Source organism: Streptomyces murinus, assembly GCF_002154555.1.
Taxonomy (GTDB): Bacteria; Actinomycetota; Actinomycetes; order Streptomycetales; family Streptomycetaceae; genus Streptomyces; species Streptomyces murinus.
Genome location: NZ_MUNF01000080.1, coordinates 1 through 43,318, shown reverse-complemented (window position 1 = coordinate 43,318; position 43,318 = coordinate 1). Strand labels below are relative to the sequence as shown.

Annotated in this window: 57 protein-coding genes and 1 pseudogene; 50 read left to right on the top strand and 8 right to left on the bottom strand. The window is 69.1% G+C overall.

What is annotated here, in order from left to right:
• Positions 1-110, bottom strand: a pseudogene (locus tag CCN72_RS40280) (ATP-binding protein); the annotation flags it as partial.
• A 142-nt stretch (positions 111-252) separates the two neighbouring features.
• Between CCN72_RS40280 and CCN72_RS06580 the strand changes: the two are divergent.
• The 5 genes from CCN72_RS06580 to CCN72_RS06560 all read left to right on the top strand — a co-directional run bounded on the left by CCN72_RS06580 (position 253) and on the right by CCN72_RS06560 (position 5,214).
• Positions 253-1,098, top strand: coding sequence for a helix-turn-helix domain-containing protein (locus CCN72_RS06580; protein ID WP_086806688.1), 846 nt, complete (start codon positions 253-255; stop codon positions 1,096-1,098).
• Complete coding sequence (locus tag CCN72_RS06575) at positions 1,095-1,346, top strand: DUF397 domain-containing protein (protein WP_086806687.1); 252 nt, start codon at positions 1,095-1,097, stop codon at positions 1,344-1,346. The genes CCN72_RS06580 and CCN72_RS06575 overlap by 4 nt, the downstream gene beginning before the upstream one ends.
• 90 nt (positions 1,347-1,436) lie before the next feature.
• Positions 1,437-1,805 carry a hypothetical protein gene (locus CCN72_RS06570; RefSeq protein WP_232987970.1) on the top strand — a complete coding sequence of 123 codons (369 nt, stop codon included), beginning with the start codon at positions 1,437-1,439 and terminating at the stop codon, positions 1,803-1,805.
• 45 nt (positions 1,806-1,850) lie between these two features.
• On the top strand, positions 1,851-4,085 hold the full coding sequence (locus CCN72_RS06565; protein ID WP_086806686.1) for a hypothetical protein: 2,235 nt from the start codon (positions 1,851-1,853) through the stop codon (positions 4,083-4,085).
• A 34-nt stretch (positions 4,086-4,119) separates the two neighbouring features.
• A complete protein-coding gene (locus CCN72_RS06560; protein WP_086806685.1) occupies positions 4,120-5,214 on the top strand; it encodes a hypothetical protein in 1,095 nt (364 codons plus the stop codon).
• 240 nt (positions 5,215-5,454) lie between these two features.
• Here the strand turns inward: CCN72_RS06560 and CCN72_RS06555 are convergent, their stop codons facing one another.
• A complete protein-coding gene (locus CCN72_RS06555; RefSeq protein ID WP_425276127.1) occupies positions 5,455-5,862 on the bottom strand; it encodes an ATP-binding protein in 408 nt (135 codons plus the stop codon).
• A 135-nt stretch (positions 5,863-5,997) separates the two neighbouring features.
• On the opposite strand from CCN72_RS06555, the gene CCN72_RS06550 reads away from it, so the two are divergent.
• From CCN72_RS06550 to truA, 36 genes are all read left to right on the top strand, one after another.
• A complete protein-coding gene (locus tag CCN72_RS06550) occupies positions 5,998-6,843 on the top strand; it encodes a helix-turn-helix domain-containing protein (RefSeq protein ID WP_086806684.1) in 846 nt (281 codons plus the stop codon).
• Complete coding sequence (locus CCN72_RS06545) at positions 6,840-7,094, top strand: DUF397 domain-containing protein (protein WP_086806683.1); 255 nt, start codon at positions 6,840-6,842, stop codon at positions 7,092-7,094. The genes CCN72_RS06550 and CCN72_RS06545 overlap by 4 nt, the downstream gene beginning before the upstream one ends.
• Before the next feature lie 126 nt (positions 7,095-7,220).
• Positions 7,221-7,664 carry a hypothetical protein gene (locus CCN72_RS06540; RefSeq protein ID WP_086806682.1) on the top strand — a complete coding sequence of 148 codons (444 nt, stop codon included), beginning with the start codon at positions 7,221-7,223 and terminating at the stop codon, positions 7,662-7,664.
• 7 nt (positions 7,665-7,671) lie between these two features.
• Positions 7,672-9,504 (top strand): alpha/beta hydrolase, encoded by a 1,833-nt coding sequence (locus tag CCN72_RS06535; protein WP_086806681.1) that lies wholly within the window; start codon positions 7,672-7,674, stop codon positions 9,502-9,504.
• Positions 9,501-10,466, top strand: a complete 966-nt coding sequence (locus tag CCN72_RS06530; protein ID WP_086806680.1) for a hypothetical protein — start codon at positions 9,501-9,503, stop codon at positions 10,464-10,466. Before CCN72_RS06535 ends, CCN72_RS06530 begins: the two co-directional genes overlap by 4 nt.
• Before the next feature lie 412 nt (positions 10,467-10,878).
• On the top strand, positions 10,879-11,187 hold the full coding sequence (gene rpsJ, locus CCN72_RS06525; RefSeq protein WP_003948644.1) for a 30S ribosomal protein S10: 309 nt from the start codon (positions 10,879-10,881) through the stop codon (positions 11,185-11,187).
• Positions 11,188-11,205: 18 nt separating this feature from the next.
• Positions 11,206-11,850, top strand: coding sequence for a 50S ribosomal protein L3 (rplC, locus tag CCN72_RS06520; protein WP_005481233.1), 645 nt, complete (start codon positions 11,206-11,208; stop codon positions 11,848-11,850).
• A gap of 8 nt (positions 11,851-11,858) precedes the next feature.
• Positions 11,859-12,509 carry a 50S ribosomal protein L4 gene (gene rplD / locus CCN72_RS06515; RefSeq protein WP_037657555.1) on the top strand — a complete coding sequence of 217 codons (651 nt, stop codon included), beginning with the start codon at positions 11,859-11,861 and terminating at the stop codon, positions 12,507-12,509.
• Positions 12,509-12,928, top strand: coding sequence for a 50S ribosomal protein L23 (rplW, locus tag CCN72_RS06510; RefSeq protein WP_037657557.1), 420 nt, complete (start codon positions 12,509-12,511; stop codon positions 12,926-12,928). Before rplD ends, rplW begins: the two co-directional genes overlap by 1 nt.
• Before the next feature lie 40 nt (positions 12,929-12,968).
• Positions 12,969-13,805 (top strand): 50S ribosomal protein L2, encoded by an 837-nt coding sequence (gene rplB / locus CCN72_RS06505; RefSeq protein WP_030811669.1) that lies wholly within the window; start codon positions 12,969-12,971, stop codon positions 13,803-13,805.
• Between the two features lie 12 nt (positions 13,806-13,817).
• Positions 13,818-14,099, top strand: a complete 282-nt coding sequence (gene rpsS, locus CCN72_RS06500; RefSeq protein WP_003974263.1) for a 30S ribosomal protein S19 — start codon at positions 13,818-13,820, stop codon at positions 14,097-14,099.
• Between the two features lie 45 nt (positions 14,100-14,144).
• On the top strand, positions 14,145-14,492 hold the full coding sequence (gene rplV / locus CCN72_RS06495; protein WP_026252021.1) for a 50S ribosomal protein L22: 348 nt from the start codon (positions 14,145-14,147) through the stop codon (positions 14,490-14,492).
• Positions 14,492-15,313 (top strand): 30S ribosomal protein S3, encoded by an 822-nt coding sequence (gene rpsC / locus CCN72_RS06490; RefSeq protein WP_014674374.1) that lies wholly within the window; start codon positions 14,492-14,494, stop codon positions 15,311-15,313. Before rplV ends, rpsC begins: the two co-directional genes overlap by 1 nt.
• A gap of 5 nt (positions 15,314-15,318) precedes the next feature.
• On the top strand, positions 15,319-15,738 hold the full coding sequence (rplP, locus tag CCN72_RS06485) for a 50S ribosomal protein L16 (protein WP_018564810.1): 420 nt from the start codon (positions 15,319-15,321) through the stop codon (positions 15,736-15,738).
• Positions 15,738-15,962, top strand: coding sequence for a 50S ribosomal protein L29 (gene rpmC, locus CCN72_RS06480; protein WP_007494763.1), 225 nt, complete (start codon positions 15,738-15,740; stop codon positions 15,960-15,962). Before rplP ends, rpmC begins: the two co-directional genes overlap by 1 nt.
• Positions 15,962-16,246 carry a 30S ribosomal protein S17 gene (gene rpsQ / locus CCN72_RS06475; RefSeq protein WP_018543912.1) on the top strand — a complete coding sequence of 95 codons (285 nt, stop codon included), beginning with the start codon at positions 15,962-15,964 and terminating at the stop codon, positions 16,244-16,246. The genes rpmC and rpsQ overlap by 1 nt, the downstream gene beginning before the upstream one ends.
• A gap of 129 nt (positions 16,247-16,375) precedes the next feature.
• Positions 16,376-16,744: a 50S ribosomal protein L14 gene (gene rplN / locus CCN72_RS06470; RefSeq protein ID WP_003998823.1), complete on the top strand. Its 369-nt coding sequence runs from the start codon at positions 16,376-16,378 to the stop codon at positions 16,742-16,744.
• 2 nt (positions 16,745-16,746) lie between these two features.
• Complete coding sequence (rplX, locus tag CCN72_RS06465; protein ID WP_037657560.1) at positions 16,747-17,070, top strand: 50S ribosomal protein L24; 324 nt, start codon at positions 16,747-16,749, stop codon at positions 17,068-17,070.
• A complete protein-coding gene (rplE, locus tag CCN72_RS06460; protein ID WP_037657562.1) occupies positions 17,070-17,627 on the top strand; it encodes a 50S ribosomal protein L5 in 558 nt (185 codons plus the stop codon). Before rplX ends, rplE begins: the two co-directional genes overlap by 1 nt.
• A gap of 5 nt (positions 17,628-17,632) precedes the next feature.
• Complete coding sequence (locus CCN72_RS06455; RefSeq protein WP_003948630.1) at positions 17,633-17,818, top strand: type Z 30S ribosomal protein S14; 186 nt, start codon at positions 17,633-17,635, stop codon at positions 17,816-17,818.
• A 211-nt stretch (positions 17,819-18,029) separates the two neighbouring features.
• Positions 18,030-18,428: a 30S ribosomal protein S8 gene (gene rpsH / locus CCN72_RS06445; protein WP_037657563.1), complete on the top strand. Its 399-nt coding sequence runs from the start codon at positions 18,030-18,032 to the stop codon at positions 18,426-18,428.
• Positions 18,429-18,452: 24 nt separating this feature from the next.
• Positions 18,453-18,992 (top strand): 50S ribosomal protein L6, encoded by a 540-nt coding sequence (rplF, locus tag CCN72_RS06440; protein ID WP_037657566.1) that lies wholly within the window; start codon positions 18,453-18,455, stop codon positions 18,990-18,992.
• Between the two features lie 3 nt (positions 18,993-18,995).
• Positions 18,996-19,379, top strand: a complete 384-nt coding sequence (gene rplR / locus CCN72_RS06435; RefSeq protein WP_085566121.1) for a 50S ribosomal protein L18 — start codon at positions 18,996-18,998, stop codon at positions 19,377-19,379.
• A gap of 36 nt (positions 19,380-19,415) precedes the next feature.
• Complete coding sequence (rpsE, locus tag CCN72_RS06430) at positions 19,416-20,021, top strand: 30S ribosomal protein S5 (protein WP_007494753.1); 606 nt, start codon at positions 19,416-19,418, stop codon at positions 20,019-20,021.
• Positions 20,021-20,203 carry a 50S ribosomal protein L30 gene (rpmD, locus tag CCN72_RS06425; protein WP_003974250.1) on the top strand — a complete coding sequence of 61 codons (183 nt, stop codon included), beginning with the start codon at positions 20,021-20,023 and terminating at the stop codon, positions 20,201-20,203. The genes rpsE and rpmD overlap by 1 nt, the downstream gene beginning before the upstream one ends.
• Before the next feature lie 2 nt (positions 20,204-20,205).
• The gene (gene rplO / locus CCN72_RS06420; protein WP_037657572.1) at positions 20,206-20,661 is read left to right on the top strand and encodes a 50S ribosomal protein L15; all 456 of its coding nucleotides are present in this window, start codon (positions 20,206-20,208) and stop codon (positions 20,659-20,661) included.
• A gap of 189 nt (positions 20,662-20,850) precedes the next feature.
• Positions 20,851-22,164: a preprotein translocase subunit SecY gene (gene secY / locus CCN72_RS06415; protein WP_085566122.1), complete on the top strand. Its 1,314-nt coding sequence runs from the start codon at positions 20,851-20,853 to the stop codon at positions 22,162-22,164.
• Complete coding sequence (locus tag CCN72_RS06410; RefSeq protein ID WP_086806679.1) at positions 22,164-22,829, top strand: adenylate kinase; 666 nt, start codon at positions 22,164-22,166, stop codon at positions 22,827-22,829. Before secY ends, CCN72_RS06410 begins: the two co-directional genes overlap by 1 nt.
• Positions 22,830-22,932: 103 nt before the next feature.
• A complete protein-coding gene (map, locus tag CCN72_RS06405; protein ID WP_086806678.1) occupies positions 22,933-23,769 on the top strand; it encodes a type I methionyl aminopeptidase in 837 nt (278 codons plus the stop codon).
• A gap of 170 nt (positions 23,770-23,939) precedes the next feature.
• Positions 23,940-24,161 (top strand): translation initiation factor IF-1, encoded by a 222-nt coding sequence (gene infA / locus CCN72_RS06400; protein WP_004927214.1) that lies wholly within the window; start codon positions 23,940-23,942, stop codon positions 24,159-24,161.
• A gap of 60 nt (positions 24,162-24,221) precedes the next feature.
• Entirely contained in the window at positions 24,222-24,335 is a 114-nt protein-coding gene (gene rpmJ / locus CCN72_RS06395; protein WP_003998809.1) for a 50S ribosomal protein L36, read from the top strand.
• Between the two features lie 191 nt (positions 24,336-24,526).
• Positions 24,527-24,907 (top strand): 30S ribosomal protein S13, encoded by a 381-nt coding sequence (rpsM, locus tag CCN72_RS06390; protein WP_037657579.1) that lies wholly within the window; start codon positions 24,527-24,529, stop codon positions 24,905-24,907.
• A gap of 66 nt (positions 24,908-24,973) precedes the next feature.
• On the top strand, positions 24,974-25,378 hold the full coding sequence (rpsK, locus tag CCN72_RS06385; RefSeq protein WP_003956432.1) for a 30S ribosomal protein S11: 405 nt from the start codon (positions 24,974-24,976) through the stop codon (positions 25,376-25,378).
• A gap of 131 nt (positions 25,379-25,509) precedes the next feature.
• Positions 25,510-26,532: a DNA-directed RNA polymerase subunit alpha gene (locus CCN72_RS06380; protein WP_003966937.1), complete on the top strand. Its 1,023-nt coding sequence runs from the start codon at positions 25,510-25,512 to the stop codon at positions 26,530-26,532.
• A gap of 161 nt (positions 26,533-26,693) precedes the next feature.
• Positions 26,694-27,164, top strand: a complete 471-nt coding sequence (gene rplQ, locus CCN72_RS06375; RefSeq protein ID WP_046418053.1) for a 50S ribosomal protein L17 — start codon at positions 26,694-26,696, stop codon at positions 27,162-27,164.
• A 149-nt stretch (positions 27,165-27,313) separates the two neighbouring features.
• Positions 27,314-28,168, top strand: a complete 855-nt coding sequence (gene truA / locus CCN72_RS06370; RefSeq protein WP_086806677.1) for a tRNA pseudouridine(38-40) synthase TruA — start codon at positions 27,314-27,316, stop codon at positions 28,166-28,168.
• Position 28,169: 1 nt separating this feature from the next.
• On the opposite strand, the gene CCN72_RS06365 is transcribed toward truA, so the two are convergent.
• Positions 28,170-29,066, bottom strand: a complete 897-nt coding sequence (locus CCN72_RS06365) for a hypothetical protein (RefSeq protein WP_086806676.1) — start codon at positions 29,064-29,066, stop codon at positions 28,170-28,172.
• A 276-nt stretch (positions 29,067-29,342) separates the two neighbouring features.
• On the opposite strand from CCN72_RS06365, the gene rplM reads away from it, so the two are divergent.
• From rplM to glmM, 3 genes are all read left to right on the top strand, one after another.
• A complete protein-coding gene (gene rplM / locus CCN72_RS06360; protein WP_037657589.1) occupies positions 29,343-29,786 on the top strand; it encodes a 50S ribosomal protein L13 in 444 nt (147 codons plus the stop codon).
• Between the two features lie 41 nt (positions 29,787-29,827).
• Complete coding sequence (gene rpsI / locus CCN72_RS06355; RefSeq protein ID WP_010036632.1) at positions 29,828-30,340, top strand: 30S ribosomal protein S9; 513 nt, start codon at positions 29,828-29,830, stop codon at positions 30,338-30,340.
• 194 nt (positions 30,341-30,534) lie between these two features.
• Positions 30,535-31,893 (top strand): phosphoglucosamine mutase, encoded by a 1,359-nt coding sequence (gene glmM / locus CCN72_RS06350; protein ID WP_086806675.1) that lies wholly within the window; start codon positions 30,535-30,537, stop codon positions 31,891-31,893.
• Between the two features lie 104 nt (positions 31,894-31,997).
• Here glmM and CCN72_RS06345 read toward each other — a convergent pair whose 3' ends face one another.
• The 3 genes from CCN72_RS06345 to CCN72_RS06335 all read right to left on the bottom strand — a co-directional run bounded on the left by CCN72_RS06345 (position 31,998) and on the right by CCN72_RS06335 (position 35,619).
• The gene (locus CCN72_RS06345) at positions 31,998-32,927 is read right to left on the bottom strand and encodes a DUF389 domain-containing protein (protein WP_086806674.1); all 930 of its coding nucleotides are present in this window, start codon (positions 32,925-32,927) and stop codon (positions 31,998-32,000) included.
• A 28-nt stretch (positions 32,928-32,955) separates the two neighbouring features.
• Complete coding sequence (gene coaA, locus CCN72_RS06340) at positions 32,956-33,924, bottom strand: type I pantothenate kinase (RefSeq protein ID WP_085566128.1); 969 nt, start codon at positions 33,922-33,924, stop codon at positions 32,956-32,958.
• Between the two features lie 147 nt (positions 33,925-34,071).
• Positions 34,072-35,619 (bottom strand): FG-GAP-like repeat-containing protein, encoded by a 1,548-nt coding sequence (locus CCN72_RS06335; RefSeq protein ID WP_158101328.1) that lies wholly within the window; start codon positions 35,617-35,619, stop codon positions 34,072-34,074.
• 186 nt (positions 35,620-35,805) lie between these two features.
• Here CCN72_RS06335 and glmS point away from each other — a divergent pair, with 186 nt between their 5' ends.
• Positions 35,806-37,653 carry a glutamine--fructose-6-phosphate transaminase (isomerizing) gene (gene glmS / locus CCN72_RS06330; RefSeq protein WP_086806671.1) on the top strand — a complete coding sequence of 616 codons (1,848 nt, stop codon included), beginning with the start codon at positions 35,806-35,808 and terminating at the stop codon, positions 37,651-37,653.
• A gap of 7 nt (positions 37,654-37,660) precedes the next feature.
• On the opposite strand, the gene CCN72_RS06325 is transcribed toward glmS, so the two are convergent.
• Entirely contained in the window at positions 37,661-38,452 is a 792-nt protein-coding gene (locus CCN72_RS06325; RefSeq protein WP_086806689.1) for an SDR family NAD(P)-dependent oxidoreductase, read from the bottom strand.
• Between the two features lie 52 nt (positions 38,453-38,504).
• Between CCN72_RS06325 and CCN72_RS06320 the strand changes: the two genes are divergently transcribed.
• Together CCN72_RS06320 and CCN72_RS06315 are read left to right on the top strand one after the other, a co-directional pair.
• Complete coding sequence (locus CCN72_RS06320) at positions 38,505-38,876, top strand: holo-ACP synthase (protein WP_085566132.1); 372 nt, start codon at positions 38,505-38,507, stop codon at positions 38,874-38,876.
• Between the two features lie 80 nt (positions 38,877-38,956).
• Positions 38,957-40,387, top strand: a complete 1,431-nt coding sequence (locus tag CCN72_RS06315) for an NAD(P)H-hydrate dehydratase (RefSeq protein WP_208637930.1) — start codon at positions 38,957-38,959, stop codon at positions 40,385-40,387.
• A 66-nt stretch (positions 40,388-40,453) separates the two neighbouring features.
• Here CCN72_RS06315 and CCN72_RS38900 read toward each other — a convergent pair whose 3' ends face one another.
• Entirely contained in the window at positions 40,454-40,594 is a 141-nt protein-coding gene (locus tag CCN72_RS38900) for a hypothetical protein (protein WP_158101327.1), read from the bottom strand.
• Here CCN72_RS38900 and alr point away from each other — a divergent pair.
• The 3 genes from alr to CCN72_RS06300 all read left to right on the top strand — a co-directional run.
• On the top strand, positions 40,593-41,771 hold the full coding sequence (gene alr, locus CCN72_RS06310) for an alanine racemase (protein WP_086806669.1): 1,179 nt from the start codon (positions 40,593-40,595) through the stop codon (positions 41,769-41,771). The two genes, CCN72_RS38900 and alr, sit on opposite strands and share 2 nt — an antisense overlap.
• A 170-nt stretch (positions 41,772-41,941) precedes the next feature.
• The gene (locus CCN72_RS06305) at positions 41,942-43,180 is read left to right on the top strand and encodes an alpha/beta fold hydrolase (protein ID WP_086806668.1); all 1,239 of its coding nucleotides are present in this window, start codon (positions 41,942-41,944) and stop codon (positions 43,178-43,180) included.
• Positions 43,143-43,318: tRNA (adenosine(37)-N6)-threonylcarbamoyltransferase complex ATPase subunit type 1 TsaE (locus CCN72_RS06300; RefSeq protein ID WP_143664053.1), on the top strand; the 176-nt coding region annotated here is incomplete at its 3' end. The genes CCN72_RS06305 and CCN72_RS06300, both read left to right, overlap by 38 nt.

The window sequence follows — 43,318 nt, the reverse complement described above, 5'->3', positions numbered from 1 at the left end:
CCCCAGCTCCGCAGCTGCTCCGCGGCGAGCAGCCGGGCGAGCCGGGCGCCGCGGGGGGTGGGGGACAGGAGCAGCATGAAGTCGCGGGTGGCGACGGTTTCTTGGTTCACATCACTCAGCGTGGCGGGGGATGGTTCGCTGAGTAAGCGACAGTGTCCGTACGTACGGTGACCGTCTCGGCTTTGTCTCGGCTGTCTCGGCTGTCTCGGGCGTTGTTACGAGTACGAGCGAGCACGCGCCGGAGGAGGAGCTGTGAGCGAAGGTGTGGACGAGGCGGGTTGGGATGTCGAGCCGGGCGACGAGATCGAGTCGATCGTGCAAGCGGTGGGGCGCCTGCTCAAGGTCTGCCGGGAAGCGGCCGGGATGACCGTACCCGAGCTGGCCGAGGCCATGGGGTACGGCGAGGACATGATCCGCAAGATCGAGCGGGGAGCGCGCATCCCCCGGCCGGAGTTCCTCGACAAGGCAGACACGCTCCTGAAGGCGCAGGGGCATCTTCGGGCCTTCATGGAGGACATGAGGAAGGCGCGGTATCCGAAGAAGGTCCGGGAGCTGGCGGAGTTGGAGGAACGGGCCATCGACGTGCTCCTGTACAGCACCCTTCACATCCATGGACTCTTGCAGACGGAGGAGTACGCGCGGGCGATGTTCGGTGTGCATCGGCCTGCGCATTCGCCGGACGTGCTGGAGGCCGGGGTGGCAGCGAGGACGGCTCGTCAGTCCATCTTCGAGCGAACTCCCATGCCGGAACTGAGCTTCGTCCAAGAGCAGGTGACACTCGAACGCCCCGTCGGAGGGGCAATGGTGCTGCGTAGACAGCTTGAGCACCTCTTGGAAGTGGCTGAGCGGCCCAACGTGGAGTTCCAGGTGATGCCGACCGGACGGTGGGATCACCCTGGACTGAACGGTCCTATCGAGTTGCTGAGGTTCGCGGACGGCACCGCAATCGGGCGCTCCGACGGGGCGTTCAACGGTCGCCCGATCCAGGACCCCAGGCAACTCCGGATCCTCGAACTGCGGTATGGCATCATCCGGGCTCAGGCGCTCCCGCCAGAGGAGTCTCTGGCCTTCATCGAGCAAGCGCTGGGAGAACTATGAGCACCCCGGAACTCCACTGGTTCAAGAGCAGCTACAGCAGCGGCCCTGATGTGAACGACTGTGTCGAGCTGGCTCTCACCTGGCACAAGAGCAGCTACAGCGACAGCAGTAACGGCAACGACTGCGTCGAGTTCGCCCCCACCCCCACCACCATCCACATCCGCGACTCCAAGAACACCGAGGGCCCCTGCCTCACCGTCGCCCCCGGCACCTGGACCGCGTTCGTCACGCACACCGCCGAACGCTGACGGGCCCGCCGCAACTCAACTTCCCCCTGCGTCATGGGTATTTGCTACGGTGACGTGGTCACGCCAGATCGACATACGGGGGTTGTCATCGTGACGGGAAGCAGCGGCGGGCCCGATCTCGCGTCCTCGCCCGCGGAGAAGACGACCGCGGCGAACACGCTCCACAACGACATCGAGCCGGACACCAAGACGGCAGGGGCCTGGGCGGACGACGAGACGGGCGCGGTGGTGAAGGCGTTCGACGCGAAGGACGGGCACGGCTGGCTCACGTCCGGCGCCGTCGGCAAGGCGCACAAGGTCTGGGGCGAGCAGGTGCAGAACCTGGTGAACCAGTTGTCCGGGGACGAGTCGGCTCTCCGGACCAACACCACCCTGCTGTTCGGTACGGACGTCGCAGTGGGCGACAGGACGCGCAAGGTGTCGGTGTTCGACGGGTACTCGCCGCCGCCGGCGAACTGACGCAACCGGGCCCACTCGTACGCCATCGCATTGCAACGGGGAACCATGCCGACGTACCACGAGATACTGACGACAGACCTGTCCACGCTCACCACGGCCGCCACCCGCTGGGACGGCATGGCGACGGAGCTGGGCAAGCAGGAGACCGCCTACCAGAAGGACGTGCACGGCATCACCTTGCGCCCGACGTGGGTGGGGGAGAGCCAGCAGACCGCCAACGCGCGCTTCGGGATCCGGCTCACGCAGTTCCGGAACGCCCAGACCGAGGCCAAGGCCATCGCCTCGCTGCTGCGTGACGCCCACACCCAGTTCGTGGACCTGCGCAAGAAGCTGGAGTCGGCCCGGGACGACGCCATCGCCAAGGGCATGAAGGTGTCGGACCAGGGCGTGGTCTCGTTCGACACCGAGAAGCTCAGCCAGGGTGCGCGGATGGCCTACGTGCACGACCCCTCCTACCAGGACAGCATCAGCGAGGACGTCGCTTCCTGGCAGGCCCGCATCGATCAGTGCGTGAAGGACGTGGACGACGCCGACAAGGGCGTCGAGGTCGCCTTCACCGCCGTCGTGAAGGGCCCCGAGACGGGCTTCGGCCAGGTCCCCGACTTCAACGGCAAGGCCCAGGGCGACATCGAGAAGTACGAGGCCGACGAGGGCAAGGACATCGCGCAGCGCGTCAACTCCGGCGACGCCTCGGCGGCGGACTACAAGGAGTTGCAGCGCCTCTTCCACGACAACTCCGGTGACAAGGCGTTCAGTCAGACTCTGCTGGACGAGCTGGGCGCCAAGGGCACCCTTCAACTCTCCAACACCCTCGACGGTCTCGCCTACCACGACGACAAGCAGCACAGCGGGCAGTACCTGGACATCCAGAAGGGGCTCGCCACGACACTGGCGACCGCGACCCAGGACCCGCACTCGTCCTTCTACCAGAAGTTCCGCGCGGACATGCGGAAGGCCGGAACCGAGCAGTTCAAGGTCGACGGCCTCAGCCCCATCCCGGACGAGAAGGTCCGCGGCTACCAGAGCCTCGTCACCCTGATGCAGCAGGGAGACGGCTACAACGGGCAGTTCCTGGAGGACACCGCCGACGACATCCGGCACGCGGAGGAGTCGTACGTGTCCAAGGGCGACAACCCGGGCGAGTCCATCTGGGGCCTGCGGGACAAATTCAGCGGCAAGGACCGGGGCTGGTTCGCCAACGACCCGCTCGACGGCGTGCTCGGCATCATGTCGCACGACCCGAAGACCAGCACCGACTACCTGGACCCGGCCCACAACGACAACCTCCAGTACCTGCTGCACGGCCGGGACTGGGACACGGTCGTGGACCACTACGCGACCCCGCCCGGCGGTACGACGGTCGGCATTCCCGTCATGGCGGAGGACGGCGACGTCCGCAAGGGCTTCGGCGCGGCCCTGGAGGCCGCGACGACCGGACAGGCGCCCGGGGGCTACCACCCGATCGGCGAGCACAGCGAGCCGCAGGCCCGCATCCTCCAGCAGACGATCAACACGCTGTACACCGACAAGCACGCCCAGGACCTGCCGACGAACCTCGTCCAGCCGCTGGCCCACATCATGACGTCGTACACGGCCGACACCCACGAGACCTACGCGGAGTCGTCGTCGAAGTACGACATCGACTGGGACAGCTCAGGTTCCGTCTGGAGCGACAAGGACGGCGCGCACATGGCCGTGGGGCACCAGCGGCTCGCCGCCGTCATGCGTGGTATCGCCGCCGACCCGGAGGCCTTCGGGCACCTCTACGGGGCCGAGCAGCAGTACTCGCACCACGTCCTGGACACGATCCCGCCGGACGCCGGCGACAAGACGATCCGGGACCGCATCGTGGAGTCGTCCCGTGCCATCGGCGCCTATGACGGCGTCCGGTCGGACATCATCTACGACGAGCGGTTCAAGAAGACGCAGTGGGCCGCCGACTTCAACCACGGCCTCGGCACCTCCCTGAGCACGGCGCTGATGTTCAACCCGGTCAAGGACCTCAGCCCGGTGGGAGACCTCAGCCAGAAGGCGCTCGACGTGTGGGCGTACGAGTCGAACAAGGAGCACGTGGCGGAGGCGAACCTCGCCGCGACCGAGCAGAACGCCAAGACCTATGACGCGGGCCAGCACGATGTCGAGAAGCTGGTCAGATCATGGGCGAACAGCCGCGGTCACGCCGTCGACAGCGACTGGACGAAGTACTACGTCCACGCGGGTCAGGACGACTACGCGCACGGACGTGACCGGACCCTGAGTACGCTGCGCGCCGACCGCTGACCGGTGTGCGACGGCCTTCGACGGAATGAGCACGATGCAGACGAAAACCGGGGCCCGGCGTGTGCACGCCGGGTGGTGGGCAGGGGCGTTCCTGCTGGTTCTGGCGCTGGTGGGGGCGGTGCTCTACGGCACCGGGTCCTTCGGCTCCGGGGGCGGAGAGGGCTCACTCGACCGGGCGTGCGACGGCTCTCTGGCCCAGGGCGGCCTCAGCGAGGCGCTGCGCTCGTCGCATCTCAGAGCCGACGACGAGGGCGACAGCGACTACCTGGCCGCCTGCCGGGTCCGCGGCTCGCAATCCGGGCCGCAGAGCGGCTCCCTGGAGCTGAAGCTGCGCTGGAGCACCGCGAAGGCTCCTTCCCAGGAGCTCACCTGGTACAACGCGGACTACGACGGTGTCCGGGAGCAGGCGGCGCCCCTCGGCCAGGGCTGGTCCGGTGTCGTCAGGTACGCGGGCGGCACCTACCAGGTCATGGCCGCGCTGGACTGCGTCAACCAGAAGAACAAGGCCCTGGTCGCCTACGGTGATCTGCTCGGCACGGCGAACGGCAGCACTGTGACCGGTCTCGGCCGGGTGACCACCGAGACCGCCCGGAAGACAGCCGAGAAGCACGGTTGCCAGGTGAAGGCGGGCAAACGGCTCACCGGCCTGTCCACCGCACGACTGGGCGCGCCCGGGACGGCGAAACCGCTGTCGCAGGCCCAGGGATCATGCGCGGCGCTGCGCGGAACGGACGCGGCACGAGGCGGTACGCCCGAGGTCATGGAGTACCCGGCGGATCCGGACGCCCCGCAGACCAACTGCTACCTGGTCACGAAGGCGAAGAAGCCCGGTTACGGCCTCTACGGCTACTACGGCGCCGCTGCCAAGGACTTCCTGGCCAGCGAGGGCGAACAGCTCAAGGCGGGCTACGGTCCCACGCACGCCGACCGTGACTACGCCTGGGCCACCGCGACCTGCCCGCGCTCGGCGCAGCGGGCGGTGTTCGTGCTGTACCACCTGCACGACGGGGACACCGACACCTACCCGGTCCCGCACTACTCCGCCTCGTTCGCCCGCGACGCCCTGCGCGCCTTCGCCGACCACGAGGCGAAGCAGCGCGGCTGCACCGGCGTACGGCCGGCGGCTTGACCGCTCCGAGCAGCACGGTGGCCGGGGGCGGCCCCGCGTGGGTCATGCCCCACGCGTGCGCCCCGGCCAGCGTGATGGCGAGCGCCGCGCCCGGGCCCCGTACGAGGGGCTCCGGCAGCGGGCCGGATCGGAGTTCCCGCGCGGCACATGGCTCAGGACCGTGCGGCGGCCGTCCGTGCTGCGGGCGACGTACCGGCGGTCCTGTCGGGGGCTGTGTCTCCGCCTGTGCACGCGTATTCGTCAAAGACCCGGGACCGTGATCTCGGCCCACACGGTCTTGCGCGGCACGACGTCCGACGACACGCCCCAGCGGTCGGCCAGCGCCTCCACGATGAGCAGTCCGCGCCCCGACTCCTCCTCCGCGCACGGATGTTGGGCCTCGGGCAGGCGCTCGCGGCGGGTGTCGGTCACCTCGACGCGGAGCGTGTCGCCGACGACGTTCAGCGTGAGCTGGAAGTTCCGTCCCGGCACCCGGCCATGGGTCGCGGCGTTCGCGGCCAGCTCGGCGATCACGCGCGTGGCCGCGTCCGAGAGGATTCCCCAGCTCCGCAGCTGCTCCGCGGCGAGCAGCCGGGCGAGCCGGGCGCCGCGGGGGGTGGGGGACAGGAGCAGCATGAAGTCGCGGGTGGCGACGGTTTCTTGGTTCACATCACTCAGCGTGGCGAGTGGTGGTTCGCTGAGTAAGCGATAGCGCCTGTACGTACGGTGACTGTCCCGGTTTTGTCCCGGCTGTCCCGGCTGTCACGGCGTTATACGAGTCGAGTGCACGGCGAAGGAGGAGACATGACCGAGAACGTGGATGAAGCGGGCTGGGACGTCGAGCCGGGCGACGAGATGGAGCCGATGGTGCAGGCGGTGGGACGGCTGCTCCAAGTGTGCCGGGAGGCAGCCGGGATGAGCGTCCCCGACCTGGCGGCGGCCCTCGGTTACAGCGAGGCCCTGATCCGCAAGATCGAGCGCGGATCGCGGATTCCCCGGCCGGAGTTCCTGGACAAGGTGGACACGCTCCTGAAGGCGCAGGGGCACTTGAGGGCCTTCATGGAGGACATGAGGAGGGCGCGCTATCCGAAGAAGGTACGCGATCTGGCGGACCTGGAGGGGCGGGCCGTGGAGATGCTGCTGTACGGCAGCCACAACCTGCACGGGCTGTTGCAGACGCCGGAGTATGCGCGAGCGCTGTTCGAGATGAGGCAGCCCGCGCTCAGCGAAGATGTCGTGGAACGAACGTTGGCCGCACGAATGGCTCGAAAGGTGGTCTTCGAGCGGGAGCCGGCTCCTACGCTCAGCTTCGTCCAGGAGCAGGTGACGCTTGAACGCCCTTACGGTGGACAGATGGTGCTGCACCGACAGCTCGAACACCTCTTGGAGGTGGCGCGGTTGCGAAACGTCACGTTTCAGATCATGCCAACCGATCGGGAGGAACACGCCGGAGCTGGAGGCATGATCGAGGTGCTGAAGTTTGCCGATGGTACAGCGATCGGACGTTCCAACGGCGCGTTCAATCGCCGCCCGGTCTCAGGCCCCAAAGACCTCCGCATCCTTGAGCTGCGCTATGGCATGATCCGGGCGCAGGCCCTCCCACCGCGGGAGTCGCAGTCCTTCATCGAGCAAGCTCTGGGGAGACTATGAGCACCGCCGACCTCCACTGGTTCAAGAGCAGCTACAGCAGCAGTAGCGAGCCCGACGATTGCGTCGAGCTGGCCCTCGCCTGGCGTAAGAGCAGCTACAGCGACAGCAGCGATATCAACGACTGTGTCGAGTTCGCCCCCACCCCCACCACCATCCACATCCGCGACTCCAAGAACACCGAGGGCCCCTGCCTCACCGTCGCTCCCACCACTTGGACCGCGTTCGTCACCTACTCGGCGCGGACGCAATGAGTACAGGTACTCAACTGCCCTAGTTCCCGCGGCGGATGTGGCGGCGGTGACGCGTTGTTAACTTGGGAGGCTCATAAGGAGTTCATACCCCGCTCACAGGGTGGGGCGCGGGGGAGGACCACGGGCATGCCCTGGGACGAATGGGAGCAGCTGAAGGCGGATGCCGCCACGCGTTCCGGTTCCACACGGATGCGGCTGAACCACGTGCCGGACGCCGGTGGCGGTGGAGACTCGCTGAAGTCGGACCGGAAGGTCTGGTCGGCCGCCGGCGGAGACGTCACGGGGCTGCGGACCGATGTGAGCACGGCGCTGGGGAAGCTGGAGCACGGGCAGTCGGGGCTGGGGGACGGCGCCGGGTGCGAGTCGGCCGCGGCGCAGAAGGAGCTCTACGACTCCTGGAAGAAGTACGTCGGTCAGGTGAGCGGCCGCTGCGGGAAGCTGGGCGGTCTGCTGGAGCGCGCGGGGCGCGATCTGTCGATGACCGACGGGGACGTCCGGGACGGGCTCCAGAAGATCAAGACGGAGTACCAGGACACCGAGGCCGTCGGCGGCCGGGCGAAGGGCAAGTGAGCGGGTCATGGATCTTGCCGCGTTGAAGGCCCTCAAGCCGTCCGAGTACCAGGACGCCGCCGACGGCTACCGCGCCACGAGCGAGATGGCGGGCAAGGCCGGGGAGGCGTTGGACAGCCGGATCTCGGCGGGGATCCGCAACCAGCTCTCCGGCGAGACCGCGAAGGCGGCCCTGCGTGAACTGAAGCAGCTGTCCAAGGACTTCCACTACGCCGCCGCTGAGTGCGCGCTGGCGGGCGCCGCGCTGGACGGCTTCGCCTTCGACATGGCCGCGGCCAAGCGGAAGCTGGAGGCCGCGCTGGAGGACGCCGCGGCGGCGGGCTGCACGGTCGGTGCGGACGGCTCGGTGAGCTTCCCGGCCGGGGGCAAGGAGGTCGACGGCAAGGTGCCGGAGGGCGGCACGGTGCGGGTGAGCACCAGTCCGACGGACCCGACGTCGGCCGCGCTGGAGCGCCAGGCCGTCCATATGCATCCGAACCCGAACTTCGGCAAGGCCGTCGGTTTCGCCGACCGCATCGGCGACGCCCTGAAGGAGGCCACGGACGCCGACACCAAGTGGGCTCCGAAGCTGCGCGCCCTGAAGGCCGACGACGACCTGGTGGTCTCCGACAAGGACTGGATCGACGTCAAGTCGGACACGGCCGGGGTGCGCGACGCGGGCAAGGACTATTTCGACTCGCTGCCCCGACCGCCTGAGCACGACGACCCCAAGAAGAACGCCGCCTGGTGGCAGGGCCTGACCGACGAGCAGCGATCGGACTACCTGTCGGCGCACCCCGACGCGGTGGGCGCGATGGACGGACTGCCCGCCACCGCGCGGGACCAGGCCAACCGCACCGTGCTCGACGAGGCGCATGCGAAGGCCCGGCTGGACTACGACGCCTGGCTGAAGAAGCACCCGGAGCCCGAGCGGTACCAGCCCTACATCGACCCGTACACCGGGTCCATGCCGAAGGGCCTCAGCGTCGAGAGCCAGGAATGGAAGGACTGGGAGGAGGCGCGGAAGAAAGTCTGGGGTCCGGTCGGTGGGATGGAAGCGATCGAGAAGCGCTTCGACTACACCGACGAGAGCAAGCGCCCGTACCTGCTCGGCTTCGACGACAAGAACAACGGTCGCGTCGTCATCTCCATCGGCAACCCCGACACCGCGGACAATGTGGCGACCTATGTGCCCGGTACGGGCACCACACTGAGCGGCATCGACGGCGACATCCACCGCGCGGAGATGCTCCAGGACCGGGCGAGCCTCACCGACCCGACCCACACGACGGCGTCGATCACGTGGCTCGGCTACGACGCTCCGCAGGGCCTGCTCACGGACGCGACCGACGCCAAGTACGCCGATGCCGCCCGCGAGCCGCTGAGCGACTTCCTCACCGGGATCGACACCGCCCACCACGGTTCCGTGAACTCGACGGTCCTGGGGCACAGCTACGGCACCCTCGTCGCCGGTGAAACCCTGCGGGACCACCCCGATCTGCCGGTGGACCGGGCGATCCTGGTGGGCAGCCCCGGCTCGGGCGTGGACCACGCCAAGGACCTGCACATCGGGGCCGACCACGTCTGGGCCGCGACCGCCAGGAACGACCTGGTGAACCTCGCCCCGCCGCCGGCCGGAACGCTGGCGCCGCTCAACCCCATGGCGTACTGGCGCCTCTTCAACGATCACTCGGTCATGTATGGGAATGATCCGACCTCGGACGAATTCGGCGGGCAGACGTTCCATGTCGCCCCGGGCAAGCTTCCGGGCTCCGACGGCCTCATGCCCGCGCACTCGCAGTACTGGGAGGGTGATTCCTTGAACAACATGGCAAAGATCGTGACTGGAGGAAACCCATGAGGCGGTCCCGGGCGATGGCGGTCGTCGCCTCACTGACCGCGGTCGGCGCGTTGGTGGGGTGCGGGTCGGGGCAGACGAGAAGCGGCACCGAGACAGGATCGAAGCGGGTCACCATGAACGAGCAGCAGGCGACCGAGCGCGCCGAGGAGATCGTCCACCAGGCGGTGGACGGCATGTCCCCCAAGCCGACTCTCAAGCGCACCGGGCTGAACCCCGTCGGCGCCTGCCTGGCCGACGACCACAGCGCCGGGGAGCGCCGGCAGGTCACGCTCTCGTACCAGCTCACGGGGGTTCCGGGCACCGAGGCGAAGAAGCTGGTGCGCCAGGCCAGGGACGCCTGGGTGCGGCGCGGCTACACGTTCCAGAGCTCGGACGCCGACTGGTCCGACCCCTTCCCGACGGTGAACATGCGTACGGTCCCCGACGACTTCTGGATGACCGCGCTCACCGGCGTCGTCGACAAGGCCAAGGGCGAGGGACTCGCCGCCATCACCATCACGTCCCCGTGCTTCGGCGCGGGCGGCTCAGGCACGGCCGCCTCCTCTTCGGTCCGTCGGACCACCGGTGACGAGCAGGCCGAGCGCCTCGCCCGCGCCCACTCCAGCAGGCTGTACGACGCGCTTCAGGTGCGGCATGCGGTGACGGGGGAGGGCGAGGGGCTCGCCACCTATCAGGAGGGCGAGGAGCGATACGCCCATCACTCCTGGTCGACCGAGCCGCTGACCGAGGACGCCATGGCTCAGGTGCTGACACGGGCACGGGCGCATTTCCAGGGCCTGGGCTGGATGCTCCCGCAGACACCGACGGAGGCGGGTCCCCCTGTGCTCCTGGCGGGCAATACCGTGGACGGGAGCGTGGCGCGGCTCGCGCCGACGGCAGACGGGGTGCTTCGTGTGGCGATGACCACACCGGCACCGCCCCCCGAGACCACGCGGCGCGCCCCGGGAGCGGCACCGGTTTGACCTACGTCACTCCAGGGGTAATCTCTTCGGCTCGATTGGCGGAGGCCCCCGGCTGTATGGCAGACTGTCCGAGTTGCTCGGTCGAGTGTTGATGCTGCGCGCCTCCCGCCGGGAGGACCGGAAGCGAGTCCCACAGTACTCGTCGCCCTAACTGCCCTCGGGCAGCACTGGGGCGGACGTACGGGAATCTTCCGGGAAGTGTGGGCGCGACACCGACCAGGCGCCCGGTGGGCCCGAGGTCCCCGGTCCGCGGTTTCCGGAAGGGCCGTGTGCATTCCCCGCAGGGATGTTCGAACAAGGGACATTCATGTCAGCGGGAGCGCGACACGCCCGACCGCGTGGGTCGGAGAAGGCGGGTACCGGAAACCACCGGGTCCCAGAGCGTTAGAAGAGACAGGACTACTGAGTAGCCATGGCGGGACAGAAGATCCGCATCCGGCTCAAGGCCTACGACCACGAGGTCATCGACTCCTCGGCGAAGAAGATCGTCGAGACGGTGACCCGCACTGGTGCGTCGGTCGCGGGCCCGGTGCCGCTGCCCACTGAGAAGAACGTGTACTGCGTCATCAAGTCGCCGCACAAGTACAAGGACTCGCGCGAGCACTTCGAGATGCGCACGCACAAGCGCCTGATCGACATTCTCGACCCGACCCCCAAGACCGTTGACTCTCTGATGCGACTCGACCTCCCGGCCGGTGTCGACATCGAGATCAAGCTCTGAGGGCTGGTGATCTGAAGAATGGCTAAGCAGATCAAGGGCATCCTGGGCGAGAAGCTCGGCATGACGCAGGTGTGGGACGAGAACAACCGTGTTGTTCCGGTCACCGTCGTCAAGGCCGGCCCCAACGTCGTCACCCAGGTCCGCACGAACGACGTCGACGGCTACGAGTCCGTCCAGATCGCGTTCGGCGAGATCGACCCGCGCAAGGTGAACAAGCCCCTCAAGGGCCACTTCGCCAAGGCCGACGTCACCCCCCGCCGCCACCTCGTCGAGATCCGCACTGCGGACGCCTCCGAGTACACGCTGGGCCAGGAGATCTCTGCTGAGGTCTTCGAGGCGGGCGTCAAGGTGGACGTGACCGGCAAGAGCAAGGGCAAGGGCTTCGCCGGTGTCATGAAGCGTCACAACTTCAAGGGCCTCGGCGCCGGACACGGCACCCAGCGCAAGCACCGCTCGCCCGGTTCCATCGGTGGCTGCGCCACCCCGGGCCGCGTGTTCAAGGGCCTCCGCATGGCGGGTCGTATGGGCAACGAGCGGGTCACCACCCAGAACCTGACCGTCCACGCCGTTGACGCGGAGAAGGGTCTGCTGCTCATCAAGGGCGCGGTTCCCGGTCCGAACGGCGGCCTCGTCCTGGTCCGCACCGCGGCCAAGGGGGCCTGAGGTAACCGATGAGCACTGTTGACATCCTTTCGCCGGCGGGCGAGAAGGCCGGTTCCGTCGAGCTCCCCGCGGAGATCTTCGACGCCAAGGTCAGCGTCCCGCTGATCCACCAGGTCGTCGTCGCGCAGCTGGCCGCGGCCCGTCAGGGCACGCACAAGACCAAGACGCGTGGCGAGGTCCGTGGTGGCGGCAAGAAGCCGTACCGCCAGAAGGGCACCGGTCGCGCCCGTCAGGGTTCGACCCGCGCTCCGCAGTTCGCCGGTGGTGGCGTCGTGCACGGTCCCGTGCCGCGTGACTACTCGCAGCGCACCCCGAAGAAGATGAAGGCCGCCGCCCTGCGCGGTGCCCTCACCGACCGGGCGCGTCACAACCGCATCCACGTCGTCGCCGGCGTGGTCGAGGGCCAGGCGTCCACCAAGGCCGCGAAGAGCCTGTTCGGCAAGATCTCGGAGCGCAAGAACCTGCTCCTGGTCGTCGACCGCTCCGACGAGGCCGCGTGGCTGTCCGCCCGCAACCTGCCCCAGGTCCACATCCTGGAGCCGGGCCAGCTGAACACGTACGACGTTCTCGTCTCGGACGACGTGGTCTTCACCCAGGCCGCTTTCGAGTCCTTCGTGTCTGGCCCCAAGGCCGCTGACACCGAAGGGAGCGAGGCCTGATGGCTATCCGTCACCCCGCTATTGCCTCGAAGGCCGCCAAGGCCGCCAAGGCCGCGCGCGTCGCCAAGGCGCGTCGCCACGCCACCGAGGGCAAGAACACCGTCGAGACGCCGCTGAGCAAGTCGTACACGGACCCCCGTGACGTCCTGCTGAAGCCGGTCGTCTCGGAGAAGAGCTACGCGCTCCTCGACGACAACAAGTACACGTTCATCGTCGACCCGAACGCCAACAAGACCCAGATCAAGCAGGCCGTCCAGGCGGTCTTCGACGTCAAGGTCACCGGGGTCAACACGATCAACCGCCAGGGCAAGCGCAAGCGCACGAAGACCGGCTTCGGTCAGCGTGCCGCCACCAAGCGCGCGATCGTGACCCTCGCCGAGGGCGACCGTATCGACATCTTCGGCGGTCCGACCGCCTAAGGGCGGTCCGGATCGTCCGATATCGGACGAGGACTGAGAAATGGGAATCCGCAAGTACAAGCCGACTACGCCGGGCCGTCGTGGCGCCAGCGTCGCCGACTTCGTCGAGGTCACGCGGTCCACGCCGGAGAAGTCGCTGGTCCGTCCCCTGCACAGCAAGGGCGGCCGTAACAACGCCGGTCGTGTGACCGTTCGCCACCAGGGTGGCGGACACAAGCGCGCCTACCGTGTGATCGACTTCCGTCGGCACGACAAGGACGGCGTGCCGGCGAAGGTCGCGCACATCGAGTACGACCCCAACCGCACCGCGCGCATCGCGCTGCTGCACTACGCCGACGGCGAGAAGCGCTACATCCTCGCCCCGCGCAACCTGCAGCAGGGTGACCGCGTCGAGAACGGTCCCGGGGCCGACATCAAGCCGGGCAACAACCTGGCGCTCCGCAACATCCCGGTCGGTACCACGATCCACGCGATCGAGCTCCGTCCCGGTGGCGGTGCCAAGTTCGCCCGCTCCGCCGGTGCCTCCGTGCAGCTGCTCGCGAAGGAGGGCTCCATGGCCCACCTGCGCATGCCGTCCGGCGAGATCCGCCTGGTCGACGTCCGCTGCCGCGCCACCGTCGGTGAGGTCGGCAACGCCGAGCAGAGCAACATCAACTGGGGTAAGGCCGGCCGTAAGCGGTGGCTGGGCGTTCGCCCGACCGTCCGTGGTGTCGTCATGAACCCGGTCGACCACCCGCACGGTGGTGGCGAGGGCCGGACCTCCGGTGGCCGTCACCCCGTGTCCCCGTGGGGCAAGAAGGAAGGCCGTACTCGTTCGCCCAAGAAGGCGTCGAACAAGTACATCGTCCGCCGCCGCAAGACGAACAAGAAGCGCTAAGGACGGGTTGAGATGCCTCGTAGCTTGAAGAAGGGGCCCTTCGTCGACGACCACCTGATCAAGAAGGTGGACACGCAGAACGAAGCCGGCACCAAGAACGTCATCAAGACCTGGTCCCGTCGCTCGATGATCGTCCCGGCCATGCTCGGCCACACGATCGCGGTGCACAACGGCAAGACCCACATCCCGGTGTTCGTCACCGAGTCGATGGTCGGCCACAAGCTCGGCGAGTTCTCGCCGACGCGCACCTTCCGCGGCCACGTCAAGGACGACCGGAAGTCGAAGCGCCGCTAATCGCGGATCGCATTCAGACAAGTAAGTAACTCTGAAGGGACAACCATGGAAGCCAGGGCCCAGGCGCGGTACATCCGCGTCACGCCCATGAAGGCCCGCCGTGTGGTGGACCTCATCCGTGGCATGGACGCCACGGAGGCCCAGGCTGTTCTGCGATTCGCCCCGCAGGCAGCCTCGGTTCCGGTCGGCAAGGTGCTGGACAGCGCCATTGCCAATGCCGCGCACAACTACGACCACACCGATGTCGACAGCCTGGTCATCTCCGAGGCCTACGTCGACGAGGGCCCGACCCTGAAGCGGTTCCGTCCGCGCGCCCAGGGCCGTGCCTACCGGATCCGCAAGCGGACCAGCCACATCACCGTGGTCGTCAGCAGCAAGGAAGGAACCCGGTAATGGGCCAGAAGGTTAACCCGCATGGGTTCCGGCTCGGTGTCACGACCGACTTCAAGTCGCGTTGGTACGCCGACAAGCTGTACAAGGACTACGTCAAGGAAGACGTCGCCATCCGTCGGATGATGACGTCCGGCATGGAGCGCGCCGGCATCTCGAAGGTTGAGATCGAGCGCACCCGTGACCGTGTCCGTGTGGACATCCACACCGCTCGTCCGGGCATCGTCATCGGCCGCCGCGGCGCCGAGGCCGACCGCATCCGCGGTGACCTGGAGAAGCTGACCGGCAAGCAGGTTCAGCTCAACATCCTCGAGGTCAAGAACCCGGAGACGGACGCTCAGCTGGTGGCCCAGGCCGTCGCCGAGCAGCTCTCCTCCCGTGTCTCCTTCCGCCGTGCCATGCGTAAGAGCATGCAGTCGGCGATGAAGGCGGGCGCCAAGGGCATCAAGATCCAGTGCGGTGGCCGCCTCGGTGGCGCCGAGATGTCCCGCTCGGAGTTCTACCGCGAGGGCCGTGTGCCCCTGCACACGCTCCGCGCGAACGTGGACTACGGCTTCTTCGAGGCCAAGACGACCTTCGGCCGCATCGGTGTGAAGGTCTGGATCTACAAGGGCGACGTCAAGAACATCGCCGAGGTCCGCGCCGAGAACGCTGCGGCCCGTGCGGGTAACCGCCCGGCCCGTGGCGGTGCCGACCGCCCGGCCCGTGGTGGCCGTGGTGGCGAGCGGCGCGGTCGCAAGCCGCAGCAGGCTGCCGGCGCCGAGGCCCCCAAGGCCGAGGCTCCCGCCGCCGCTCCGGCTGAGAGCACCGGAACGGAGGCCTGACCGAAATGCTGATCCCCCGTAGGGTCAAGCACCGCAAGCAGCACCACCCGAAGCGCGACGGTATGGCCAAGGGTGGCACGCAGGTTGCGTTCGGCGAGTACGGCATCCAGGCGCTGACCCCGGCCTACGTCACGAACCGCCAGATCGAGGCGGCTCGTATCGCGATGACCCGCCACATCAAGCGTGGCGGCAAGGTCTGGATCAACATCTACCCGGACCGTCCGCTCACCAAGAAGCCCGCCGAGACCCGCATGGGTTCCGGTAAGGGTTCTCCGGAGTGGTGGATCGCCAACGTCAAGCCCGGACGCGTCATGTTCGAGCTGTCGTACCCCAACGAGAAGATCGCCCGTGAGGCGCTGACTCGTGCGGCCCACAAGCTGCCGATGAAGTGCCGGATCGTCAAGCGCGAGGCAGGTGAAGCGTGATGTCGGCCGGTACCAAGGCGTCCGAGCTGCGCGAGCTGGGCAACGAGGAGCTTCTTGCGAAGCTCCGCGAGGCCAAGGAAGAGCTGTTCAACCTCCGCTTCCAGGCGGCGACTGGTCAGCTCGAGAACCATGGCCGTCTGAAGGCGGTCCGCAAGGACATCGCGCGGATCTACACCCTGATGCGCGAGCGTGAGCTGGGCATCGAAACGGTGGAGAACGCCTGATGAGCGAGAAGAACGTGACTGAGAACGCAGAGGCCCGCGGCTTCCGCAAGACCCGTGAGGGTCTCGTCGTCAGCGACAAGATGGACAAGACCGTCGTCGTCGCCGTCGAGGACCGTGTGAAGCACGCGCTGTACGGCAAGGTCATCCGCCGTACGAACAAGCTCAAGGCGCACGACGAGCAGAACGCCGCGGGTGTCGGCGACCGTGTCCTCCTCATGGAGACCCGGCCGCTGTCCGCGACGAAGCGCTGGCGCGTCGTCGAGATCCTTGAGAAGGCCAAGTAGGTAATTCCCGCAAGGGAATTCCACCAGTAGGTTCCTGCGGGGCGCCCCTCGCAGGACAGTTCCGCCAGGCTCCGGGGGCCGCTCGATCGAGCAGCCCCCGGGGAACCGGCAGACATTCAGGAGATAGACGTGATCCAGCAGGAGTCGCGACTGCGTGTCGCCGACAACACTGGTGCGAAGGAGATCCTTTGCATCCGTGTGCTCGGTGGCTCCGGTCGCCGCTACGCGGGCATCGGTGACGTCATCGTCGCCACCGTCAAGGACGCGATCCCCGGTGGCAACGTGAAGAAGGGTGACGTCGTCAAGGCGGTCATCGTTCGCACCGTCAAGGAGCGCCGCCGTCCGGACGGCTCGTACATCCGCTTCGACGAGAACGCCGCCGTCATTCTGAAGAACGACGGCGACCCTCGCGGCACCCGTATCTTCGGCCCGGTCGGCCGTGAGCTGCGCGAGAAGAAGTTCATGAAGATCATCTCGCTCGCGCCGGAGGTGCTGTAAGCATGAAGATCAAGAAGGGCGACCTGGTCCAGGTCATCACCGGCAAGGACAAGGGCAAGCAGGGCAAGGTCATTGCCGCTTACCCGCGCGACGAGCGTGTCCTGGTCGAGGGTGTCAACCGGGTCAAGAAGCACACGAAGGCCGGTCCGACCGCCAGTGGCTCCCAGGCCGGCGGCATCGTGACCACCGAGGCGCCGATCCACGTCTCCAACGTCCAGCTGGTCGTGGAGAAGGACGGCGAGAAGGTCGTCACTCGTGTCGGCTACCGCTTCGACGAAGAGGGCAACAAGATCCGCGTTGCCAAGCGGACGGGTGAGGACATCTGATGGCTACCACCACCACTCCGCGTCTGAAGCAGAAGTACCGCGACGAGATCGCCGGCAAGCTGCGTGACGAGTTCAAGTACGAGAACGTCATGCAGATCCCCGGCCTCGTCAAGATCGTGGTCAACATGGGTGTGGGCGACGCCGCCCGCGACTCCAAGCTGATCGAGGGCGCCATCCGCGACCTCACCACGATCACCGGTCAGAAGCCGGCCGTCACCAAGGCCCGGAAGTCCATCGCGCAGTTCAAGCTGCGTGAGGGTCAGCCGATCGGTGCCCACGTCACGCTCCGTGGCGACCGCATGTGGGAGTTCCTGGACCGCACCCTGTCGCTGGCGCTCCCGCGCATCCGCGACTTCCGCGGCCTGTCCCCCAAGCAGTTCGACGGCCGTGGCAACTACACCTTCGGTCTCACGGAGCAGGTCATGTTCCACGAGATCGACCAGGACAAGATCGACCGCGTCCGGGGTATGGACATCACCGTGGTCACCACGGCGACCAACGACGCTGAGGGCCGCGCGCTCCTTCGTCACCTCGGCTTCCCGTTCAAGGAGGCGTGAGCGAGATGGCGAAGAAGGCTCTGATCGCTAAGGCTGCTCGCAAGCCCAAGTTCGGTGTGCGTGGCTACACCCGCTGCCAGCGCTGCGGCCGCCCCCACTCCGTGTACCGCAAGTTCGGCCTGTGCCGCGTGTGCCTTCGTGAGATGGCTCACCGTGGCGAGCTGCCGGGCGTGACCAAGAGCTCCTGGTAGTCCCTGCTTTTAGGGATACCTGGACCTCTCGGTAAGCAACCGGGACGGCAGGGGCGCCCACTCTCATGGCTTAGGCTAGGAGGGTTGGGCCTCTGCCGCCCTGAACGACTTACTACGCCGTAGGTCCCCGCGCCGCACCCGTCCCGTCCCAGTACGGGGAGAGGGATGGCGCATATAGGAAACCCCGGCGAGAAAGGCCACAGGCCAATTCATGACCATGACTGATCCGATCGCAGACATGCTTACGCGTCTGCGGAACGCGAACTCGGCTTACCACGACTCGGTGTCGATGCCGCACTCCAAGATCAAGTCGCACATCGCGGAGATCCTCCAGCAGGAGGGCTTCATCACGGGCTGGAAGACCGAGGACGCCGAGGTCGGCAAGAACCTCGTCCTCGAGCTGAAGTTCGGCCCGAACCGTGAGCGCTCCATCGCGGGCATCAAGCGGATCTCCAAGCCCGGTCTCCGGGTGTACGCGAAGTCCACCAACCTGCCCAAGGTGCTGGGTGGCCTCGGCGTGGCGATCATCTCCACGTCGCACGGGCTCCTCACCGACAAGCAGGCCGGCAAGAAGGGCGTGGGTGGGGAAGTCCTCGCCTACGTCTGGTAGCAGAAGGGAACGGAGGAAACAGCTATGTCGCGTATCGGCAAGCTCCCCATCGCGGTTCCCGCCGGCGTGGACGTCACCATCGACGGCCGCACGGTCAAGGTCAAGGGCCCCAAGGGCGAGCTGACCCACACCGTCGTGGCACCGATCGACATCGCCAAGGGCGAAGACGGCACCCTGCAGGTGACCCGCCCCAACGACGAGCGTCAGAACAAGGCCCTGCACGGCCTGTCCCGCACGCTGGTGGCGAACATGATCACCGGCGTGACCCAGGGTTACGTGAAGAAGCTCGAGATCAGCGGTGTCGGTTACCGAGTGACCGCCAAGGGTTCCAACCTGGAGTTCGCTCTCGGTTACAGCCACCCGATCCTGGTCGAGGCGCCTGAGGGAATCTCCTTCAAGGTGGAGACCCCGACCCGTTTCCAGGTCGAGGGCATCGACAAGCAGAAGGTCGGCGAGGTTGCGGCCAACATCCGCAAGCTGCGCAAGCCTGACCCGTACAAGGCCAAGGGCGTCAAGTACGAGGGCGAAGTCATCCGCCGCAAGGTCGGAAAGGCGGGTAAGTAAGCCATGGCATACGGGCAGAAGATCCTCAAGGGCGACGCCTACAAGCGCGCCGCGATCAAGCGCCGTCACATCCGGATCCGCAAGCGGGTGTCCGGTACGGCGGAGCGCCCCCGTCTGGTCGTGACCCGCTCCAACCGCCACATCGTGGCGCAGGTGATCGACGACCTGAAGGGTCACACCCTCGCGTCGGCGTCCACGCTGGACACCTCGATCCGCGGTGGCGAGGGCGACAAGTCCACGCTGGCCAAGCAGGTCGGCGCCCTGGTCGCCGAGCGGGCCAAGGCCGCGGGCGTCGAGGCCGTCGTGTTCGACCGTGGTGGCAACCAGTACGCCGGGCGCATCGCCGCCCTGGCGGACGCCGCCCGCGAGGCCGGGCTCAAGTTCTGAGCCGCTTGTAGCTAGCGGAAAGAGAGAGGTAATCCAATGGCTGGACCCCAGCGCCGCGGAGGCGGTGCCGGTGGCGGCGAGCGGCGGGACCGGAAGGGCCGTGACGGCGGCGCTGCTGCCGCCGAGAAGACCGCGTACGTCGAGCGCGTCGTCGCGATCAACCGTGTCGCCAAGGTAGTGAAGGGTGGTCGTCGCTTCAGCTTCACCGCGCTGGTCGTGGTGGGCGATGGTGACGGCACCGTCGGTGTCGGTTACGGCAAGGCCAAGGAGGTGCCGGCCGCCATCGCCAAGGGTGTTGAGGAGGCCAAGAAGCACTTCTTCAAGGTCCCCCGTATCCAGGGCACCATCCCGCACCCGATCCAGGGTGAGAAGGCTGCCGGCGTCGTGCTGCTCAAGCCCGCGTCCCCGGGTACCGGTGTTATCGCCGGTGGTCCGGTGCGCGCCGTGCTCGAGTGCGCCGGTATCCACGACATCCTGTCGAAGTCGCTCGGCTCCGACAACGCGATCAACATCGTGCACGCCACGGTGGCGGCCCTCAAGGGTCTGCAGCGTCCGGAGGAGGTCGCGGCCCGCCGCGGTCTGCCTCTCGAGGACGTCGCTCCCGCTGCCCTGCTGCGTGCGCGTGCCGGGGCGGGTGCGTGATGGCTCAGCTCAAGATCACGCAGGTCAAGTCCTACATCGGCAGCAAGCAGAACCACCGTGACACCCTGCGTTCCCTTGGTCTCAAGGGCATCAACACGCAGGTCGTCAAGGAGGACCGCCCCGAGTTCCGCGGCATGGTGCACACCGTCCGCCACCTCGTGACGGTCGAGGAGGTCGACTGATCATGGCGGAGCAGAACCCGCTCAAGATCCACAACCTCCGTCCCGCCCCGGGCGCCAAGACCGCGAAGACCCGTGTCGGTCGTGGTGAGGCGTCGAAGGGTAAGACGGCCGGTCGTGGTACCAAGGGCACCAAGGCCCGTTACCAGGTTCCGGAGCGCTTCGAGGGTGGCCAGATGCCCCTCCACATGCGTCTCCCGAAGCTCAAGGGCTTCAAGAACCCGTTCAAGACCGAGTACCAGGTCGTGAACCTGGACAAGCTGGCCGCGCTCTACCCGCAGGGTGGAGAGGTCACCGTCCAGGACCTCGTCGACAAGGGCGCCGTTCGCAAGAACAGCCTCGTCAAGGTCCTTGGCCAGGGCGAGATCTCCGTGGCGCTGCAGGTGACGGTCGACGCCGTCTCCGGCTCCGCCAAGGAGAAGATCACCGCCGCCGGCGGTACGGTCACCGAGCTCGTCTGAGTCCTTCGGACGACGCCTCGATGACGTAAACGATCCCGACCGGGGGTACCTCACAATGAGGTATCCCCGGTTGGTCGTTCCAAGGGGGGCATGGTCGCCGGTAAGGTGGCCAACACTGTTCTCACTCGTATTCGTCGAACCTCAGACCGTCACCCTTGACGCAGTTGCGCGGGGGTCGCAGGAGGCACCGTGCTCACCGCGTTCGCCCGGGCGTTCAAGACGCCCGACCTGCGCAAGAAGCTGCTCTTCACGCTGGGCATCATCGTGGCCTACCGCGTGGGTACCCACATTCCGATCCCCGGCGTCAACTACAAGGCCGTCCAGCAGTGCGTGAGCGAGGCCGGGGCCAACCAGGGCCTGTTCGGCCTCGTGAACATGTTCAGCGGCGGTGCGCTGCTGCAGATCACGGTCTTCGCGCTCGGCATCATGCCGTACATCACGGCCAGCATCATTCTTCAGCTGCTGACCGTGGTCATCCCGCGCCTGGAAGCCCTCAAGAAGGAGGGCCAGGCCGGCACCACGAAGATCACGCAGTACACCCGATACCTCACCCTCGCCCTCGCGATCCTCCAGGGCACCGGCCTCGTCGCCACCGCCCGCAGCGGCGCGCTCTTCAGTGGCTGCTCGGTGGCCACCAGCATCGTTCCGGACCAGGCGATCTTCACGACCATCACCATGGTCATCTGCATGACCGCCGGCACCACGGTGGTGATGTGGCTCGGCGAGCTGATCACCGACCGCGGCATCGGCAACGGCATGTCGATCCTGATGTTCATCTCGATCGCCGCCACGTTCCCGTCCGCGCTGTGGGCCATCAAGAAGCAGGGCACCCTGGCCGGCGGCTGGATCGAGTTCGGCACCGTGATCCTGGTCGGCCTGGTCATGGTCGCGCTCGTGGTCTTCGTCGAGCAGGCCCAGCGCCGCATCCCGGTCCAGTACGCGAAGCGGATGATCGGCCGCCGGTCCTACGGCGGTACGTCCACGTACATCCCGCTCAAGGTGAACCAGGCGGGTGTGATCCCGGTCATCTTCGCCTCGTCCCTGCTGTACATCCCGGCCCTGGTCGCCCAGTTCGCGGGCGGCAACTCGGGCTGGAAGCAGTGGGTGCAGACGAACCTCACCAAGGGTGACCACCCGGTTTACATCACCGCGTACTTCTTGCTCATCGTTTTCTTCGCGTTCTTCTACGTGGCGATCTCCTTCAACCCCGAAGAAGTCGCCGACAACATGAAGAAGTATGGTGGCTTCATCCCGGGCATCCGGGCTGGCCGACCGACCGCTGAGTACCTGTCGTACGTGCTCAACCGGATCACCTGGCCGGGTTCGCTGTATCTGGGTCTGATCGCTCTCGTACCGACAATGGCGTTGGTCGGCTTCGGAGCAAGCCAGAACTTCCCCTTCGGCGGCACCAGCATCCTCATCATCGTGGGTGTCGGTCTCGAGACGGTGAAGCAGATCGAGAGCCAGCTCCAGCAGCGCAATTACGAAGGGTTCCTCCGCTGATGCGTATCGTCCTCGTCGGGCCGCCGGGCGCCGGTAAGGGAACGCAGGCCGTCCAGCTCGCCAAGGATCTGGACATCCCGCACATCTCCACGGGTGACCTGTTCCGGGCCAACATCAGTCGGCAGACCGAGCTGGGCAAGCTCGCGAAGTCCTATATGGACGCCGGCAATCTCGTGCCCGACGAGGTCACCATCGCCATGGCCAAGGACCGCATGGAGCAGCCGGACGCCGTGAACGGCTTTCTGCTGGACGGCTTCCCGCGGAACGTCGCACAGGCCGAGGCGCTGGACGAACTGCTGCGCACCGAGAAGATGACCCTGGACGCGGTGCTGGACCTGGAGGCCCCCGAGGACGAGGTGGTCAAGCGCATCGCCGGCCGCCGGATCTGCCGCAAGGACTCCTCGCACGTCTTCCATGTGGAGTACAACCGGCCGAAGCAGGAAGGTGTCTGCGACATCTGCGGCGCCGAGCTGTACCAGCGCGCGGACGACTCCGAGGACACGGTGCGCACCCGCCTGGAGGTCTACCACACGCAGACCGAGCCCATCATCGACTACTACAAGTCGCAGGGCCTGGTCCGCACGATCTCCGCGATGGGCCCGGTGAACGAGGTCACCGAGCGCGCGCTGGAGGCGCTGAAGAGCGAGCAGGCCGAGAACCACTGAGTCCGGCCGCCTTCCGGCCGCGGTGCCCTTCCGGGGGCGCCGCGGCCGTAGTGTTGTACAGGTACACCCAGCCGACGTGAGTGACGGAGAGCGCAGGCCCCCCATGGTGCAGATCAAGACGCCCGAGCAGATCGCCAAGATGCGTGCGGCGGGCCTGGTCGTCGCCGCGATCCACGCGGCCACCCGTCAGGCCGCGGTGCCCGGCGCCTCCACGAAGGACCTGGACGAGGTCGCGCGCAAGGTGCTCGCCGAGCACGGCGCCAAGTCGAACTTCCTGGGGTACGGCGGCTTCCCCGCGACCATCTGCACGTCCGTGAACGATGTGGTCGTGCACGGCATCCCGTCCGAGGACGTCGTCCTCAAGGACGGCGACATCATCTCCATCGACTGCGGCGCGATCGTGGACGGCTGGCACGGCGACGCGGCGTACACCGCCTTCGTCGGCTCCGGTCACGCCCCCGAGCTGGTCGAGCTGTCCCGGGTGACCGAGGGCTCGATGTGGGCCGGCATCGCCGCGATGAAGCTGGGCAACCGGCTGGTCGACATCTCCCGGGCCATCGAGACGTACATCCGCCGCCAGCCGAAGCCGGGCGGCGGCCGGTACGGGATCATCGAGGACTACGGTGGCCACGGCATCGGCACCGAGATGCACATGGACCCGCATCTGCTGAACTACGTCGAGCGGCGCCGGGGCAAGGGCCCGAAGCTGGTCCCCGGCTTCTGCCTGGCCATCGAGCCCATGGTCTCCCTCGGCACCCCGCGCACCGAGGTCCTGGAGGACGACTGGACGGTCATCACGACCGACGGCACCTGGTCCTCCCACTGGGAGCACTCCGTCGCGCTGACGGAGGAGGGCCCGCTGGTGCTCACCGCGGTCGACGGCGGCAAGGCGAAGCTGGCGGAGTTCGGCATCACGACGGCCCCCGACCCCCTCGCGTAGTGAACAGAGCTCGCATAGTGGTCGCCCTTGTGGGGAAGAATCCCTCGATTCGCGTTTCGGGTTCCTCCGACGTAGACTGACTCGTCGGCTCTCGTGCACCCGCATGTCCGCATGCGCCCGTAAGGGAAAGCAGGGGAGTCGATCAAGGTAGTCGATTCGAAGGGCGAAGCGTGGCCAAGAAGCAAGGTGCCATCGAGATCGAGGGCACTGTCGTCGAGTCTCTGCCGAACGCCATGTTCAGGGTCGAGCTCCAGAACGGCCACCAGGTCCTGGCACACATCAGCGGCAAGATGCGTATGCACTACATCCGCATCCTCCCTGACGACCGGGTCGTGGTGGAGCTGTCTCCGTACGACCTGACGCGTGGCCGGATCGTCTACCGGTACAAGTAGATCTTGCCCGCGCCCCGGGCCCGCCCGGTGCGATGGCACTGACCCGGAGAACCTCACCCCATGAAGGTCAAGCCGAGCGTCAAGAAGATCTGCGACAAGTGCAGGGTGATCCGCCGTCACGGTCGGGTCATGGTCATTTGCGAGAACCCGCGCCACAAGCAGCGCCAGGGCTGACGCACGACCACCCTCTCTGCACCTCTATCGCAGAGTCTTCGCGCGACGCGAGCTGAATTGTTCATACGCAGATCCCGAGCCGATGGGCTCGACACCCCCGGCTCGGAGGCCGGGGACCCGGTTCGTACCTGGTACGGCGGCCGGGAGCCGGTTCTGCGGAAGACCTCCGAAGATTCACCAGGAGCCATTGAATGGCACGCGTTTCCGGTGTTGACATCCCGCGCGAAAAGCGCGTGGAGGTCGCCCTCACCTACGTGTTCGGCATTGGCCGGACCCTCTCGAAGGAGACGCTGGCTGCGACCGGCGTCGACCCGAACACCCGTGTTCGTGACCTGAGCGAAGAGCAGCTGGTCGCGATCCGCGAGTACGTCGACAGCAACATCAAGACCGAGGGTGACCTCCGTCGCGAGATCCAGGCCGACATCCGCCGCAAGGTCGAGATCGGTTGCTACCAGGGTCTCCGTCACCGTCGCGGTCTGCCCGTCCGCGGTCAGCGCACCAGCACCAACGCCCGCACCCGCAAGGGCCCGCGTCGCGCCATCGCCGGCAAGAAGAAGCCGGGCAAGAAGTAGTCCGCAGCGGACCACATTCCACGGTCTTCGCTGTAGGACCGACCACCTCCCTCTAGGAGTTTGTAGATGCCCCCCAAGGGTCGTCAGGGCGCTGCCAAGAAGGTGCGCCGCAAGGAAAAGAAGAACGTCGCTCACGGCCACGCGCACATCAAGAGCACGTTCAACAACACGATCGTCTCGATCACGGACCCCTCGGGCAACGTGATCTCCTGGGCGTCCGCCGGCCACGTCGGCTTCAAGGGCTCCCGGAAGTCCACGCCGTTCGCCGCGCAGATGGCCGCCGAGTCGGCTGCCCGCCGCGCCCAGGAGCACGGCATGCGCAAGGTCGACGTGTTCGTCAAGGGCCCGGGTTCCGGTCGTGAGACCGCGATCCGCTCCCTGCAGGCCACGGGTCTTGAGGTCGGCTCCATCCAGGACGTCACCCCGACCCCGCACAACGGCTGCCGCCCGCCGAAGCGCCGCCGCGTCTGACGCGCAGCGCTCCGCTGGTTTTTTGCGGTTTCGGGCGGTACGGCCTCTGTGAGGAAGCCGTACCGCCCGTACCCTTGCAGTACTGAGTCGGGCGTCAAATAGCGGGCGCCCCTGACTGAAGGATCTCCACCATGCTGATCGCTCAGCGTCCTTCGTTGACCGAAGAGGTCGTCGACGAGTTCCGCTCCCGGTTCGTGATCGAGCCGCTGGAGCCGGGCTTCGGCTACACCCTCGGCAACTCCCTCCGCCGTACCCTCCTGTCCTCGATCCCCGGTGCCGCCGTCACCAGCATCCGGATCGACGGCGTCCTGCACGAGTTCACCACCGTGCCGGGCGTCAAGGAGGACGTCACCGACCTGATCCTCAACATCAAGCAGCTGGTCGTCTCCTCGGAGCACGACGAGCCGGTCGTGATGTACCTGCGCAAGCAGGGCCCGGGTCTGGTGACCGCCGCCGACATCGCGCCCCCGGCCGGTGTCGAGGTGCACAACCCCGACCTCGTCCTCGCCACGCTCAACGGCAAGGGCAAGCTGGAGATGGAGCTGACCGTCGAGCGCGGTCGCGGCTACGTCTCCGCGGTGCAGAACAAGCAGGTGGGCCAGGAGATCGGCCGTATCCCGGTCGACTCCATCTACTCGCCGGTTCTCAAGGTCACGTACAAGGTCGAGGCCACGCGTGTCGAGCAGCGCACCGACTTCGACAAGCTGATCGTGGATGTCGAGACCAAGCAGGCGATGCGTCCGCGTGACGCCATGGCCTCCGCCGGTAAGACCCTGGTCGAGCTGTTCGGTCTCGCGCGCGAGCTGAACATCGACGCCGAGGGCATCGACATGGGTCCGTCCCCGACGGACGCCGCGCTCGCCGCGGATCTGGCGCTGCCGATCGAGGAGCTCGAGCTCACCGTTCGGTCGTACAACTGCCTCAAGCGCGAGGGCATCCACTCCGTGGGTGAGCTCGTGGCGCGTTCCGAGGCGGACCTGCTGGACATCCGCAACTTCGGTGCGAAGTCCATCGACGAGGTCAAGGCGAAGCTGGCCGGCATGGGCCTGGCGCTCAAGGACAGCCCGCCCGGATTCGACCCGACGGCCGCCGCGGACGCCTTTGGCGCGGACGACGACGCGGACGCCGGTTTCGTCGAGACCGAGCAGTACTGAGAACTCGGGCCCCAGGGTTCGATTTCGTCTGCCGGCCGGCTGCGGCTGGTCGCGCAGTTCCCCGCGCCCCTTCGGGGCACGGGTCTCCGACAGACAACCGTCTGCTCGGATACTGACCCCGGTACCTGACACGGCCGGGGCAGACACACAGGAGAAGAACTATGCCGAAGCCCACCAAGGGTGCCCGTCTGGGCGGCAGCGCCGCGCACGAGAAGCTGCTCCTCGCGAACCTCGCGAAGAGTCTCTTCGAGCACGGCCGCATCACCACCACCGAGGCGAAGGCCCGCCGCCTGCGCCCGTACGCCGAGCGTCTGGTCACCAAGGCGAAGAAGGGCGACCTTCACAACCGCCGTCAGGTGCTCCAGGTCATCACGGACAAGAGCATCGTGCACACGCTCTTCACCGAGATCGGCCCGCGGTACGAGAACCGTCCCGGTGGCTACACCCGCATCACCAAGATCGGTAACCGTCGTGGCGACAACGCGCCCATGGCTGTCATCGAGCTGGTCGAGGCGCTGACGGTGCAGCAGAAGGCTGTCGGCGAGGCCGAGGCCGCGACGAAGCGCGCGGTCAAGGAGGCCGACGAGGCCCCCGCCACCGAGGCCGCCGCCGAGGAGTCGAAGGACGCGTAAGCGTTCTGCCGGGGGACTGTGCGTCGGCGGCTGCGGCGCTTGTCGTGGCTGGTCGCGCAGTTCCCCGCGCCCCTTCGGGGGGCGCGTTCGCGGGTCCGTTCCCTTCCAAGGGGCGGGCCCGCTTTTTTGGTACCTGAGAGGATCTGTGTGTGAGTGACGAAGCGCTGCCCGGGCATGTACGTATCCGCCTCGATCTCTCCTACGACGGCGCCGATTTCCATGGCTGGGCCAAGCAGGCCGGCGGGAAGCGGACCGTGCAGGGGGAGATCGAGGACGCGCTGCGCACGGTGACGCGGTCCAAGGAGACGTACGAGCTGACGGTGGCCGGGCGCACCGATGCCGGGGTGCACGCGCGCGGGCAGGTGGCGCACGTCGATCTGCCGGCCGAGCTGTGGGCGGAGCACCGCGAGAAGCTGCTCAAGCGGCTCGCCGGACGGCTCTCCAAGGATGTGCGGATCTGGCGGCTGACCGAGGCGCCGGAGGGGTTCAACGCCCGGTTCTCGGCGATCTGGCGGCGGTACGCGTACCGGGTCACCGACAACCCCGGGGGCGTGGACCCGCTGCTGCGCGGCCATGTGCTCTGGCACGACTGGCCGCTCGACGTGGACGCCATGAACGAGGCCGCCCGGGCGCTGCTCGGCGAGCACGACTTCGCGGCGTACTGCAAGAAGCGGGAGGGCGCGACCACCATCCGCACGCTCCAGGACCTGAGCCTGGTGCGGGGCGCGGACGGGGTGATCACGGCGACGGTCCGGGCGGACGCGTTCTGCCACAACATGGTCCGCTCGCTGATCGGCGCGCTGCTGTTCGTCGGCGACGGGCACCGGGGCCCCGAGTGGCCCGGGAAGGTGCTGGCCGCCGGGGTGCGCGACTCCGCCGTCCATGTCGTACGACCGCACGGGCTGACCCTCGAAGAGGTCGGCTACCCCGCCGACGAGCTGCTGGCCGCCCGTAACAAGGAGGCCCGCAACAAGCGCTCGCTGCCGTCGGCGGGGTGCTGCTGAGCTAGCGGTTCGCCGCCGCCGACGCCTGGGCCTGGCCGCGGCGGTGGATCTGCTGGAAGGTGAACTCCGCCACATCGTCACCGGCGCGGAAGACCGCGGTGTCCTTGGTGGTGACGTTCTTGCCGCTGGTGAAGCCGGCGAGGGTGAAGTAGGCGTAGCGGCCGTAGGCGTTGCGGGTCGAGCGGCAGGTCGCGCCGTCGCAGAAGGCGGCGACGCCCTTGCCGGGCAGCGCGCGCACGATGCTGTGGTCGTCCGTCTGCTGCCGGGCCTTCGTGGCCTGGGCCTCGGTGTCGAACAGGGCGACGCCGACGGTGACCGCGATGTCGCCGTTGGTGTACGTGGCGCGCATCACCCGGGTGCAGCCGTCGGCGGCGAGGATCTTGGGCAGCGAGCCGCCGGCGGCCGCCGCGCAGCTGGTGGTGTCGCCGGTGGCGCCCTTCTTGTACACCGTGCTGCCCATGGTGAGCCGGGCGTCCGGGAACAGGGTGGCGGGGCTCAGGGGCGCGGTGTCCTTCTTGGCGCTGGATATGAAGACCTTCGGGTCCAGCGGCGGCGGTGCGCTGGTGGGCGCGAAGGACGGCGCGGTGGGGGAGCCGTGGGGCAGCGAGGCGCTGGGCGCCTTGGTGGGGTGCCCGGAGGCGTCGCTGTGGCCGTTCGCGGAGACGACGGCGAGGGCGACCGCGGCGCCGATGGCGACCGTGGCGAGCGCGCCGCCGGCGATGAACAGCAGCTTGCGCCGCTTGCCGCGGTTCTCCGAGGCCTCCGCGAGCGCGGCCCAGTCGGGTGTTCCCTCGTCGCCGCCGCCGCTCCAGGGCTGCTGAGGCTGCTGCTGGGGCTGCTGTGATTGCGGTTTCCAGGGATCCCACTGAGACTGGGGTCCCCCCTGCCCATTACTCATGGGGCGCATCTTAGACGCGGGGGATCACGGCGCGTACCGAGCGGCGGCCCGCCGGGCGGCCTGCCTCGTTTTGACCCGTCCGGGGGCCGCCAGGTAACCTGCTTCTTCGTTGTGTATTGGCTTGCTCATTCTCACGGGACGGGCCCTTACACCGGTCCACCGGGCCGATGACCAGCGATCAGCACGCGGTTTGCGTCACCGCGGTGCGGTCGAGGCTGTCGTGATCGTTTCGGTGACCTGTTCAGGACCATTCACTCGAAGCGAAGGCTACGAACCGTGCGTACGTACAGCCCCAAGCCCGGCGATGTGACGCGCCAGTGGCACGTCATTGACGCTCAGGACGTCGTCCTGGGTCGTCTCGCCACCACTGCCGCGTCCCTGCTCCGGGGCAAGCACAAGGCGATCTACGCGCCTCACGTCGACACCGGTGACTTCGTCATCATCATCAACGCCGACAAGGTGCACCTGTCCGGCAACAAGCGGACCCAGAAGATGGCGTACCGCCACTCCGGCTACCCGGGTGGTCTGCGTGCGGTCCGCTACGACGACCTGCTGGCGAACAACCCCGAGAAGGCCGTCGAGAAGGCCGTCAAGGGCATGCTCCCCAAGAACACTCTGGGCCGTCAGATGCTCTCGAAGCTGAAGGTCTACAAGGGTGACCAGCACCCGCACGCTGCCCAGCAGCCGGTGCCGTTCGAAATCACCCAGGTCGCGCAGTAATTCCGGCCACCCCCAAAGCTGAAGAGAATCTGAGGAGAATCGTGGCCGAGACCACTGCCGAGCAGCCGCTCGAAGAGCTTGACATCGACAGCTACACCACCGAGTCCGAGGTCCCCGTCGAGGGTGAGTACACCTCGGAGTCCATGGCCTCCCGCTTCGGCGAGCCCCAGCCGGCCGCCGGCCTGGGCCGTCGCAAGAACGCCATTGCCCGCGTCCGGATCGTCCCGGGTACCGGCAAGTGGAAGATCAACGGCCGCACCCTCGAGGACTACTTCCCGAACAAGGTGCACCAGCAGGAGGTCAACGAGCCCTTCAAGGTGCTCGAGCTCGAGGGCCGTTACGACGTCATCGCCCGCATCGCGGGTGGCGGCGTCTCCGGTCAGGCCGGTGCGCTCCGTCTCGGTGTCGCCCGTGCGCTGAACGAGGCGGACGTCGACAACAACCGTGGTGCCCTGAAGAAGGCCGGCTTCCTGCGCCGCGACGACCGCGCGGTCGAGCGGAAGAAGGCTGGTCTGAAGAAGGCCCGCAAGGCTCCGCAGTACAGCAAGCGCTAAACAGCGGGAGCTGCTGCTCGTACTCCGAACGCCCCGGCGGCACGCCACATGTGCCGTCGGGGCGTTCGTTTATCCCAGCCAAGGGCGTATAACGACACAAGACGCTCAAAGGCTTGTGTGATCGGATGGCGAGGCGCCCCCCATCGCTGCGGCGCCCGTCCGTTTACGCCATCGACGCTTCCTCAGGAGGACAAGTGGGACGACTCTTCGGCACGGACGGCGTGCGCGGTGTCGCCAACGCGGATCTGACCGCGGAGATGGCCCTCGGCCTCTCCGTGGCCGCGGCGCATGTGCTGGCCGAGGCGGGTACCTTCGCCGGCCACCGGCCGAAGGCCGTGGTCGGTCGGGACCCGCGTGCGTCCGGGGAGTTCCTGGAGGCCGCGGTGGCCGCGGGCCTGGCGAGCGCGGGCGTGGACGTCCTGATGGTCGGCGTGCTGCCGACGCCGGCGGTGGCCCATCTCACCGGCGCGCTCGGCGCCGACCTCGGTGTGATGCTCTCCGCCAGCCACAACGCCATGCCGGACAACGGCATCAAGTTCTTCGCGCGCGGCGGTCACAAGCTCGCCGACGAGCTGGAGGACCGGATCGAGGCGGTCTACGAGTCCCACCGGCACGGTGAGCCCTGGCAGCGGCCGACGGGCGCCGGGGTGGGGCGGCTGCGGCCGTACGACGAGGGTTTCGAGCAGTACGTCGGCCATCTGCTGTCGGTGCTGCCCAACCGGCTCGACGGGCTGAAGATCGTCCTGGACGAGGCGCACGGCGCGGCCGCGGGGGTCTCGCCGGAGGCGTTCACCCGGGCCGGTGCCCAGGTCGTCACGATCGGCGCGGAGCCGGACGGACTCAACATCAACGACGGCTGCGGCTCGACCCATCTCGGGCTGCTCAAGGCCGCGGTGATCGAGCACGGCGCGGATCTCGGTATCGCGCACGACGGTGACGCCGACCGGTGCCTCGCGGTGGACCACACCGGCGAGGAGGTCGACGGCGACCAGATCCTCGCGGTGCTGGCGCTGGCGATGCGGGAGCGCTCCGCGCTGCGGGCCGACACCGTGGTGGCGACCGTGATGTCCAACCTCGGCTTCAAGCTGGCGATGGAGAAGGCCGGGATCCAGCTGGTGCAGACCGCGGTCGGCGACCGGTATGTGCTGGAGGAGATGAAGCAGCACGGGTACGCGCTCGGCGGTGAGCAGTCCGGGCATGTGATCGTCCTGGACCACGCGACGACGGGCGACGGGACGCTGACGGGGCTGCTGCTGGCGGCGCGGGTGGCGCAGAGCGGTCGTAGCCTGCGTGAACTGGCGTCCGTGATGGAGCGGTTGCCGCAGGTGCTGATCAATGTGCCGGACGTGGACAAGTCGCGGGTGCGCACCTCCGCCGACCTGGCCGCGGCGGTCTCCGAGGCCGAGCGGGAACTCGGGGCCACGGGGCGGGTGTTGCTGCGGCCGTCGGGTACGGAGCCGCTGGTGCGGGTGATGGTCGAGGCGGCGGACATCGAGCAGGCGCGGGCGGTCGCCGGGCGGCTCGCGGACGCGGTGAAGTCCGCGCTCGGATAGTTCCGGGTTCGGGGAGGGCGGGACTGCGCGTCGCGGGCCGCGGGTGGTTCGCGGCCTGTCGCGCCTACGGGGCGGAGCCGCGGATACGCACAGCCCCGCGCCCCCTAGGGGCGTTGCTGCCGGCGGTTCCAGAGAAGTTGCTGGGTCAGCAGCGTGAGTGTGCCCGCCAGGATGATGCCCAGCAGGTTCAGCAGCAGTTGGTCGGTCGAGCCCAGGGTCTGGCTCATGTCGCCGTAGGCCAGGGCGACGGCCGCGTTGGCGGCGGCCGGGACCGTGGTGACCGAGATGGCGACGCCCACCAGGGCACCGGACTTGGCGGAGGTCAGGGAGAGGGTGCCGGCCACGCCCGCCAGGAGCGCCACGATGAACGAGAAGGCGTCGGGGGCGTAGACGAACGCGGTGTTGGGGCGCCTGCCCTCCAGGGCGGAGCGGTGGAACAGGCCGACGGCGTCCATGAACAGGCTGAAGCCGACCGTCACCGCCATCGCCGCGGCGAAGCCCACGAGCAGCGCGGTCAGCGAGCGCAGCGCCAGGTGTGGACGGCGCCGGACCGTGGCCGTGCAGATACCGGCCAGGGGGCCGAACTCCGGGCCCACGGCCATCGCGCCGACGATCAGGACGGCGTTGTCCAGCACCACACCGCAGGCCGCGATCATCGTGGCCAGCGTGATGAAGGCGACGTAGGTGACCGACAGGGTCGACTCCTCGTGGGTGGCCTCGGTCAGGCCCTCCCACAGCACCGCGTCCGCGCCCTCGCCCGGGGCGTCCTCCTCCGCCTTGTCGGCGCGCCGGGACAGCGACAGGTCGATGTTCTCCACGGCGATGGAGCCGGTGTCGTCCAGGCCCAGGCGCCGGAGCCCGGCGATGAGCGTGTCGCCCGCCTCGCGCGCGACATCGCACATCACCAGGTCACCGGCCGGCTCCCGGGCGGCCCCCGGTATCACCGCGAGGTGGGTGGTGCCGACCGTGTCCTCGATCAACCGCACCACCTCGTCGGTCTGTTCGGCCGGGGTGATCAGGCGCAGATGCAGCATGGCGCCTTTGTAGCAGGTGCGCTCCGCGCTACAGCTTGCGCAGGCGCAGGCGCTGGACCTTGTGGTCGGGGCCCTTGCGGACGATCAGGGTGGCGCGGCCCCTGGTGGGGGCGATGTTCTCGGTCAGGTTGGGTTTGTTGATCGTGCGCCACAGGGTGCGGGCGTAGTCCAGGGCCTCGTCCTCGGAGACCTGGGTGTACTTGCGGAAGTACGAGTCCGGGTCCTGGAAGGCCGTCTGGCGCAGTTTGCGGAAGCGGTTGAGGTACCAGCGCTCGATGTCCTCGCCGCTCGCGTCGACGTACACGCTGAAGTCGAAGTAGTCGGCGAGGCCCACGCGGGTGCGGCCGTCCTTGCCGGGCAGGGCGGGCTGGAGGACGTTCAGGCCCTCCACGATCAGGACGTCGGGGCGGCGGACCGTGAGCTTCTGCTCCGGGACGATGTCGTAGATGAGGTGCGAGTAGACGGGGGCCGTCACCTCGCTCTTGCCGGCCTTGATGTCGGCGACGAAACGGGTCAGCGCGCGGCGGTCGTAGGACTCGGGGAAGCCCTTGCGGGACATCAGGCCGCGGGCCTCCAGCTCCTTGGTCGGCAGCAGGAAGCCGTCGGTGGTGACCAGCTCCACGTGCGGATGCTCGGGCCAGCGGGACAGCAGGGCCTGGAGGAGACGGGCGACGGTGGACTTGCCGACGGCGACCGAGCCGGCGACGCCTATCACGAACGGCGTGCCGGACTGGGAGCCCTGCTCACCGAGAAACGTGTTCAGCGCGCCGCGCAGGCCGTCGGTCGCGCCGACGTAGAGGTTCAGCAGGCGCGACAGCGGGAGGTAGATGTCGCGCACCTCGTCCAGGTCGATCACATCGCCCAGACCGCGCAGCTTCTCCACCTCCTCGGCGGTGAGCGGCAGCGGCGTCTTGTCGCGCAGCGCGCTCCACTCGGCTCGGGTGAGGTCGACGTAGGGAGTCGCCTCCGGCCTGTGCCGGTGGGCGCTCCGGGGCATCGAGGGGACCGGTGAGATCACATTCCATTGTTAACGGAGTTTGAACGGGGTGGCGGGGTGGGGTACGTCACGCCGACAGTGGTGTGCGTCACGCCCCCGCCCCCGCCCCCGTACCGGCCGGTGCCCCGGGCGCCGGTCAGGGGTGGATCAGGTGTTGATCAGGGACACCTGACGGGAGTTCTGGAGAACGCTGCCGAACTGCGGGATGGCGTTGAGGATCTCCATCCCGACCTGCCCGGGCTTGAACAGCCGGGCCCCCGCGGTGCCGATCCGGCGCGTGCCGTCCGCCGCGATGCCGGAGGGCAGCACGGTGACGGTGCCGTCGCCGTTGTCCGCCCACGGGGTGCCGGCGATCAGGTCGGCGCCGCCGTCGTGGTCGAGGTCGGTGAGCAGCACGGCCGTACCGAAGTTGCCGTTCGGGTCGCCGGGGACGTCGTGGTTGCCCTGGTAGAAGTACTGCGGCGCGGCGCTGGTGTCGACGCCCGACTTCGAGCCGTACAGCACGGTGACGGTGCCCATGTTGTAGTACATGTGCCCCCACAGCCGCATGTTCTCCTGCGGGGCGCCGATGGCCAGGTCGAGCAGGCCGTCGCCGTTGATGTCGCCGAGGGCGACCGACTGGCCGAACTTGTCCCAGCTCTCGGAGTCGCCGGGGACGGTGCCGGACTCCTGGGTGATGGTCTGGACGCGGCTGGAGGGGCCCGAGGCGGAGCCGTAGGTGACGACGACCTTGCCGCCGATCGGGCCGTTCGCGCTGTTCCTGCCCCAGTAGACGCCGGTGACGATGTCGCCGCGGCCGTCGCCGTCGAGGTCGCCGATGGCGCCGGCGACCCCGCCGGGCATCTTCTTGGCGCTGGTGGCGGAGGGGCCGGTGGCGGTGCCCGGCACGAAATAGTTGACGTTGTAGTACGTGCCGTCGGCGCCCTTGGTCGGGTTCAGACCGTTGACCATCAGGTCCGCGCGGCCGTCGCCGGTGACGTCCCCTGCGGTGAGGTTGATGATCCCGGCCTCCGGCGCGGCGCGCAGCGGCAGGGTGCGGGTGGCGAGGGCGCCGGCCCTGCCGCCGCGGGAGATGCCCTTGCGGAAGGTGTAGAGGGCGGAGCCGTTGGTGCCGACGGCCAGGTCGGTGCGACCGTCGCCGTCGAAGTCGCCGGCCGCGAGCGAGGCGCCGAAGCGGTCGTGGGCGGCCGGGGCCGGGTCGGGGATCGTGGTGGCGGAGGTCAGGCCCTTCGGGGAGCCCCACATGATCTGCACCAGGCCGCCGTTGACGTCCGTGCCGACGTCCTCCAGCGGGGTGCCGACGGCGAGGTCGGTGTAGCCGTCGTGGTCGAAGTCGCCCGCGGTGGTGGCGGCGCCGAACAGATCGCCGTTCTCGGCCGCGCCCGGCACCCAGGAGGCGTCCTGGGTGATGGTGGTGCGCCGGTCCGCCGAGGCGCCCCGGGCGGAGCCGTAGAGGACGGTGACCGCGCCCACCCGCCACTTGCCGTTCAGCCGGGCGGCCGGGGCGGTGACGGCGAAGTCGCCGTACCCGTCGCCGTTGAAGTCGGTCAGGGGCCGCTTCGCGGCCACCGCGCCCGAGCCGGCCGTCGCGCCCGAGCCGGCCGCGGTGGCGGGCGCGGTCAGCCCTACGGTCAGACCCCCGGCCAGCGTCGCGGCGACGGCCGTGGCCAGGACGGTGCGATGTCTACGCTTCACCTGTGTGTCTCCCGGTGTTCGCTTACGGCGTTCAGCCGGTAGACCTCCGACCCGGTCGCACGGTTGTGCGGATGACCCGGATGCGCCATGAACAGGCCGCGGATGTGCTCTGAACGGGCCCAGGATTTCCGAAATCGGGCACGCGGCGCCACTTTTGACGGCCGATCGGCCCGTAGGCTGCGGCTCATGTGCGGAATCGTGGGATACGTAGGGTCGCAGTCGGCGCTCGATGTCGTGATGGCCGGGCTGAAGCGACTGGAGTACCGGGGATACGACTCGGCGGGCGTCGCCCTGCTGGCGGACGGCGGTCTGGCCGCCGCGAAGAAGGCCGGGAAACTGGTCAACCTGGAGAAGGAACTGGTCGAACGGCCGCTGCCGGCCGGTTCGACGGGCATCGGACACACCCGCTGGGCCACCCACGGCGGCCCCACCGACGACAACGCGCACCCGCATCTGGACAACGCGGGCCGGGTCGCCGTCGTCCACAACGGCATCATCGAGAACTTCGCGCTGCTGCGTGCCGAACTCGCCGAACGCGGCCATGAGCTGAACTCCGAGACGGACACCGAGGTCGTCGCGCATCTGCTGGCCGAGGAGTACTCGGTGGCCGGCGACCTCGCGGAGGCGATGCGGCTGGTGTGCCGGCGTCTGGAGGGCGCGTTCACGCTGGTCGCGGTGCACGCGGACGCCCCGGACGTGGTGGTCGGCGCGCGCCGCAACTCCCCGCTGGTGGTCGGCGTCGGCGAGGGCGAGGCGTTCCTCGCCTCCGATGTCGCCGCGTTCATCGCGCACACCCGCTCGGCGATCGAACTGGGCCAGGACCAGGTGGTGGAGCTGCGCCGCGACGGGGTGACCGTGACCGGCTTCGACGGGCTGCCCGCCGAGGTGCACTCCTACCACGTGGACTGGGACGCCTCGGCCGCCGAGAAGGACGGCTACGCCTCCTTCATGCTCAAGGAGATCGCCGAGCAGCCCAAGGCGGTCGCCGACACCCTGCTCGGCCGGATCGACCCGTCCGGCTCGCTCACCCTGGACGAGCTGCGGATCACCCCCGCCGATCTGCGCCAGATCGACAAGGTCGTGATCGTGGCCTGCGGTACGGCCTTCCACGCCGGGCTGATCGCCAAGTACGCCATCGAGCACTGGACGCGGATTCCCTGCGAGGTCGAACTGGCCAGCGAGTTCCGCTACCGGGACCCGATCCTCGGCGGCCGCTCCCTGGTGATCGCGATCTCCCAGTCGGGCGAGACCATGGACACCCTGATGGCGCTGCGGCACGCCCGTGAGCAGGGCTCCAAGGTGCTGGCCATCTGCAACACCAACGGCTCCACGATCCCGCGCGAGTCGGACGCGGTGCTCTACACGCACGCCGGGCCCGAGGTCGCGGTCGCCTCCACCAAGGCGTTCCTGACCCAGCTGGTCGCCTGCTACCTGGTCGCCCTGTACCTGTGCCAGGTGCGCGGCACCAAGTGGGGCGACGAGATCCAGGCGGTGATCAAGGACCTGTCCAAGATCTCCGAGGAGGTCGAGCGGGTCCTGGAGACCATGGAGCCGGTACGGGCGCTGGCGCGCACCCTGGCCGGCAAGGACACCGTGCTCTTCCTGGGCCGGCACGTCGGCTACCCGGTCGCCCTCGAAGGCGCACTCAAGCTCAAGGAACTCGCCTATATGCACGCCGAGGGCTTCGCGGCGGGCGAGCTGAAGCACGGGCCGATCGCGCTGGTCGAGGAGGACATGCCGGTGGTGGTCGTCGTACCGTCGCCGCGCAACCGCTCCCTGCTGCACGACAAGATCGTCTCCAACATCCAGGAGATCCGGGCGCGCGGGGCACGCACCATCGTGATCGCGGAGGAGGGCGACGAGGCGGTCGTCCCGTACGCCGACCACCTGATCCGCATCCCGGCCACGCCGACCCTGCTCCAGCCGGTGGTGGCCACGGTGCCGCTCCAGGTCTTCGCCTGCGAGCTGGCCGCGGCCCGGGGCAACGAGGTGGACCAGCCACGGAACCTGGCCAAGTCGGTGACCGTGGAGTGAGCCGCTTCTAGTGCACCGAGAAGCCTCCGTCGACGTGGATCGACTGGCCCGTGACGTAGGCGGAGGCGCGGCTCGCGAGGAAGACGGCGGCGCCCGCGAAGTCCCCGGCGAGGCCGTTGCGTCCGGTCATGGTGCGCGCGGCCAGCGCCGCGACCTTCTCGGGGTCGGTGGACAGCCGCGCGTTGAGCGGGGTCATCACAAAGCCCGGCACCAGGGTGTTGCAGGTGACCCCGTACGGCGACCACGCCTCCGCCTGCGAGCGGGCGAGCGACTCCAGCGCGCCCTTGGAGACGCCGTACGCGCCGCTGCTCACGAAGGCCCGGTGCGCCTGCTGGGAGCTGATGTGGATGATCCGCCCGAAGCCGCGCTCGGCCATGCCGGGCCCGAACCGCTGCCCCAGCAGGAAGGGCGCCTCCAGGTTCACGGCCATGGTGGCGTCCCAGACGTCCTCGGTCAGCTCGTCCATCGGGGGCCGCAGATTGATCCCGGCCGAGTTCACCAGGATGTCCGGCTCCCCGAACACCTCCGCCGCCGCCTCGGCCGCCGCCCGGACGCCCGCCCGGCTGCCGAGGTCCCCGGCGACCCCGGCCGCCCGGCAGCCGTCCGCCGTCAACTCCTCGACGGCGGCGGTCCTTTGCTCCTCGCCCCGGGCCACGACCACCACGCTCGCCCCGGCCCGCGCCAGCGCCCCGGCGACGGCCCGGCCGATGCCGGAACTGCCCCCGGTCACCACGGCGACACGGCCGTCCAGCGAGAACAGGTCGGTGAGATAGCCCTGTTGGGGCGTGGTGCTCGTCATGCCGGAAGCGTAGAGGGGATGCGCGGGACGCCGCCCGCCTAGGGTGCTGCCCATGAGCATCATCGGAGTCGGGATCGACGTGGCGGAGATCGACCGCTTCCGGGCGTCCCTGGAGCGGACCCCGCAGCTGGCCGACCGGCTGTTCGTGGCCGCGGAGTTGCTGCTGCCCAGCGGCGAGCGGCGCGGTATCGCCTCGCTGGCGGCCCGGTTCGCGGCCAAGGAGGCGCTGGCCAAGGCGCTCGGGGCGCCGCCGGGGCTGCTGTGGACGGACGCCGAGGTGTACGTCGAGGACAACGGGCGGCCGCGGCTGCGGGTGCGGGGCACGGTCGCCGCGCGCGCCGCCGAGCTCGGGGTGCGGTCCTGGCACATCTCCCTCAGCCATGACGCGGGCATCGCCTCGGCCGTGGTGGTCGCCGAGGGCTGACCGGCTCCGGCGCGGACGTCCGGGGCCGGTCGGCCGGGCCCGGGTGTGGGCGGTGGGGGTTACGGGGCAGACTCGGTGCCATGCGGAGTGCGTACAGCGTGGAGACGGTGCGGGCGGCCGAGCGGGCCCTGATGGCGCGGCTGCCCGAGGGGGCGCTGATGCAGCGGGCGGCCGCCGGACTGAGCGCCGCCTGCGCCGAACTGCTGGGCCGGGTGTACGGCAGCCGGGTGGTCCTGCTGATCGGCAGCGGCGACAACGGCGGCGACGCCCTGTACGCCGGTGCCCGGCTGGCGCGACGGGGGGCCGGAGTGACGGCCGTCCTCCTGTCGCCCGAGCGGGCGCACGCCCAGGGGCTGGCCGCGCTGCGGCGGGCCGGGGGCGTGAGCGTCGTGCCCGGGGCGGCCGGCGACGCGATCGGGCGGGCCGACCTCGTGGTGGACGGCATCGTCGGGATCGGCGGCAAGGGCGGGCTGCGGCCCGACGCCGAGCGGCTGGTGGAGGCCGCGCTGCGGACCCGGGCCGCGGTGGTCGCGGTGGACCTGCCCAGCGGGGTCGAGGCGGACAGCGGTCAGGTGCGGGGCGCGGCCGTACGGGCGGACCTCACCGTCACCTTCGGCACGTACAAGCCCGGACTGCTGGTGGACCCGGCGCGGGAGTACGCCGGGGTCGTACGGCTGGTCGACATCGGCCTGGAACTGCCCGCCGAGCCCGAACTGGAGGCGCTGCAACACGCGGACGTGGCAAGCCTGCTGCCGCGTCCGGCCGCCGAGAGCGACAAGTACCGGCGGGGCGTGGTCGGCGTCGCGGCCGGCTCCGGGCGCTACCCGGGCGCCGCGGTGCTCGCCGTCTCCGGGGCGCTGCGCGGCGGCGCGGGGGCGGTGCGCTACGTCGGCCCGGCCGCGGAGGCGGTCATCGCCCGCTTCCCCGAGACCCTGGTCTCCGACCGGGGCCCGGCCAAGGCGGGCCGGGTGCAGGCCTGGGTCACCGGTCCCGGCGCGGGCGACGACGCCGCGACCGTCGCCGAGGTGCTGGCCGCCGAGGTGCCGGTGCTGCTGGACGCGGACGGGCTGCGGCTCGCGGACCGGGACGCCGTACGAGGGCGTGGCGCGCCCACCCTGATGACACCGCACGCAGGCGAGGCCGCGGCCCTGCTCGGGGTGGCGCGCGAGGAGGTCGAGGGCGCCCGGCTGGCCGCGGTGCGCGAACTGGCGGCGGTGTACCGGGCGACGGTGCTGCTGAAGGGTTCGACCACGCTGGTCGCGGACGCGGCGGGCGGCGCGGTCCGGGTGAACGCCACCGGTACCCCCTGGCTGGCCACCGCGGGCAGCGGCGATGTGCTCTCCGGCCTCGGCGGCTCGCTGCTCGCCGCGGGCCTGTCCGCCCTGGACGCGGGCAGCGTCGCCGCGTATCTGCACGGCCTGGCGGGCCGGTTCGCGGCGCAGGGCGCGCCGGCCGGTGCGCATGACGTGGCGGAGTGCGTGCCGGAGGCGTGGCGGGACGTGCGGGACTGAGGCGGCGGCGCGTGCGGGACCGAGGCGGCTGGGCGTGCGGGACCGAGGCCGCGGGGCGCGCGGGACTCAGGCGGCGGGGGCGGGGGCGTCGCGGAAACCGGCGCCGGTCAACTGCCGTACCCGTACCGCCCGCTGCGCCCGCGCGGTGGCCGTACCCGCACCGCCGCCGGGGGCCGGGCGCGCGCTCTGAGAGACTGGGGGCGCCATGACTGAGACTGCGACTGTGCCGACCGTCCCCCCGCGCGCCCGTGCCGAGATCGATCTGGGCGCGCTGCGCGCCAATGTGCGGACCCTGCGTGCCCGGGTGGGGGACGCGGCCGTGATGGCCGTCGTCAAGGCCGACGGATACGGCCACGGCGCGGTGCCCTGCGCCCGCGCGGCCGTCGAGGCCGGGGCCACCTGGATCGGCACCGCGCTGCCCGAGGAGGCCCTCGCGCTGCGCGCGGCCGGGCTGACCCAGCGTGTCCTGTGCTGGCTGTGGGTGCCCGGCGGGCCCTGGCGGCAGGCGATCGAGGCCGACATCGACATGTCCCTCAGCGGGATGTGGGCGCTGCGGGAGGTCACCGAGGCCGCCCGCGCCGCCGGACGGACCGCGCGCGTCCAGCTCAAGGCCGACACCGGGCTCGGGCGCAACGGCTGCCAGCCCGGGGCCGACTGGGCGGAACTGGTCGGCGCCGCGCTGCGGGCCGAGGCCGAGGGGCTGGTCCGGGTCACCGGACTGTGGTCGCACTTCGCCTGCGCCGACGAACCGGGCCACCCCTCCATCGACGCCCAGCTCACCCGCTTCCGGGAGATGGTGGCGTACGCCGAGGAGCAGGGGGTGCGCCCCGAGGTGCGGCACATCGCCAACTCGCCCGCCACGCTCACCCTTCCGGAGACCCATTTCGACCTGGTCCGTCCCGGTATCGCCATGTACGGCCTCTCGCCCAGCCCCGAGGTCGGCACCCCGGCGGACTTCGGACTGCGCCCGGTGATGACGCTCAGCGCCTCGCTGGCCCTGGTCAAGCGGGTGCCGGGCGGACACGGGGTCAGCTACGGCCACCACTACGTCACCCCCGGCGACACCACCCTCGGCCTCGTCCCGCTCGGTTACGGCGACGGCGTCCCGCGGCACGCCTCCGGCGCCGGGCCCGTGCTGGTCGACGGCAAGTGGCGGACGGCCGCCGGGCGGGTCGCCATGGACCAGTTCGTGGTGGACCTCGGCGGCGACGAACCGCCGGTCGGCACCGAGGCCGTGCTCTTCGGCCCCGGCGACCGGGGCGAGCCCACCGCCGAGGACTGGGCGACGGCCTGCGGCACGATCGTGTACGAGATCGTCACGCGCATCGGAACCCGGGTGCCGCGCGTCTATGTCGATGACGTCAACGAGGACGTGCGCGGATAACCCGTCCGAGGAAGACCGCGACCGGCTGCCCCACATCACGTGTAACAACGGTCACATCCCCACGCCCGGTCGCACCTGTCTCGGCGAACATCGGTACGGCGAATCGGTTCGGTGAGTCGGTTCGGTGGGTCGGTTCGGTGGGTCGGTACGACGGCGAGGAGGAGCGGCACATGAGCGACAGCAGGGCGGACGCGATGACGGACGCCGTCGCCTCGGCGGCCGGGAGCTGGCGCCGGGCGACCGGCATCGCCGGTGCCGCGATAGGCGTCCTCGCCGCGGGCGCGGCGGCCGGGGTCGCCGTCGAGCGGATGACGGTGGGCCGCGCGGTGCGCCGCAAGGCACGTCTCGCCCTGGACTCCGCGGGGCCCTACGGCACCCTGCGCGGCACCCCGGGCAAGGCGTACGCCGATGACGGCACCGAGCTGTACTACGAGGTCGACGAGGTGGCGCCGGACCCGGGCGGGACGCCCTCCGCGCGCCGGCTCTGGCTCTTCGGCCGCAAGGCGCCCGCCCCGGTCACCGTCGTCTTCTGCCACGGCTACTGCCTCAACCAGGACTCCTGGCACTTCCAGCGGGCGGCCCTGCGCGGGGTCGTGCGCACCGTGCACTGGGACCAGCGCAGCCACGGCCGCTCCGGGCGGGGCGTGGCCCAGAGCCGGGACCGGGAGCCGCTGACCATCGATCAGCTCGGCCGCGATCTGAAGGCGGTCATCGACGCCGCCGCGCCCGAGGGGCCGCTCGTGCTGGTCGGCCACTCGATGGGCGGGATGACCGTGATGGCGCTCGCCGCGCAGTATCCGGAGCTGATCGCGGAGCGGGTGGTCGCCACCGCGTTCGTGGGCACGTCCTCGGGGCGGCTCGGCGAGGTGAACTTCGGGCTGCCGGTGGCCGGCGTCAATGCGATACGCCGGATCCTGCCGGGGGTGCTCAGGGCGCTCGGGCAGCAGGCGGAGCTGGTGGAGAAGGGACGCCGGGCGACGGCGGAGCTGTTCGCCGGGATCATCAAGCGGTACTCGTTCGCCGGGCGGGACATCGACCCGGCGGTGGAGCGGTTCGCCGAGCGGATGATCGAGTCCACGCCGATCGATGTGGTCGCCGAGTTCTATCCGGCCTTCACCGACCACGACAAGACGGGGGCGCTGGCCCGCTTCCGGCAGATGCCGGTGCTGGTGCTCGCGGGGGTGCAGGACCTGGTGACGCCGAGCGGGCACAGCGAGGCCATAGCCGACGAGCTGCCCAACGCCGAGCTGGTGCTGGTGCCGGACGCCGGGCATCTGGTGATGCTGGAGCATCCGGAGGTGGTCATAGACCGCCTCGCCGATCTGCTCACCCGCGCGGGAGCGGTGCCCGCAGCGGCTACCGTAAGTTCCTATGGAACGTCCAGCAGCAGCACCGTACGACCCCGCTGAGCACGACCGGGCCGGGACCCGGCTGACGATCACCTCGCCCGAGCAGATGCGCGAGCTGGGCCGGCGCCTCGCCAAGCTGCTGCGCGCCGGGGACCTGGTGATGCTGTCCGGGGAACTGGGCGCGGGCAAGACCACGCT

Bases quoted from the DNA above. Each gene is read 5' to 3' on its own strand.
- CCN72_RS06575 (WP_086806687.1), top strand. From the start codon at position 1,095: ATGAGCACCCCGGAACTCCACTGGTTCAAGAGCAGCTACAGCAGCGGC.
- CCN72_RS06565 (WP_086806686.1), top strand. From the start codon at position 1,851: ATGCCGACGTACCACGAGATACTGACGACAGACCTGTCCACGCTCACC.
- CCN72_RS06560 (WP_086806685.1), top strand. From the start codon at position 4,120: ATGCAGACGAAAACCGGGGCCCGGCGTGTGCACGCCGGGTGGTGGGCA.
- CCN72_RS06550 (WP_086806684.1), top strand. From the start codon at position 5,998: ATGACCGAGAACGTGGATGAAGCGGGCTGGGACGTCGAGCCGGGCGAC.
- CCN72_RS06545 (WP_086806683.1), top strand. From the start codon at position 6,840: ATGAGCACCGCCGACCTCCACTGGTTCAAGAGCAGCTACAGCAGCAGT.
- CCN72_RS06540 (WP_086806682.1), top strand. From the start codon at position 7,221: ATGCCCTGGGACGAATGGGAGCAGCTGAAGGCGGATGCCGCCACGCGT.
- CCN72_RS06535 (WP_086806681.1), top strand. From the start codon at position 7,672: ATGGATCTTGCCGCGTTGAAGGCCCTCAAGCCGTCCGAGTACCAGGAC.
- CCN72_RS06530 (WP_086806680.1), top strand. From the start codon at position 9,501: ATGAGGCGGTCCCGGGCGATGGCGGTCGTCGCCTCACTGACCGCGGTC.
- rpsJ (WP_003948644.1), top strand. From the start codon at position 10,879: ATGGCGGGACAGAAGATCCGCATCCGGCTCAAGGCCTACGACCACGAG.
- rplC (WP_005481233.1), top strand. From the start codon at position 11,206: ATGGCTAAGCAGATCAAGGGCATCCTGGGCGAGAAGCTCGGCATGACG.
- rplD (WP_037657555.1), top strand. From the start codon at position 11,859: ATGAGCACTGTTGACATCCTTTCGCCGGCGGGCGAGAAGGCCGGTTCC.
- rplW (WP_037657557.1), top strand. From the start codon at position 12,509: ATGGCTATCCGTCACCCCGCTATTGCCTCGAAGGCCGCCAAGGCCGCC.
- rplB (WP_030811669.1), top strand. From the start codon at position 12,969: ATGGGAATCCGCAAGTACAAGCCGACTACGCCGGGCCGTCGTGGCGCC.
- rpsS (WP_003974263.1), top strand. From the start codon at position 13,818: ATGCCTCGTAGCTTGAAGAAGGGGCCCTTCGTCGACGACCACCTGATC.
- rplV (WP_026252021.1), top strand. From the start codon at position 14,145: ATGGAAGCCAGGGCCCAGGCGCGGTACATCCGCGTCACGCCCATGAAG.
- rpsC (WP_014674374.1), top strand. From the start codon at position 14,492: ATGGGCCAGAAGGTTAACCCGCATGGGTTCCGGCTCGGTGTCACGACC.
- rplP (WP_018564810.1), top strand. From the start codon at position 15,319: ATGCTGATCCCCCGTAGGGTCAAGCACCGCAAGCAGCACCACCCGAAG.
- rpmC (WP_007494763.1), top strand. From the start codon at position 15,738: ATGTCGGCCGGTACCAAGGCGTCCGAGCTGCGCGAGCTGGGCAACGAG.
- rpsQ (WP_018543912.1), top strand. From the start codon at position 15,962: ATGAGCGAGAAGAACGTGACTGAGAACGCAGAGGCCCGCGGCTTCCGC.
- rplX (WP_037657560.1), top strand. From the start codon at position 16,747: ATGAAGATCAAGAAGGGCGACCTGGTCCAGGTCATCACCGGCAAGGAC.
- rplE (WP_037657562.1), top strand. From the start codon at position 17,070: ATGGCTACCACCACCACTCCGCGTCTGAAGCAGAAGTACCGCGACGAG.
- CCN72_RS06455 (WP_003948630.1), top strand. From the start codon at position 17,633: ATGGCGAAGAAGGCTCTGATCGCTAAGGCTGCTCGCAAGCCCAAGTTC.
- rpsH (WP_037657563.1), top strand. From the start codon at position 18,030: ATGACCATGACTGATCCGATCGCAGACATGCTTACGCGTCTGCGGAAC.
- rplF (WP_037657566.1), top strand. From the start codon at position 18,453: ATGTCGCGTATCGGCAAGCTCCCCATCGCGGTTCCCGCCGGCGTGGAC.
- rplR (WP_085566121.1), top strand. From the start codon at position 18,996: ATGGCATACGGGCAGAAGATCCTCAAGGGCGACGCCTACAAGCGCGCC.
- rpsE (WP_007494753.1), top strand. From the start codon at position 19,416: ATGGCTGGACCCCAGCGCCGCGGAGGCGGTGCCGGTGGCGGCGAGCGG.
- rpmD (WP_003974250.1), top strand. From the start codon at position 20,021: ATGGCTCAGCTCAAGATCACGCAGGTCAAGTCCTACATCGGCAGCAAG.
- rplO (WP_037657572.1), top strand. From the start codon at position 20,206: ATGGCGGAGCAGAACCCGCTCAAGATCCACAACCTCCGTCCCGCCCCG.
- CCN72_RS06410 (WP_086806679.1), top strand. From the start codon at position 22,164: ATGCGTATCGTCCTCGTCGGGCCGCCGGGCGCCGGTAAGGGAACGCAG.
- map (WP_086806678.1), top strand. From the start codon at position 22,933: ATGGTGCAGATCAAGACGCCCGAGCAGATCGCCAAGATGCGTGCGGCG.
- rpmJ (WP_003998809.1), top strand. From the start codon at position 24,222: ATGAAGGTCAAGCCGAGCGTCAAGAAGATCTGCGACAAGTGCAGGGTG.
- rpsM (WP_037657579.1), top strand. From the start codon at position 24,527: ATGGCACGCGTTTCCGGTGTTGACATCCCGCGCGAAAAGCGCGTGGAG.
- rpsK (WP_003956432.1), top strand. From the start codon at position 24,974: ATGCCCCCCAAGGGTCGTCAGGGCGCTGCCAAGAAGGTGCGCCGCAAG.
- CCN72_RS06380 (WP_003966937.1), top strand. From the start codon at position 25,510: ATGCTGATCGCTCAGCGTCCTTCGTTGACCGAAGAGGTCGTCGACGAG.
- rplQ (WP_046418053.1), top strand. From the start codon at position 26,694: ATGCCGAAGCCCACCAAGGGTGCCCGTCTGGGCGGCAGCGCCGCGCAC.
- CCN72_RS06365 (WP_086806676.1), bottom strand. From the start codon at position 29,066: ATGAGTAATGGGCAGGGGGGACCCCAGTCTCAGTGGGATCCCTGGAAA.
- CCN72_RS06345 (WP_086806674.1), bottom strand. From the start codon at position 32,927: ATGCTGCATCTGCGCCTGATCACCCCGGCCGAACAGACCGACGAGGTG.
- coaA (WP_085566128.1), bottom strand. From the start codon at position 33,924: ATGCCCCGGAGCGCCCACCGGCACAGGCCGGAGGCGACTCCCTACGTC.
- glmS (WP_086806671.1), top strand. From the start codon at position 35,806: ATGTGCGGAATCGTGGGATACGTAGGGTCGCAGTCGGCGCTCGATGTC.
- CCN72_RS06325 (WP_086806689.1), bottom strand. From the start codon at position 38,452: ATGACGAGCACCACGCCCCAACAGGGCTATCTCACCGACCTGTTCTCG.
- CCN72_RS06320 (WP_085566132.1), top strand. From the start codon at position 38,505: ATGAGCATCATCGGAGTCGGGATCGACGTGGCGGAGATCGACCGCTTC.
- CCN72_RS06315 (WP_208637930.1), top strand. From the start codon at position 38,957: ATGCGGAGTGCGTACAGCGTGGAGACGGTGCGGGCGGCCGAGCGGGCC.
- alr (WP_086806669.1), top strand. From the start codon at position 40,593: ATGACTGAGACTGCGACTGTGCCGACCGTCCCCCCGCGCGCCCGTGCC.
- CCN72_RS38900 (WP_158101327.1), bottom strand. From the start codon at position 40,594: ATGGCGCCCCCAGTCTCTCAGAGCGCGCGCCCGGCCCCCGGCGGCGGT.
- CCN72_RS06305 (WP_086806668.1), top strand. From the start codon at position 41,942: ATGAGCGACAGCAGGGCGGACGCGATGACGGACGCCGTCGCCTCGGCG.